The organism is Algoriphagus persicinus (assembly GCF_035156415.1).
GTDB classification, from domain to species: domain Bacteria; phylum Bacteroidota; class Bacteroidia; order Cytophagales; family Cyclobacteriaceae; genus Algoriphagus; species Algoriphagus persicinus.
In genome coordinates this window covers 1-57,671 of sequence record NZ_JAYEEY010000019.1, presented here as the reverse complement: position 1 = coordinate 57,671, position 57,671 = coordinate 1, and the positions used below count along the sequence as shown (strand labels likewise).

The following is a 57,671-nucleotide window of genomic DNA, read 5'->3' as shown; positions in this document are numbered from 1 at the left end:
AATATGCCATAAATGCTGAACAACTTGCCCAACAAATCAAAGAAGGAGCTAAACGAGATACAGTTTATAACCTAGTGATGATGCCATCAGCTTAAGAAAACAATATGAACCGAACTAAACTTTATCTTTCCATACTCTCCGTGCTGCTGGTTTTCAGCTGTCAGGCGAAGCCTGAAATTAGTTTTGAATCCAACGTCACAGAGGAATTTAGACCTTCTTACCATTTCACCCCAGCTTCAGGCTGGATAAATAATCCCAATGGTTTGCTCTATTTGGATGGAGAATACCACCTCTTCTATCAGCATTATCCTGACAGTACAGTATGGGGGCCAATGCATTGGGGACATGCTGTCTCTTCTGATTTGGCGAATTGGGAGTCGCTGCCGATAGCACTTTATCCTGATAGTCTAGGGTACATTTTCTCAGGAAGCGCAGTCTTTGATGCCGGCAACAGTTCGGGATTAGGTACAGCAGAAAACCCTCCCATGGTTGCAGTTTTCAACTACCACCATGCTGAGGAAGCAAATACTTCATCGGATACATTCCAGAGTCAGGCCATTGCTTTTTCTCTGGATAAAGGAAGAAGTTGGGAGAAATTTGAAGGCAATCCAGTCTTACCCAATCCAGGGATTAGAGATTTCCGTGATCCAAAAGTTTCCCAAATCACTACTCCTGATGGTTCCAAATCTTGGATCATGACTTTGGCTGTACTTGATCATATTAATTTCTACAGCTCCGCTGATTTAAAAAACTGGACTTTACTAAGTGAGTTTGGACAAACAATTGGCGCACATGGCGGAGTCTGGGAATGTCCAGATTTACTTCCATTCAAAACTCCATCAGGAGAAGATAAATGGGTTTTGCTGGTCAGTATAAATCCCGGCGGACCACAAAATGGATCTGCCTCACAATATTTTATTGGCGACTTCAAAAATGGTCAATTCACTCCAGATGACACCATGATCCGGTGGCTTGACTATGGACCGGATAACTATGCTGGAGTAACTTGGAGCAATCTTCCTGAGGAGCAAAACAGAACGCTTTTTATAGGCTGGATGAGCAACTGGCTCTATGCAAACGTGGTTCCAACAAAAGCCTGGAGATCAGCGATGACCATTCCCCGAGAATTAAGCTTAGTCGATGTGGATGGTACGCTATTATTGAAATCTGCTCCTGCGAAAGAACTCGAAGGGCTAAGATCTAAAGAGTATGAAATGAACATAGAAACTTCTGCATTACCATCGGAAGCTGTAGAAATCACTGCGGATGTCGCTTCAAAGACTTTTTCAATAACCTTCTCAAATGAGCTCGACGAAACACTGTTAATCACTAAAGAGAACGGCTTGGTAAGTATAGATCGTAGAAATGCAGGAATGAGTGATTTCCATCCTGATTTTGCTGCAATTCATTCCGCGCCCATGAGCTGGGAAGCAAAAGATATCAGAATATTTTTAGACGCATCATCCATCGAATTATTCGTGAATAATGGAGAATTGGTGATGACTTCCATCCTATTTCCAACTAGTCCATGGAAAAGTGTGACGGTTGCTGAAAATCTCAATTCCTTAAAAATTTATGATTTGAAAAAATAAAATTGGTGTATTTGAAACCTCTCAGGTCATTTCTTTTAAATTTTTAGACCAGTTACTCAAAATGAATAATAGCTTTCAATCGTACTAATTTACCTGAGTTGGGTCTTATGGTTTGTGGCTGTTTTTACATTTCCTGTCGCTATTGATTCTACCAATAATGATTCCCTTGATTCTGTATTCTGCCATCTAATATTTAATTCAAAGTTGAATATTTTGTACTATTATTATAAGGTCAAACTATCGAAAAGCTATGTCAGATAATCTAATTCATAAAGAATATTCTAACGGTGAAGTAACTATCACATGGGAACCTCACAAATGCATCCATTCCACGAATTGTGTTAAGGGGTTGCCTTCAGTTTTTGATTTTGAAAAAAGGCCATGGGTTAATGCCGAAGGAGCAAGTACAGAAACCATAGTCAAGCAAATAGATAATTGCCCAAGTGGTGCGCTGGGCTATTATTTTGCGGAGCAAAAAGAAAGAAGCACAGGTGATGTGATGTAGGAACAGTTGGTAGAAGTAGTTCCTAAAGGGCCGCTGATGGTCTATGGAAATCTCTAAGTCAAACTTCACAATGGCCACCTCAAAAACCAATGTAAGATTTCTGCCTTTTTTAGATACGGTTCCAGCCAAAACAAACCCTTTTGTAATGGCTCACATCAGAAAATTAATTTCCAAGGCTAAAGCCTAGATTCATGCGTAAAGTACTCGTTCTTTTTGCTCACCCAAAATTTGAGCATTCTCAGGTAAATCAAGCTTTGATCCAGGCTATCACAGGATTGGAAAATGTGGAAATCAGGGATTTGTATGAAAGCTATCCCGAATTCAATATTTCCGTACAGGTAGAGCAGGAAAGTCTGTAAGTGGGAGAATTGCTGCGCAAATTTTCCGCAAACGAGCCTACCTGAAACAATGATGACATAAAAGAAGCTGAGAATACATAGCGCATTTTTCCGCAGTAAATCTCACTTTATTTTTACCCTAATCCACCAAGCGTCCCTTCTTCGTACATCCATAATAAGTTCCAGACTTCACTAGCAATCAAAAGATTAGTAAGAATAATTAACTCGCCTATTTATTGTTAATTAATAGCTTGTCTGTAGCGAACATAGAATTAGAAACGTATTAATCAAGTACTTTGGAACTAAGTGTTTGATTTTACGTTCTCATTGACGGCATGTTTAAAAACACCAAATTGACTATTTCTTTCTTTCTCAAAAGACAATTACTATGACCCAACAATTTACACTTCTAAAGAAAGCCATCGAAGTCTTCCACTCGTATGGTATTACGTTGATTGGCCAGCAGAAAAACGCTGACTTTATTGAGCAATTGCACATGGATCCGGTATTTATCAATGGTCTGATTTTCGAGTTAGAATATCAGTTACAGGTTATTTTTCAGGATGAAAAACTAGGTAAAGTTCACACACCAAAGGATTTGATAGCACTTCTTATCAATATTCCACAGGATAATTAGCGTGACCCTCGAAAACTAAACCAACTAAAAAGGGCTGTTTTCTTTATTCGAAAACAGCCCTTTTTTTAATACTCAACTACAACTCACTTACTAGTCAACTCTATTGTAAATAATACCCAAAGAACTAGCTAAAGGCGGCATAATGGTATGCAGTTCTCTATTCTTATTTCTAAGTTGAAATTCTCGCGACAGATTTTCTCCATCTACTATACTTAGCTCCTCTTTGTCCAGATCAAACTCTTCTCCTCCTTGTATGTGGTAAAGTGCAAGTATAGAGACCAAAATTTTTCCATTAGTAATTTGATAGTTACCAGTATAATATTCAAGATAGCCGATCACTTCTTTGGTCTCTATATCTCTAAAATAAACTTCAGAATATACTTTTCCATCTGACTCAAAATCAATGGAATACACCAAATCATACGGTTGATTTGCAATCTTATATTCAACGACATTTTGCCACTGATTCTGCGTCAAAACTTGAGGATTGATTTCAGCATCATCGCATCCAAGAAGCAATAGCATAAGGAAAACTGAAGCTATCAATTTGATTTTCATATTTTTTCTAGTCAATCTTAATAAAGGGTTCTGGCGGAGCACAACTTGCATTCGGTGGGCATATATAATAGAATTTTGAGAAGTCACTTTCAATGGCATATTCCATAATAGTTTCTCCGTCCTCTACCGACACCAGAAGTTCCTTGTCCGCATACTGAAGCTTCGTATCTGTTGGAAGTGAAAATTGGTTTCTTATCACAATCAACTTAGTCCCTTCAACTCGATAGATCCCCGCAAATTCACTTGCATAGCCCAAATCGACAGGCGAGCCTTTTTGGCGCAAGGTTTCACTTCCTTTAATTGTTCCATCTGGGATAATCTCAAACGTGCTCACATAGTCATATTCGCTAAGATGAAATACGGATTGCCAAGTTCCTATAATAGTCCTCTTTGGATTTACATCCTCATCATTACAGCCTAGCAGGAGAAAGGCAGTTATGCCAATGAATATGAGTCTAGTATTCATATGAAATTTAATTAGGAGAATGTAAAAGACAGGTATTCTAATGAAATTCAAACCTTAATCAATACGTAAATCTTTCGCAGAATGCTACAGCTCGTTTTACCAAGTTAAAAGTTGTCATTAGAATCAAGTCAGAAGTAACTTGTGCATTCATACAAGAAAACAACACAAATGGATAAAAAAACAGTTACTGGAACCATTCGAAAAAACATACAAATCGACAGTGAGGTCACAATTATCCAGAAGCATCATCAGCGAACAGGTGAACTTACAGCAGGGATTGTGAAGAGAATCCTTACATCTTCACCCACGCACCCACATGGCATCAAAGTAATGCTGCATACTGGCGAAGTAGGAAGAGTACGAGAGGTATATGAAAATTGAGATTATGTGATGATGCCAGTCTGCAGAATTTCATTGCATATCGGGTAGGAAGAATCCAGCGTGCCGGCTGAAAGGGAGGATGACAGGAGACCCGCCAGAGTGGCCAAGCCGAAGTGACCAAATGCTAGAAGTTACCAAATCCTATGAAGCTTGTCTCTTTGCCGGCAGAAAAGCGGATACACATAAAGAATTGAAAAAAAAGCCAAATTTATATGACAAAAGTCATCACAATGACGGAGAATTTATTCTTGCTGCACTAATATTTGTATTTACTTTTGATCCATGCATGATCGGTGTATAGGAATGACTTCTTGGTATTAGAAAGTTGTAATTCAATCCAATAGGCTCAGAAGAATAATGCTTACTTCCAGCAACAAGGGAGTGCAGGTTTAAAATATTGTTCAATTTAACTGATTGATTATGATTTATCGAGTTGAAAATCTCTTGAGAAAACTCTTGTTTTTTGGTGGTATTATATCTGTGGTAGGATGTAGTGGCGGTAGCCATGAAAGCCGGGAAAACCCCTTAGAAATTGAGGCAAATGGTAAAATCAATGCCCAACTTACCAGCCCCCCTCACGTACCAGAACCTATAGGCAGCCGGCCAGCGAGGCATGTGATAGTGGACATGGAAATATTGGAACAGGAAGGCCAAATGGCAAATGGTGTAAGCTACATCTATTGGACATTTGGTGGCACTGTTCCTGGAAGTTTTATCCGAACCAGGTTAGGTGATGAAGTAGAGTTCACACTGAAAAATCATCCAGACAACAAACTCCCTCACAACATAGATCTTCATGCCGTGACAGGTCCAGGTGGAGGTGCTTCTTCCTCTTTTGTGGCTCCAGGACATGAAATCACCTTTTCTTTCAAAACACTAAATCCGGGATTATACGTTTACCATTGTGCTACGGCACCGGTGGGGATGCATATCGCCAATGGCATGTATGGGCTCATTCTGGTAGAACCCGCAGGAGGTTATCCTAAGGTGGATAAGGAATACTACATCATGCAGGGTGATTTCTATACCAAAGGATCCTATGGAGAACCTGGTCTCCAACCTTTTGACATGCAAAAAGCAATCGATGAGGATGCGGATTATGTGGTTTTCAATGGTAACACTGAGGCACTCAGCGGAGACAATGCGATCACTGCTGAAGTAGGCGAAACTATCCGTTTATATGTTGGAAATGGCGGCCCAAATCTAGCTTCTTCCTTCCACGTCATTGGGGAGATATTCGATAGAGTGCATGTAGAAGCTGGGTCATTAATCAACCATGATGTGCAAACAACTCTAATACCTCCGGGAGGAGCGGCTATAATAGAGCTTAAAGTAGAGTCACCAGGCACATTTGTGTTGGTTGATCATGCTATTTTCAGGGCATTTAATAAAGGTGCTTTAGGTATGCTAAAAGTATCAGGTAAGGAAAATCCTTTAGTTTATTCCGGGACTATCCAAGAAGGAATATATCAGCCTGAAGGCGGAGCTATTCAGACCATGCCAGGAGACCAAGGTGCACCTCTAGCACCATCCGCCTCATCTGTATCAGAAAGAATTGAGCTTGGTAAGCAAATGTACGCAAGAACCTGTCAAGCCTGTCACCAAGAGCAAGGTCAAGGTATTCCAAATGCCTTCCCGCCATTAGCCAATGCTGATTATTTAAATGAAGATGTAGAGCGGGCTATTAACATAGTACTCCATGGCAAAACAGGAGAAATCACCGTCAACGGAAAAACTTATAATTCTGTGATGACTGCCCAGACACTTACTGATGAACAAGTCGCTAATGTATTGACCTATGTGTACAGTAGCTGGGGAAATAGCGGGGCTGTAGTTACACCTACTATGGTGACTAAAGCAAAAAGTTCTCATTAAAAATGACTCAAGTAAAGCATATCATAGCCTGCTTCGTACTAGTTAGCTTTTCCCACCTTGGATATAGCCAATCGTCAACAGCCATGAAACTAATAAAAGGGGGATCATCACTCCCCCTTTATAGTTTGGACTCCGGCAAAGTTTGGGTAGATGATTTCTTGCTGGATGTATATCCTGTCACCAATCAACAATACTTGGACTTTGTCAAAAACTATCCCGAATGGCAGAAATCCAACGTAAAATCACTTTTCGCAGATGGAAATTATCTTGCTGATTGGCAGGATGATTTACAGTTGGGTCAAAATATGGACGCCAATTCTCCCATCACCAATGTATCCTGGTTTGCAGCCAAAGCCTATTGTGCCTGTCTGGATAAGCGCCTACCTTCAGTAGATGAATGGGAACTCGCGGCCAAGGCAAGTGAGACAAAAGCAAATGCAGAGAAAGACAGTTTATTCAACCAAAGAATCGTAGAAACCTACGAAACCCCAAATACTTACTCCAAGACCGTAGGAAGCACCTTTAAAAACTACTGGGGAATCTATGATATGCATGGAATGGTTTGGGAATGGACCAGCGATTTCAACAGTGTGTTGATATCCGGAGAATCCCGTCAGGATGGCGATGCGGATAGAGACCTGTTTTGTGCTGGCGCAGCCATCAGCGCGAGCAATCTCAGAGATTATGCAGCTTTTATGCGCTATGCCTTCAGGGGTAGTATTAAAGCCGATTACAACATCAAAAACTTAGGTTTCAGATGTGCAAAATCAAAATAGTAACATGAAATCGAGCATGACTCAAGCGTCACACACTGGGATGATTATCAGCCTTGCGAGATTCCATCCCGTTTCCTTCGTCACGGGACAGGTTATGACCTTTGAAAATCAAAATATAAACAGATGAAAATCAAGCTTATTACCCAGCTATTCAGCCTAGTCCTATTAATAAGTCTTTTTGCATGCCAAAAGCAAGCTGACACCTCCGATCAGTACTTCTGCCCTATGAAATGTGAAGGTCACAAAACCTATGATCATCCAGGAACATGCCCTGTATGTAAGATGGATCTGATAAAGGTAAGTGCTGTAGAAACCCCCGTTTTGGATGAGGATGGTATCTCCGACAGGTCAATATTTAATCTTACTTCTGAATGGAAAACCCAGAATAATAAGACTATACAACTAACTGACCTGAAAGGAAAAGTAATGGTAGTAGTGATGATTTACACTTCATGTGAAGCAGCTTGCCCAAGATTGGTAGCTGATATGAGAAACATCAATGAAAAAGTAGCTAATCCAGCAATAGATTTTGTACTGGTAAGTATTGATCCAGGTAGAGATACTCCTGAGGTACTAAAAGCTTATGCCAAAGAGGAGCATCTGGAAGGAGATCAATGGACCTTGTTACAAGGCACTGTGGACGATGTCAGAGAATTTTCGAACGTACTCTCTATGAAGTATAAGAAGATATCCCCCATCGACTTTTCACATACAAATATCATTTCTGTATTCGATAAAAATGGTGTGCTACAGTATCAGCAGGAAGGTCTTGGCGTCAGCAATGACAAACTTGTAGCAGAAGTCAAAAGGCTAAGTAAATGATCTTGTCAGGAAGCACCGGGGCGATGTTTCTGCTGCAACCCTTTGAGGAAATTCCTTAGAATCTGATCCTTACATGGACGAAATTGTGCCTGGCCTGGCTTTCTGAAAAATGCACTTAACTCATGCTTGCTGATCTTTCTATCTACAGATTCTAGGATTGCCAACATATCCTCATCACGGAGGTTTAATGCTATTTTGAGTTTCCTCAAAATGATATTGTTATTCAATCTTTTCTCCGCAACAGGCTGCTCACCCTCTTTTTTGCCACGCTTGAGAATGATAAATCCATTCAAAAAAGTCGCCAATTCCTTATCATACATTTCTTCAAACTCCGGTTCATCGTCTCGCTTGAGCCAGTTGGCAACCAATTCCCGATCTACCGTTTCCCCTCCTGATTTGATGATTTCTATCATTGTGAAGTCATTGAAGTCAAAAGTATAGCGAAGGCTACGGGCTACGTCATTATTGGTCATGGAGCTTACTAATTCATGGTTGAACCCGCATTATGCATTAGCAAATCTACTACGGCTTCAAACCGCCTCAAAATCAGTCGCTATGCTTCACTTTTCGCTCTCGCCGTAGCGGTGCTACGACTCGATCTCCAAAGAGACTGATTTTCTTGCAGTTTGAACCCTCGTTACGAATCCTAATGCATAGTCCGGGTTGAAGGGTTAAAATTAGCCTTTTTTTAGGGAAGTCTTTAACCACAGTGAACACAGAGTTTTACGCAGAGAACACCATTTAGCCAACCATCCTTATAATCAGTCAGTCTGCTTTTCACAGTTGCCCTGCATATCCAGAAGCTGGACTTCCGTGGTTTTCATTCCTTGTCAGAAAAACCGGTAAATAAATCAATTCTGATAAAGAAGTCTTAAAAATAAAACAGCCAGAAATGTGAGTTCCCGGCTGTTCAATAAGTTAGTTTGTTTATTCCTGATGTTGATTCTCAGCAAAACTGATCATCCAATTTATTCCAAATCGATCAGTCATCATTCCGAAATAATCCCCCCAAAAAGTACTGCTCATCGGCATAGTCACCTTCCCATCAGCAGATAGCTTCTCAAAAAAAGCATCTGCCTTTTCCTTTGAATTGGTGCTTATTGAAATTGAGAAATTATTACCAACAGTCAGTGGCCCACCATGTCCACCAGTATCTGATCCCATCAAGATGCATTCCTTGCTGATTGGCAAACTGATGTGCATGATTTGATTACGAAACTCATCAGCTACCGGGTATTGTGGATCATCTGGCATGTCGGCAAACCTACCTACATGGGCAAACTCGCCTCCAAAAACTGAGCGATAAAAATTGAAGGCATTTTCACAATTACCTTCAAAAGTCAAGTACGTGTTTAAAGTTGTCATCGTGTTTTGGGTTAATTTTTATATGCTTAAAAACTCATGGTATTCTTCACTTAGTGGAATGGAAAACCTAAGATTCCTGAGACAAAATCAAGCCATCAATACATCTATCTATTTGCTCCAAGGAGCAATTTTCAGTCTTGTAAGCTGTCTGCACTTCATCGCTTGTCGCAAAACAAACAGGGGAAGTAGCAGCGCCAATTTGAGGAACAAGTACTTCAACATTAGTAGTTTTAAGTGATTGAATTACCTGCATTCGAGCTCTAATTCTTTCAAGCAAAAGTTTGCTTTCTGGAATAGGTGAAACTCCATCAGCGTTTAATGTTTCCGTTAATTTTTCTAGAATATCTACCTCGGACTGCATCATGATAACCTAATCATTTACAAGCACTTAATTTAAGAAAATATTGTGACTTGAAGTCTGTTCATTACACCTCCGTTAGTTTCCATTTGCCCTTTTTGAAGAAATATAGAGAGACCAAGGAATGAAAACTATGGCTAAATGCGATGGAAATAAATATCCCCAAGTGAGCTAATCCAAAAGGGAAAGCGAGTACATAAGCAAGGGGAATCTCGATAAACCAAAGCACGCCGATATTTATCCAAGCTGGAGTTTTGGTGTCCCCAGCACCGTTAAAAGCCTGCGTCAACACCATACCAACGGCAAAGAAAACATAGCCTAAAGCTACTACCCAAAGACCCTGTGCAGCTACTGCCTGAACCTCTGGAATATCGGTAAAGAAACCAGCCAATTGCTGATTGAATAGTAAATAAATACCTGTCACCGAAGCCATGAAAATCACGGTGTATCTAGTCGTCATCCAAACTGATTTTTCAGCCCGATCTGGTTGTTTGGCTCCTAGATTTTGACCTACCAAAGTAGAGGCTGCTCCAGACAAACCCCAAGCAGGCAAAAGAGTGAAAATCAATATTCTAAATGCTATAGTAAATCCTGCTAGCGAAGCTGAACCAAACTCAGCATTCATTCGGGTGAGCGCTATCCAAGAAACCGAATCGATCAGGAATTGCCCCATTCCTCCCACGGCTATCTCCATGATTTTCTTGATGATTTCCCAAGAAACAACAATGTTTTCCTTAAGAATTTTCAGCTTGTGCTTACCATTAAAAAGATGGTAAACTTGATACACTACGCCAATTCCTCTGCCGAAAGTAGTAGCAATGGCTGCTCCTTCTAATCCATAGCCAGCCCAGTTTCCAACCCCAAAAATCAGAATCGGATCCAAAACCATATTCAATCCATTGGCAATCCAAAGTGATCGCATGGCATGATGCGCTTGTCCAGCTCCCCGGAACGCTCCATTGAGCAAAAATAACAGCATAATAGCCGTATTGCCAGCAAAAATTATCCGTGTGTAACTCACACCAGTTGCGATGACTTCTGCCTCTGCTCCCATCAACCCCAAAATATCCGGAGCGAATACCCATCCCAATATTCCTAGGATAATTGAGATTACTCCTCCTACGATAAGTAATTGAAAAGCAGCTGCTCCAGCCTCCCTGTATTCCTTTTCGCCGAATCTTCTTGAAATTAAAGCAGTAGCAGCCATACTGATTCCAAATCCCATCGCATAGACAAGCACTATCACAGACTCGGTCAACCCAACCGTGGCAATAGCATGCTCACCTAGCTTAGCTACAAAGAAGATATCTACGACAGCAAAGGCAGATTCCATCATCATCTCCAGGATCATGGGAATGGCTAGTACGAAAATGGCTGTTTTAAGGGAGAGACTGGTAAAATCCTGCTCTTTGCCCCGCAGGGCATCTTTGATTAATTGCCAGGTCATGTGCTAAAAGGAAAAATATGAAAGGCCGAATTAAGTAAAATTTCCAATGATTGGAAAATAGCCTGAGTTAATAAAAAATTAACAAACTCATGTCAGACACATTTTGTCGCTTTTCACCACTAAATACCACTTACCACCATTGACTTCTTATCTACTAGGACATGAGTATTAGGATGAAGCCATAAAAGTGAAGCGGGTAAATCTGTTCTGATGTTTCCTTCAAGAAGTAAATCCAAGGCTGGCTTTTTGCCTTTTCCCGAGATAAAGAGAATGACCATTTTTGAACTCATAATATCCCCAATTCCCATGGTCATACCTTGAGTCAGAGGAACACCAACTTTCTCAATCATCCCACTTGCCAAGGTTACAGCATGAAGTTTGGCCACATGGCAATTCGGCTGTAGATATTCCGCCGGTTCATTTAGAGCAATGTGACCGTTGATTCCAATTCCTAGAATACAGATGTCTATTCCATCAGAATCGGCTATCTCATTTTGGATTCTTTTGCACTCAGCTTCTGGATCCTGAGTTTCTACTTCGAATGAAATGTATCGATCGCCTCCAATTCCTAGCTTTTTGAGAAGCTTATGTTGAATATCATACTCGGAAGTGAAGGTTGACTCATTGCTCAACCCAACCCATTCATCAAGTTTGATCACTTTCATCCAGTCGAAAAACCCATGTGAATGTTGATGCTTTTCTACCATCAACTCATATAGTCCAGTTGGGGAATTTCCACTGGCCGCACAGAAAAGAAGGTCCGGCTTCATCTCAAGCTCAGCATGCACTAATTCTGCTCCCAGTAGCGACATTTCCTGATAGTCTTTGCAATAGTGTATTTTCATATGATTATAAGTTAATTTTTTTAGTTCCTTCAGATAAATAGTCGAGTGAGCTTACGGGGTTATTAAATATCCTCTTGTGTGACGCTTGATTCATGCTCGATTTCTCTGTTCTTTTGCCTTGACGCAAAAGAACCAAAAAGTCAAGACGCCAGCAAAGCTTCCCCCCGCATGCCAACCGCCTGGCTCGCTGCTGCGTCACCCCAGCGCGCCCTAATCACAAACACATCTGCTGATGTGGTGGATGCTGGGTTATAATCATCCCACTGTGTGTTCCTGTAGGTACGGGATCATGGGTATTTCGTCATATGATTATAAGTTAATTTTTTTAGTTCCTTCAGATAAATAGTCGAGTGAGCTTACGGGGTTATTAAATATCCTCTTGTGTGACACATGGGCCAAGCTCGGTTTCATATAGACTGAATTTGGGTGTAATATTGGTATTATCCAAAGCCAGACTCCATCCACTCATTTCTATTTCTGAAGGTTCGGATTTTCCAGTAGCCGGTTTTGTAATAAGAAAATGCAACCAAAGCAGCGACTAAATTGGAAATTGGAAATGCCCACCAAATACCCTCGAAGCTCAACTCTGTTTTGGTGGAAAGGATGAAAGCAACTGGAAATCGGACTACCCAAAGACTAAAGATAGAAATCAGCATAGAAGCCTGAGTAAAGCGCGTCCCATTGAATACCCCATTGAGCACTTGCTGCACACCCAAAAGTCCAAAGCTCAAACTCATTATTCTAATGAACTTGGCGCCGTCCTTTATCACTTGAGGATCATTTGGAACAAAGAAAGCTGTCAAGGTTTCGGCAAATAGAAACAAGATTAACCCGATTGCAGTAAGCCCAAAAAATGCAATTTTGGTACTCAGATCACCTATTTTTTCAGCTCGCTTGATTTGACCTGCTCCTATGTTTTGGCCCACCAAAGTAGTCGTGGCGATACCCATTCCTAGGGACGGCACGATAACCAAACTTAGGATTCTAGCTCCTATTCCATAGGCTGCCACGACTTCACTCCCATAGCTGGTCACCAGCATCACCATCAGAGTCATTGCTGCCGCTCTTGAAGACTGCTCCAAGCTAGCCGGTATTCCCAATTCAAACATTCTCTTTACCCAGCGAAACTCAAGGTTCATGCAGCTCAACTTGATTTTGATTCCCTGCTTTCCTCTGAATAAAATATAAAGACCAGCGGCGGCAGATAAACCCTGAGTGATGATGCTGGCAATAGCAGCTCCTGCCACGCCATATCCTTCAATGCTTCCGTATCCAAAAATAAATAAAGGGTCCAGCACCAAGTTCAAAAGCACCGTACCAAATACGATGTACATCGGTAGTAGCACATTACCAATGCCCCTCATTAAGGATTGGAAAACAAAAAACATAAAGAGGAATACAAACCCAAAGGAAGAGACTTGAAAATAAGTGACTGAGTCTTTCAAAATTTCAGGCCCTGCTCCTACCAAACTCATTAAAGGACGAGCAGCGACATATCCTAGAAAAGCCAGAAAAATTGAAATCAAAAAGACGATAATGACAGTTTGCGAAGCCGTAAAATCAATCATTTTTTTATCATTCGCACCTTTGTACTGAGACACGATTACTGTTCCCGCCAGCGTCAATCCAGCACCCAAAGAGAGTACCAAAAATAATATCGGAAAGCTTATACTTACCGCAGCCACTGCATTTGCGCCTAGCCTTCCCAGCCAAAAAGTATCAATTAACTGATAAGCCGTTTGAAGGATATTGGCCATAATAATCGGCCAAGCCAGGGTGAAGAGACTGCGGATTATGCTGACCTCCGCTAGTTGATTTTTCTTAGTCATGCATCATACTGTTGAGATGGATTGTCCATCCACTCGAAGATGCCAGTAAAATTTGAAAATCAGAAGTAGAAGGCTATCTATTATACCATTTTAATAAGATCCATGGACTTAGGGAGTATTTCCTTTTCTGACAATAAAAAGACAATAGCATCTTATGATTTGCAACTCAAGCATTCAGGCTATTTCACTTCTATCTCCCATCTTCGGTCTTCAAGCCTGATGAGCGAAGCAACAGAGATAACTGGCATCATTTTAACTAATCAGATTCAACCTTTTTAGAATACACATTGCCAAATCTATCCTTGGCTTCCACTACCAAATTCTCTTTTGACTCAGGATTAAAAAAGAACATGTGATCATTTAACTGAGGCTCTACCCACTCTCTTCGCTGAGGAAGTTGAGGTCCCAGATGCAATTCTACACTTAATGGATCTACTGCGACTATCTTTTCTGGAGAGCCTTTTTTCATTCCATTTTCAAACCAGCTGATTTCCCAAGCGGGATCATAATTCCAGCAATTCAAACTCATCTGATCAGGAAAATCTCTATGGTATCCTTTGTCATAAACCCTAAACTGCTCATTGATATCCAGACCTGTTCCCTTGTATTGCCATTTTAGTTCAGAGCCTTTAGCCTCATATACTGCATAGCCATTCGGTGTGCCATCAAAGCAAATAGGCCCGGACCACCAAGCTCCACAGACAGTACCATGACAATGTTCATAAACATTACCCATAATCATGTTGTCGTTAAAATGTGTATGTCCGGAAAGTAAATGTGCATTAAACCCCTCCAAAACCTTGTACAAATGATCTCGGTTGCTGACTGTACCACCAATTGTATCCCGATCTGGATAGCGGGTCACCGCGCCAGTGTACGACGGAATATGCAATGCAACAACCACTGTTTTTCCCTTCTCCACATGAGCCAGATCCTGCTCTAACCACGCCAATTGCTCCTCACCAATGTAGCCTATGTACTTGCTCCCTATATAAAAAACATCATCCAATACCACGTAATGCACTTCTCCTCTATTCCATGAATAATAAGTTGGACCAAAATGGCTGCTAAATGTCTGATTACTTAATGCATCCGATCTGACACCCAAATCCATATCATGATTTCCGATCACCTGGAAAAATGGCGTATCATACATCTGCACACTCTGATTGTATTCCTTAAACAATTCCAGGTGATCAAACACCAAGTCACCACATCCAATCCCAAAGAGATTTGGATCATTGAGTGATTTGATCGTTTGCTGAACGTCTGGAGCGGATACGGTCAGCAGTTGGTTGGCTTCGAACTCATTCTGAATCTGCGTGTCAGATAGCAATAAGAAATGATGATTTTCATCATTTGAGCCAGATTTCTTGAGATCAAAACCAATATTCTGATCCGTTTTTGTTTTATCTATTTTTTGGAAAAAATCAGCAGAACCATTCGCAAGCTTCTTTATCTCAAAACCAGAAGGAATGGAGATAAATACAAAGTCGCGGTCAGAGCCCGAAACCAATTCAAACTCACCTGAAGAATTTGTCAATACTACAGAACGACCATCTGAAACTGCCACTCGGGAAATACCTTTTCCATCATTCAGCACCCTTCCTCTTATTCTAATAGCTTTAAAAAGCGGGGATTCCGCTTGCTTCTGTGGATTTGCTAAAAGTGTTTCCTGAAGTCCAAAATACCCCACCGAAGTGAGGCCTATTGTTTTGATAAAATCGCGTCTATTAAACATGGTTAGTTGTTTGTTTCGGGTGTGTTTAAACTTGATTCCTTAAAAATGCGAATTGCATCCATTTCTCAATAGCTCATTTATCAAACTTCTCTATTTGATAATCTACAATCAAGCATAAATTTATGAGTTCAACTTGAATATTCATTGCATTTTAGCTTACTAATCAAGAACTTAAGCCAGCATTCGACCAATTGTTTTATCAAATTTTTAGCTATGAAAAGGAAATTTTCTGATTTGCACTGTCACAATCACATGCGGGCACATCTTCACATGCAGGAAAAAAGAAAAGCATATGAGAAAAAGGATGAATTCAGCCCCTGGACTGTTATTACATCCAATAGAGCTGGCTATGTAAAAGGCAAAATGGGAGCTTCGTACAGCCAATGCGATCTGGTCAAAGCCTGGAATGGAAATGTACGCCTGACCTTCAATTCTCTTTATCCTCTTGAGCGGCAGTTTGTTTTAGGCTTAGACAAAATCAATACGAGTGATTTGCTGAATATTTCGATAGGTATCAGCACCCATCACAAATTGCCTCTTCGGGATCTGATTCAGACATTTTATATGCGTATCCCGCGTGTAACAGTCAATTATGTCCAATCCAAAAATTATGATTACTGGGAGTCTTTGAAGCGGGAATTTGAGTTTGTGCTTATGGATTCGGGAAAAACCATTGAAAGCAATAAAATCCATACAACGGGTGTTTTACGGAGGATTTTTGAAAACGAGAAGAAGCGGGCGAGCAAGTTCAAAAACGAACTTTGGGCTGAAAATGCCCGGTACTTGATCCCTGATTCTAAGAACACATTAGAAGAATCTCTTCAAAATGACGAGGAGATTACGATGATTCTAACCATCGAGGGATCGCATGCGCTGGGAACAGACCTCTTGGAATCTGGAAAAATCACTATTGAAGAAATTTCAAACAGGATTCAGGTAATCAAAAACGACTGGAAAGTCCCTGTTTTCTTCATCACCTTCTCTCACCATTTCAATAATAATCTTTGTGGACACGCCCATTCTATTCCTGATAAAGGGAAAATCCTTTTGAATCAAGTTCACAATATGAACAAGGGCTTCACCGATCTCGGGAAAAGGATTGTGCTGGAATTATTAGGATTGAACGAAAACCTTGAAAAAGATCCAAACCTGGGATACAGAATACTTATTGACGTCAAGCATATGAGTGCTTGCGGCCGGCAGGAATATTACGATCAAATCGTTCGTCCATGTCTTGAAAAAGGAGATATAATCCCCGTGATAGCTTCCCATTGCGGGTTTTCGGGAGTTGAAACCTTACAAGAACATATTGATTGCTTTCATTTGGAAAAAGATGATTTCACCGATAAAAGCAAAAAATTCAATGCTTGGAATATCAATGTCTGTGAAGAAGACATAGAAATGATCGTGAAAACAGGTGGTCTTTTCGGCCTTTCCTTTGATCAGCGCATTCTCGGCATCACCAAAAAGAATAAAAAATCCAAGCGAAATGGAATTGAACTTCTTTGGGATAATATTGAAGGAATTGCCAAGTCTGCATATAACAACCCTAGGCTGAGCGAAGCTGAAAAGCCCAACATATGGAAATGCATGACGCTAGGCACAGATTTCGAAGGCCTTATTGATCCCATCGATCACTATCCTACGGTGTTGGAATTTGAGCTGTTTTCAAATAATCTCATTTTTGAAATCGAACAAGCCAGAAAAGACCCAAATGCCAAACATCTTGCTCATCTCAAATCCAGAGAAAATACAGAAGCCCTGGTAAATGACTTTTGCTACACAAATGCAGAGGCATTTGTGAAAGCGAATTACCCTAAGTAATATAATATCCGAAATTAGACCAGTTTGACTAGACGGAAGACTGAAGACGGGTGACCGAAGTGGCCTCAATGATATAGTTTGATATTAACTATAATGCTTTTGTCTCTGTCAAGAAGAACCGCAATCCTACATTTTGAAACATCTAATTACTTATGTTTTGCTACTAGCATTTTGATTCTCTAGACAACTATTCCTCTCCAAAAATCTCCTTCACTACCCATCCTTTGCCCCATTCCTCTCTTTCTTGCTCAGTCCAAAGTTCTGGGTAGAAAATCACTTTTTGGAATCGCGGAGGCAGATATTTCTGCCAGTTGGTTCCACCTGTTGCGGCAATATCCACAGGATCTCTCTGTAGAAAACGGACAGCTGATTTATAATGCGCAAGTGGCCAAAACACATTTGCTTTCAGATCAAACTGCTTCATCGCCTCAGTCAATTCCACTGAAGGATTTGAGATATCAATATAGCGTTGCCATAAATTTTTGCGTTTGTAGGCATCCATCAGATCCATCAATTTCTTACGGTATTTCGCTTCAAAATTCTTCAGGGTTAGCGTTTTTTCACCAGTTGCTAATTCGATTGCTCCCTGCTGCCAATACAAATTCTCAAAGATATCATCAGTCGGTGTGTGAAAGTCCGGGTCAGTTCTTTTGTTCAATGCCAAAAGGTTAAAAGCATCCGAAGCCATCAGTTCAATCTCCCGATACTGGGCACTTTGAAATCCACTGGATGGCAGCAAAGACATGCGGAATTTCAGAAATTGGTCTCGCTCCATGCCTTTCCACATCACTGCGAATGAACCAATCAACTGATCAAAATACATGATAATGCGCTCCAATCTTCCTTGGAAAAATTCATCTGTAATTGATTGTTCATCAGCTAGTTGTTCCATTTCAGAAATAATAAGCTTAAAATACAACTCCGTAATTTGGTGATAGATTATAAAAATCTTTTCATCTTTAAACGATGTCTTTGGTTGCTGTAAAGACAACAGTACATCTAAATTGATGTAATCCCAATACGTCAGGTAATCTGAGTAAAGTAGCCCTTCCAAATAGGACAGCATGTCCTGGCCGGAAGCTTTGAATTTACGCTGAAGCTGTTCTATTTTATCTAGTATCTTAGGATCAAAGTGGGATTCCTCCATGAGTTTTTTTTAATCGAATTGATAGTTTTTTAACCCCATTTCTGGTTAATTAGAATCGACGAGGGAGCATAAATTCCCGACAAAAGTCACAGATTCATTCTTATAAACCAAAAATAACATGGAGTCAGTTGAAATCCGAAAGTCACTGAAGCAAGATACCTTCGATGGTGTTGATTTTTTAGACCTCGATGACTTACTCACCGAGGAGCATAAATTGATTAGAACTTCCATCCGCGATTTTGTCAAAAGGGAGATTTCACCTTACATAGAAGATTGGGCACAGAAGGCTTATTTCCCTACCGAAATCGTCAAGAAATTTGGGGATGTTGGAGCTTTTGGCCCACAAATTCCCGAGCAATATGGCGGTGGTGGATTGGACTATATTTCTTATGGCCTGATCATGCAGGAGATAGAGCGTGGTGACTCTGGTATGCGATCTACGGCTTCCGTACAAGGTTCGCTAGTGATGTACCCTATTTATAAGTTTGGATCAGAAGAGCAGCGTAATAAATACTTGCCAAAACTAGCTTCAGGAGAAATGCTTGGCTGCTTCGGTCTTACCGAACCTGATCATGGTTCTAACCCAAGTGGTATGGTCACCAACTTCAAAGATATGGGAGACCATTATTTATTGAACGGTGCCAAACTGTGGATTTCCAATTCACCCAAAGCTGATATCGCAGTTGTGTGGGCAAAGGATGAAGCAGGTAGAATTCATGGTCTGATCGTAGAGCGAGGCATGGAAGGTTTCAGCACTCCGGAAACCCATGGAAAATGGTCTCTACGTGCTTCATGTACCGGAGAGCTTGTTTTTGATAATGTGAAGGTTCCCAAAGAGAATATTCTTCCGGGAAAATCAGGTCTTGGCGCTCCACTGATGTGCTTGGATTCGGCGCGCTTTGGAATAGCCTGGGGCGCGATTGGAGCCGCCATGGACTGCTATGAGTCCGCGAGAAAATATGCTGCTGAACGAATCCAATTTGGTAAACCCATTGCAAGTTTTCAATTGGTGCAGAAGAAGCTTTCCGAAATGCTCACCGAAATCACCAAAGCCCAACTCCTAGCCTGGAAAGTAGGCAAAATGATGAATGAGGGCAAAGCCAAGACTGTCCATATCTCCATGGCAAAACGAAACAATGTGGAAATGGCACTCAACATCGCCCGAGAAGCAAGACAAATCCATGGAGGAATGGGAATCACCGGGGAATACCCGATTATGCGCCATATGATGAATCTAGAATCGGTGGTCACCTATGAAGGAACGCATGATATTCACTTGCTGATTTTAGGACAGGAGATTACTGGGATACCGGCATTTGTGTGAGGGGTTTTAACCGCGGAGGGCGCGGGTAGAAATTAATGAAAGATTCAATAAAATATTGGAAAACCGCTATTTCGGATATAATAATAAGTAGGCCTCAATTTAAATAAACAACATGGAAGAACCAGAAAAACTTTTAGTTTCTAATTTAATATTACCAATAGTAAAGGATCTGATTTTACCAAAGATTAAAGCTGTATTTAGCAAATTTTCAGTCTCAAACACAACACAGAATAAAGTTGAAGAAAACTTTGAGAGCTATCTTACTCAGCGTTATGAGAAGTTTCTAACTATTGACACTTTGGTATTTCCTAATAAACAAACTCTGTTAGATGTGCTTTACCAACCATTAACACTAAGCTGTCAGGATGGTAATAGAAATTCTAAAGTTGAAATAAAAATAGAAAATTACCCTGATAAATTAATACCCGAATATTTCAGGGTAATTATTGAGGATACCGCTGGAATGGGTAAGTCAACTATTACCAAAAAATTATTTCAATCTATAATCTTAGAAAAAAAAGGGGTGCCAATTCTCATCGAATTAAGTCAAATAAACCACAAAAATACTATTCTCAAAGAAATCCAAAATCAACTTTCACCAATTGGAAAAAAACTAAGTCAAGATTTTATATTAAAATTAATTAACGAAGGAGATTTTATATTTCTATTCGATGGATTTGATGAAATATCTTTAGATGATAGAGAATTTGTGATTAGAGAATTACATAAATTCATTGAAAAGGCTAATCACAATTATTTTCTAATAACTTCCAGGCCAGAAGATTCTTTGGCTTCATTCGGAGATTTTCAAAAATTCAGAGTGAACCCGCTGAAAAAAGGAGAGGCATATAGTCTTTTAAGCAAATACGACACCTATAGTTATCATTCCATTTCCAAAAATTTAATAAAACAGCTTAATGACAATCCAAACGATTCACTTCAAGAATATCTAAGTAATCCATTCTTAGTTTCACTACTTTATAAATCTTATGAATTTAAAAAAGATATTCCAGTTAAAAAAAGTCAATTTTATCAACAAGTTTATGATGCTCTTTTTGAGACACACGATTTATCTAAAGAAGGTTATTTAAAAAGAGATAAATATAGTAATTTACATATTGATGACTTTGAAAGAGTATTAAGACACATTGGCTATTTTACCTCAATTGAAAATAAGGTTGAGTACGATAAAAACACAATCATAAAATTCATTGATAAAGCTAAAAAGCATTTAACTGACCTTAATTTTAGATCAAGTGATTTTCTAAAAGATTTAATTAAAACTGTCCCTATCTTTAAGAAAGAAGGCAATTATTATAAATGGGGACATAAATCCCTTCAAGATTATTTTGCAGCCAAATTCATTTGGATTGATTCAAGAGATTCGCAACAAGCTATTCTTGAAAAGATGCAAAAAGATCCTAAGGTCAAAAGATTTTACAATCTATTGACTATTTATTATGAATTAGACCCAAATGGATTTGACAACACTATTTTAAAATTAATGTTAACAGATTTTTATAAATTTGTAACGTCAAAATATAATAATTGGGACAAGAAAGATAATAAGATAAAAACACGTATCGAAAATCATTATAATAAATCTTGTGTTATAATAATTTCAAAAAAGGAAGACTATGAAAATAGTAATATTTCAAAAATCAATAAAGACACGTACGAATATTATAGAAAAAAAGTAAACAGTAAAATTTCTATTAGCAATCAAAATTATACAAATTTCAATTATTTTGAAAAACCTAAAGTTGTTGCTTTTTCATTCATTGAAATAGGTAAAAGAAAAAACACATTAATAGAATTAATTAGTAAAACACATCCAAAATTAGCTGAATACAGAAGCCACAAAGTCCACTTGAAAAAGTTGCCAAAACTAAAAGAAGATTGTATTTATCGATTGGATGATGATAGTTCAAATGAATTAAATCAAGAAGAAGTGTTTGAAACAACTAATGAGCTAATAATGAGCGACTTTAGCTTCATATTTGATCCTGCTTTGAAGAAATTAAATGAAATTCTCAAGATAGAATCTGATAAAGTAAAAGACGAACTTTTAAATTGGTAAGACTGAGGATAAAAAATATCCTAGGTTATTTCTTCCATAATAATGCTAAGATACCACACATGGAAAGTTAATCTCTCTTCCAAAAACCTAATGCCCAACACCAAAACCAAACAAACCCTCCGAATCCTATTTATTCTTGCAAGCATAGGCTCGTTGTATTTTGTACCCTGGATTTTGGTGAAGGCTTGGATATTACCCCTACCCGAGACAGTTCAGGAACAGTTAGAAGAAGGAGTTGCGCAGGGCTTTGATGGAATTATTGTTTACGTAGATCAAGGCGGGAAAGCACCTGAGTTTTATGCCGCTGGTTGGCATGACCGAGAAAAGAAAATCCCAGCCTACCCGCAAGCTTTGTTTAAGATTGCCAGTATTACCAAGCTTTATGTAGCTGTGGCGACCACGAAACTAGTCAAGGATGGACGTTTGTCATTGGATAAAACTCTGGCGGAGTACTTTCCGGAATTGGCAGATAGAATAGAGAATTCAGATAGAATTACGCTCAGAATGATGGTGCAGCATAGATCTGGCATTCCCAATTTTGTAAACCATCCGGATTACTGGACTAAGCCACCGAAGAACAAGCAAGAGACTTTGAATTATGCGCTGGATTTACCCGCTGACTTTGAACTGAGTGAAAGCTATGGCTATTCCAATACAAACTACCTGCTGATCTCTGACCTCATTGATAAAACAGTAGGCTATCCTCATCAGCAATATATTCGAGAGGTGATTTTGACTCCTCTTGGGCTGAAAAACACCTACACTTCCCTGAGCGAAGTAAATATGGATGAGGTCATGAGTGGGTACTACGTGGGAGTTGACCAAGATTTCAAGACAGAAGACACAGGGCTAATGCTTGCCACTGCTGAAGATGTGGGTATTTTCCTACGGGCGCTAAATGATGGTTCGGTTTTCGATGAAGGCGAACAGGAGATCTATTCCTCCATTTACGCATACGAACATACAGGTTTGCTTCCTGGCTATCAGAGTATTGCTAAGTACCACAAAGACATCGATACAGTGGTAATTCAGTTTAATAACACCACCAATTTTGATGGGTACGACTGGAACTTGGCGGAAATCATCTACAACCGTGTCGTGAAAATTGTGAGGCGGGATAGAGAATAAAAGGTAATCAACCAGTAAGGAAGAAAATCGTCAATTAGAACTTAAACCTAAGTGTTATGAAATCTCTTACCCTTCTAATTTCTGACTTTGACCAATTAGGTCTGGATAAAAACACGCTGTCTTTTTCTGAACTAATTGAAATTGTCGGAAAAAAAATAGCAAAGCAAACATTAGAAAAAAGCATTCAGCTAGCTGAGAAACATGGGCTTTCCAATATGACAATGGAGGAAATTGATGAAGAAATAAACGCTCACAAGTTCAAAAAGTAACCAGTCGAATTATAAATGCGCATAGAATTCTCAGCAAAGTCTAAATAAAGATGTTCTTAAATTTAGATTCAGTTCCAACATATTCTTCTTTTTTCAGACTTGAAAGCCATTCAATTACTTTGCTTCAATGTGAAGAAAAATAATGATAGCCTCTCTGTTTCATAGACGGAGAAGCTCAACTCTTGGAGAGTTGCCTAATATGTCTGATATATTAGAATTATCAATCATTCTTGTTTACTCAGTCGTGCGTGGGATAAATTCAGGCTCTTTTGATTATGAAGCAGTCGCCCATGCGTTGGGGCAAGCAAGTGTACCTGAATGTGCGGTCGGTTTTCAGCATAGTGCATTACATGTAAATGCCCGCAATTCCGTCTCCCCTCTAAACCTACTTATCTTTTCTAGAATATATATTACCTCCCAAGGCCAAAAAACCCACTTTACCCGACAACAAACGCATACTATCGAATACAACCGACTAGCTACCGACTTAGCGCATACCGATCCTGCAACTTTGGATCATAAGTTTTTCCTCTGGCGAAAACGACAAACAAATTTTCTAACCAAAACAACAAACATCATGAATGCGCTAAGAAACAAAGTACAGCTAATCGGTCACCTGGGAGCGAAAGTAGAATTGAAAACCCTAGAGAGCGGCAAGATCGTAGGTAATGTGAATCTCGCGACCAACGAATCCTACAAAAATCAAAAAGGTGAGCGTGTCACCGAAACTACCTGGCACAGACTTGTAATCTGGGGCAAGAATGCAGAGGTACTCGAAAAATACACCGACAAGGGATCTGAAATCGCCATAGAAGGTAAAATCTCCAATCGAGACTACAGCGATAAGGATGGCGTCAAACGCTACATCACCGAAGTGGTGGTCAATGACTTCTTGTTTTTGGGTGAAAAATCCGCAAAAGTAAGCGAAGCCGATCTTCCTTTTTAATATTACTGGCTTCATTATGTAAAGGCTGGAATCCACAAGGTTCTGGCCTTTTTCTATATGCAACCCCGCTTAAGCAACAAATTAAAAGTATGATTCTAAAAACTTCGATTCTCAGTGGTTAACATCAGATCCAGCTTCTGGGAGAAGCAGGATAACACTTATCTCTTCATTAAACGTAGAATAAACTAACCCCTACCCTCCGCGACAAACTCTGTGGCCTCAGTGATAAGAAAATAAAAAATGAGGCTCTTTTGAAACCTCATTATTCATTCCATTTATCTAGGCCAGACGTTGTCAGCCGTATCCTTATCAGGAAAACGACCATGAGGATCTAGAGTGATTTTTTTGATTTTTCGATCTCCAAAGTCCAAAACGGCATCAAACGTACGGCTTCCGTCAAACCAAACCGTCACTGGCCAGGTCACTTCGGCTGTGGTTTCATCTATCATCCTTGCATTAGACATTTGCTTAATCGCAGAACCCTCAGATTCAAATTCCACTTTCAATACGACCGGCGAAGGCATTTGTCCGGCCTGATGTACTGTAACTGTTGTTTTACCATTATATGTATTTACATCTTGGATTGATCCCTCCACAGACTCAGTGGTAAATAACCAGTAATACCAGAACCACTCCAGATTTTGCCCAAATTCACTATTCATAAAGAACATGTAATCCCAAGGCGATGGGTGTTTGAATGCCCAAGTAGCAGTATATTTTTTCATGGCATTGATCACAGCCTCATCACCTACTATTCCCCCTAACATGGAAAGCATCAACGGCGTTTTGAAATAGGTCTGAAATCTATACATGCTGCCTGCATCATTGGCACTCCACATCATAGGCGCTTCATCTTCCATCCCACTGATTCGTCCGTAGCTTTGTCCCAGACCATCCAGATTATAGTCAACTCCCCTGCTATCTGCCCCAGATAGAATATTCATGTATTGGTTAAAACCTTCATCCATCCAGCCGTAGCGAGTCTCGTTGGTCCCTACCATCATTGGCCACCACTGATGCGCCGCTTCATGATCTGCCGCTCCCTGATTAGAATTGATCACCATAGGGTATTCCATACCGGCACTCGGCCCATCTTGAAGGGTGAGTTGAGGGAAAGGATAAGGTGCCCACAGTTTGGAATAAAACTCCAAGGCATGTCTGGTATTCTCCGCCGCCTTCTTAAAATACTGAGCCCGCTCAGGAATAAAAACCATGTAAATTGGCACAGGGCCTTTGCCAGGAATAGTAGCCCGGCTTGCTTTCCAGATAAATCTATCCGAAGTAGCCCAGGCAAAATCATTTACTTTATCTGCCACGAAGCGCCAAGTAAGCTTGTCTCCTGCTAAAGTCGCTTTACCCGGACCTCGTTCATCTTCTCCTACAAGGGTCACTTCAGCATCAGAGTCAAGCACAGTAGAAAGTCTTTCGATGACTGTTGGAGTCAAAACTTCAGTAGGATTTTGCAACACACCTGTACCGCTTACTATCCAGCCAGCAGGAACGGTCAGTGACACATCGTAGCTCCCGAAGTTGTTGAAGAACTCAGCCGGGCCTAGGTAAAGGCTGGTTTCCCATCCTCGGAGATCATCATATTTCGCCAATCGTGGAAACCACTGCGTAGGCTGAAATAAAGTACTGTCAAAACGTTGAGTCATTCTATGGCCTCTGCCATTGTCACCACCTGGCAATTTGGTATGCCAGTCAATCTCTACTTCCGCAGTAGTCCCTGCTTTGATGGGATTGACCAGCGTGATGGTCGCGACGGTACTTTGCAAATCTCTTACTCGCATGGCAGGAGGAGCATTTCTGCTAGGCGGAGCAGCATTCAGATCCACTGACTCTCCATCCACCGTAATGGCTGTTACAATCATTCCCTCTGTATTTTCCGCAGGAACTGAAAGTCCGCGAGGCACATCTCCCCTGAAAATATTATGGTCAAGCCGAAGAACGATTTCATTCAAATCGTCTTTGCTATTGTTATGCACCAAGATTTTCTCCGATCCAGTGATCGTCTGTGTGCTTGGATCCAAACTGGCTTTGATGGTAAAGTCAGTTTCCAGCTGCCAGTAATTTTCTCCGGGCTTCCCGTAGAAGTTTCTAGAGCCTTCTTCAAAAGCTTTGCGAATGGAATTCGTTATCGGTACATCTTGCCGGATTACGCGAGTGTCTGTCTCTATGGAAGTTCGCAGAGACTTGGTTTGATCTTGCTGCGCAAAAGCCACAGAAGTACTCAGAAACAGTAAAAAGAGTATTTTTCTCATCAGCTTAGGTGGGTTTTTAAATAGTTGGAAAACTTAAATAAAAATCTAACAACACGCTCACATGATGAACATGAGCGAGCTATAGATTTGGCAATTATTTTACACTTTTTGCTTCTTACAAAATAATTATTGTGATTATCCGCAATGATACCAGTTACCTTAGATACTTCGCTTATCTGGTCGGAAGACCGATGACGGGAGACCGAAGCTGCCTCAATTCTTGAGTTCACCAAATCCTTGCTTCCTTACTGGCAGAAAAGCGGATATACATATTAATTATTCAACCGGCCCAATCCTCCACCTTTATGTCTGAGATCTGAACACTGATCACTACAATTCCCTCTTCCCTGGCACATAGCGCTCTTCTGCCCTAGCCTCCACATCTTCCCGATAAAATGCGACATCCTTAAAATTACCATCTACATAATCCTGAGTCTGGTCATCGAAATGAGGAGAATTCGGGCCCGAACTTTGACCTCCTGCGAGAATTGATTTTGCTTTCACTTTATCTCCAAAGTCCACAGCAGCCACAAAGCTATTTCCTCTATAACCATATAATCGCTTAGTTCCAGGATAGGTTTTCGCTCCAAAAGCCGCCAAAGCTCCCCAAGTTCCAGAAGCCATTCCCACCGGCGAATATTCTTTTGCATCATCGAATGGCATATCAATTTCTCCGGTTAATCGCTGGAATCTGTTAATCTCTGACCATGGCGTATTCCATGTGCCAAAGTCCGCATTCATTTCCTCCAGCGTCTGGCTAAAAGTTGCAAGCAGTTCTGCGGGAGAAGGGTTTGGAATAGTACTATTTTCGTCAGTATTAAAGCTGATTAGGTTATTGATGCTGCCATGATTCCGCATGAAATTCATTCCAAAAAAATGCGCCATAGACATAGCCACTGATTCTTTGGACGTCCTATAATCCCATGACTCCAGGACTTTGATAGGCTCCATGAACTGGGGGTCTGCTACACCTCTCTTTTCATAAGCTTGCAGTAGCATAGGGATCAGCTCTTCAAAAGCAGGCAAGTATGGATCATGAGCCAAACTGATCAAACTATCCAACGTCAATCCTGAAGCTTCATTAAGGACTTTCACTGCATGAATTCCCCGGAAGTTCTCCTGATCTGGAGCCATGTAAAATGGATAATCTTCTCTCTTTGGACTAAACTCCCCAGCTGCAGTAAATGGCGTAGAATTACAATTCTGAATCCAACCTGTACCGGGATTTAAGATCATAATACTTTCTTCCACGGTATGTAGACCTTGCCAATCAGAATTGGGATCTGAGCCATCCACAGGTTCAGAAAAGTCAAAACCTTCGTTTCTCTTTGGTATAAAATTGCCATGGAAATAGGCAATATTCCCATCAGCATCTGCGAAAACGGTATTGTTTGAGGAATTTGTGCGGATATCCATCATTTCCTTAAACTCAGCATGATTGCTCAGTTTTGTCCGAGTGAAGCTTTGGATAAGTGCATTGACAGGATCCCAATTGATCTTGGTAACCACCCATTTATCCTCAATCTTATGCGTAATGGGACCATGGTGAGTTCTATAAAAAGTGAATGGCTTTTCCTGAATTTCCTCCCCATCCTTATATTTCAACAATACCTCAAACTCTTCCACCGCCCGGCTTTCGTCACCATATTGGTATTCATATTTACCATCCGTCTTAGAAACCTCCTCTACGAATTCATCTATAAAATCTACTTGGGTGGACGTATGCATCCATCCGGTTTTTTCATTGAATCCCTGATAGACAAAAAACTGCCCCCAAGTCACTGCACCATATGCATTCAAGCCTTCTTCGCTCACCACATGAACTTCCGGTCTGAAGTAAAATGAAGTATGGGGATTGATAAGCAGCATAGCATTGCCAGAGGCAGTCATTTTGCCATTCAACGCAATCCCATTAGAACCTTTTGGCTCATCCAAAAGGGATTCACTAAACAATTCATCCTTATTTAAAGCCATAGCATCAGGATCATTTCCGGCATAAAAAGATTGAATCCTTCTCGTAGGGATCTGCTCGATATCACCACCGATAGATCCTTCACTGAAAAACATCGGCATCCATGGCTCATAGTGAGTTATCACCTGTGGCTTCACATCTGGATGTGTGGCCAAATAGTAATTCACTCCATCGGCAAAAGCCACACAAAGTTCTTTCAGCCAATCTGGCGCGGACTCATAAGCAGCTTTTGCTTCAGCTTCTGTCATGTATAGATTAGCTCGAAGATCACTATAAATTGCTTCCTCACCTTCCAACTCTGCAAGTCGACCTGTAGCCCAGATGTAATTGCGCTCCACTCTTCTGAAATCATCCTCGCACTGGGCATATAGCAATCCAAAAACTGCATCAGCATCGCTTTTACCATAAATATGGGGAACCCCAAAATCATCCCGGATAATCTCTACCCGGCTGGCTGTGTCTTCCCAACGTTCGGGTTCGCTAAGTTCTTTGGGCTTGCAGGACCAAATTAAAGCTGGTAAAACAAAAAGCAATATGCTCGATTTCATCTGTTTATAATTTGTTTTTTTAAGGTCACATAGCCTGTCCCGAACTCGATTCGGGAGAATCTCGCATGGTAGATAATCATCCTAGTGTGTGACGCTTGAGTCATGCTCGATTTCATATTTGAGTGTTTTGAACAGTTAAAATAAACACTTCCAAAATAGCCTATTTGTCGAGTCTAGACAACGGGAATTTTATCTATGCTGCGTGTAACGGTTCAGCGGTATTTTAGCCGAGATTTGCCTGATCAGCTCATCCGAAATCATTTTCTGCTGCTGATAAGCGAAAATCAATTTTTCTACCTGCTCCACCGAACTTGCACCGATCACAAGAGATCCTACCGCCGGCTGGATCAATCCAAAGCGAATCAAAAAAGCCTCGGGAAGCAAACCTGAATCTGCGATCAACTCACGATTTTCTTTCACTTCAGCTGCAGAATAGTCCAAAAAATCATCCGCAGACTTATCGATCAAAAGACCTTTTGCGAGAGCACCACGAACTAACACCCTGGCGTTAGATTCAGCAATCAATGGAAATGCTGATTCCTCAGGCCTTCGATCCAAAGGACTGTATTGCATCATAATAGTAGCTGGATTGCTCATTTCCAGCACCTTTCGGATCACATTAGGACGAATAGAAGAAATACCAAAAGCCCGGATTTTCCCTTGACTTTTTAATAGCTCAAAAGCTTCAAGTGTTTCCTCCCATGGATCTTCCAGTGTGCCACCGTGCAATTGATAGAGATCGATATAATCTGTCTTCAAGCTTTGCAGACTTTTCTCTACAGCTTTCAAGATATAGGCTTTCCGCGGATTCCAATCCCAGCCATTTCCATCTGCCCGCAATTGGTTTCCAACTTTTGTGGCAAGGGTGATTTCTTTTCTCCTATCTCGAATAGCCGACCCTACAATTTCTTCATTCAGTCCTTTTTGGTATAAATCCGCTGTATCCAAAAAATCAATACCTCCAGCAATAGCCGTATCAATGACCATTTTATCTTCTTTGAGACTGCCTTTCAGCGACATACAACCCAGAGCAATCGGGCTTATTTCAAATTCCAGAGCAGGTAATTTTCTTTTTTCCATGCCAGCAAATTCAGATTTTTAGTGCTGGAATTCAAGCTCTTTTCCAAATCAGGATTTCTTAAAAGTTTAATAATTTAAGAAACTGAAAGCATTCTTTCTTTAATCCCTATTTTTGGGCTTTAAACCTATGAGCATGAAAAAAATAGCAGTTTTTACTTCTGGAGGAGATAGTCCTGGCATGAACGCCTGTGTGAGAGCGGTCGTTCGTACAGCTATTTTCAAAGGATTAGAAGTATATGGAATTTATCGTGGATACGAAGGGATGATTGATGGAGAAATCAAGCGTATGCAATCTCACTCAGTTAGTAATATAGTACAGCGTGGCGGCACCGTGCTTAAGTCTGCCAGATCTATGGCATTCAAAACTCCAGAAGGTAGAAAGCAAGCTTATGACAATCTCACTGCCCATGGTATCGAAGGTCTCATAGCTATAGGTGGAGACGGTACCTTCACCGGAGCCAAGGTTTTTTTTGAAGAATATGGTATCCCTACCATCGGCTGCCCCGGAACTATCGACAACGATTTGTATGGCACTGATTACACGATCGGTTTTGATACAGCTGTAAATACAGCGCTGGAAGCAATCGACAAAATCCGTGACACAGCAGCAGCTCATGACAGAATTTTCTTTATTGAGGTAATGGGTAGAGATGCAGGATTTATCGCAGTAGAATCAGGAATTGGTGGAGGTGCTGAATTCGTGATGGTACCTGAGACCAAAACTAACTTAGATAATGTGGTGAATTCCTTGAAGAACCTTAGAAAAAGCAAATCTTCAAGCATTATCGTAGTAGCCGAAGGTGACGATGCCGGGAATGCGCAGACTATCATGGAAAAGGTAAAAACCAAATTGAACGATCCATCAAAAGACTTTAAAGTCACGACACTTGGTCATATACAGCGTGGAGGCAGTCCTACTGCCCGGGATAGAGTCTTAGCTAGTAGATGTGGAATGGCAGCAGTAGAGGGACTACTTGCAGGTCTTCAGTTTCATATGGCTGGGGTGGTCAATCAAGAAGTGGTATTCACTACATTCGCAGATTGTATCGGTAAGACAAAGCCTCTGATCGAAGACCATCTTAAATTAATGAAAATCTTGAGTATATAAAATGGGGTTCATACCGCTATTCATCATGCTGGGAGGCGGAAGCCTCCTGTTTTTCCTTATTGTGAAAAATTCCTTGCAGCGTAAACTCAATCAGCAGAAAGAGTTGCTATTTAAATTGAATTCCTTGAACCCAGCTTTAGGTATTTTGGTGGAAGATGCATCAGATCCGGATTTACTTATAGCTGTGCTGAAAGAAAAGCAGACAGACATAGGTACTACTCAAAAAGCATTGAAAATCATTCGGGATCTAAAAGTCAACCGTATCCAATACAATGCGCTTCTAAAAAAAGCACCTTACAATTGGGTGGGTAAAATCGCCCGTTTTCAGGCAATCTGATCTTGTAAGTAAGCCAGAATTTCACTCTGCGCTTCCGGTGAAAACCATCTGATGGATTCATCCTTCTTGAACCAAGTCATCTGTCGCTTGGCATAGCGTCTGGAATTTCTCTTGAGTAGGCGGATAGCTTCTTCCTTATCGTATTTACCTTCCAAAAAGCCAAAAATCTCAGAATAACCTACTGTCTGTAGCGCATTCAGATTTCTTTTACTGAAAAGGGCCTCTGCCTCCACAAACAATCCTGCTGCTAGCATCTGATCCATTCTCAGATCTATGCGCCCATAAAGTTCCTCCCTGTCCCTTTCCAAACCGATTTTGATCACTACAAAGGGCCGCTCCTTCTTTGATTTCACACGAAAGGAGCTGAATTTCTGTCCCGTTGCTTTCCATATTTCCAAGGCCCGCATCAATCGCTGAGGATTTTTCTGATCCACTATATCGAAATATTCCGGATCGTTTTTGGCTATTTCATCTTGTAAAAAACTCAGGCCATTCTCCTCGTATTGCTTAATTATACCGGCACGGATTTCGGGTGCGACCTCTGGCATTTCATCCAGTCCATTCACAATAGCATCGGCATACAAACCAGATCCGCCAGTCATGAGTACCACCTGATGCTTTTGAAATAAGGTATCAAGCAAGGCCAAAGCTTCTCGTTCGAATTGGCGGACATCATAGTCCACTTCTATAGACAGACTATTTATAAAATGGTGCTGAACCTGCTCCAATTCATCAGAAATGGGTTTTGCGGTACCTAGATTCATCTCACGATAAAACTGTCTGCTGTCGCAGGATACAATTTCAGTCTTGAATTTTTTGGCTAGATTGAGACATAAATCGGTCTTGCCGACTGCTGTGGGTCCCACCACCAGGATCAAGTAGGTTTGATTTGGCAAAATGAATTATCGGTAAAACTGAAAGTCAAAAATCCAAAGTATTGTCATGAAAAGCAAAAAGGTATTGATTGTTGATCACAATGACTTAAATCGACGGTTAATGGAAAACTTGATTGGTCAGCTTTACCGCGTTGAATCAGTTAATAATGGGGTGGAGGCTGTGGAAAGAGCTTCCAATGAAAAGTTTGATCTGATCCTCATGGCTATTCAACTTCCCATTATGGATGGTATTACTACTGCAAAAACAATCTGGCGACAATCAACCTATCAGTGCCCAATCATTGCTATTTCTACTTATTCAGCTGATTCTACTAACAAGTGTTTTTTGGAAGTAGGCTTTGTTGATTTGATCACCAAACCTGTTCGACCCAAGGAGTTTATAGAAACAATCGTCGCTTTACTAAAGTCCACTGATGGAGAAGCTCAAGGCACTAAAGATGAAAGGGTGATTTTAGACAAAAGCGTATTTCAGCAACTAGGCAATTATAATTCCTTAAAGACCCTGAGGTCTTTGTATAATGATTTTCTGGAAGAATTTGATCAATTGATACGCCAGCTAGACACTGCATTTAAGGAGAAAAATAGGCAATCTCTACTCGAAAACCTTCATACTATGAAAGGCAATTCTGGCACTTTTGGTGCGAATATTATTTTTAAAGTAGCCAGTGAAGCTGATAAGCTTGCGCGATCACAGCAATGGGAATCTTTGGGAATAGCACTAAAAAAACTAAAAAATGAGCGTATTATATTTAAGAAATATCTCGAAGAAGAAACTACTTTTGACTTATGAATAACCCAAAAAAAATCCTTGTCGGGGAAGACAGTTCAGTTATCATCAACTTGACTAAAAGTATCCTTGCATTTGAAAATTATCAAATGAAGGCCGCTAAAAATGGCAAACAAGTGTTGGAGATGCTGGAAAAAGAGGATTTTGACCTTATTCTCATGGATCTTAATATGCCAGTACTGGATGGAACCAGCTGTACCAAAATGATTCGAAACCTAGAGGATACCACCAAATCTAAGCTTCCGATCATTGCAATCACTGGAAATATGAACAACTACACTATGGATGAATTCAGGAGGCTGGGATTTGATGATTTCATACAAAAACCGTTGGATTACGATAAGTTACTTGCGACTGTAAAGAAACTCCTGAATTGAAATGGCCATCAAATACACCAAGCATTTTTTGGATAAACTCGAAAACCTTTTTGCTTCATCAGACTATCTGCTGCGCTACGAAAAGGGTAATTTCAAATCCGGCTACTGTGTATTGAATGATTCTAAAATCGTAATTGTCAATAAATATTTCCCGCTTGAAGGAAAAATCAACGCACTCATCGATATTCTGATTGAGTTGAATCTAGATCCGGCAGATTTCAAAGACAAAACTAATCATGACTTCCTCACCGACTTGAGGCAAACCCAATTGAAATTTTGAAAGTAACTTTTCTAGGAACCGGCACTTCACAAGGTGTCCCCGTGATCGGATGTACTTGTCCAGTATGCAATTCATTGGATTTCCGGGACAAGCGATTCAGAACCTCTATTCATATTCAAATTGGCGGATTGAGTATCGTAATTGACACTGGACCTGACTTCAGAAGTCAGATTCTCAGAGCAGGAATCACCGAACTCGATGCGGTGATTTACACCCATGAGCACAAGGATCACACAGCCGGTCTAGATGACATTAGACCTTTTAACTTTATGCAGCAAAAAGACATGCCTATATTTGGAAGGCCTCAAGTGCTGGAGCAAATCAAACGTGAATTCTCCTATATTTTCGCAAGGAATAGGTATCCAGGCATTCCGCAGGTAGAGACAATTGAAATTCATGAAAACCCTTTTACAATAGAAGGAATCACCATCATCCCTATTCCGGTTTTGCATTACATGCTTCCCGTTTTGGGTTTCCGAATTGGAGATTTCACCTACATTACTGACGCCAGCCATATTCCTGATGAATCGCTACAATTAATCGAAGGCACCAAAATCTTGGTTCTCAATGCACTTCAAAAAGAGTCGCATATATCACACTTCACCTTGGGCGAGGCAGTAGAAATGGCAAGTAAAATCGGTGCGAAAGAAACCTATTTCACACACATCTCCCACAAACTCGGCCTTCATAATGCCATTGACCAAGAACTACCTGAAGGAATAGCTTTGGCCTATGATGGGCTTCAGCTAACTTTGGACTAATGCATCTCAACTATCATTTCCTGAAGTACCTCTGCCCCGAATTGGAGAAAGCATTTAAGGGCAAAAAAATCACCTCCTGTTTTTCCCAAAACAAGGACGAGCTGATCCTAGAAACTGAAGATAAAATAGAGGCACGATTTATCCGTGCGCATTTTCTACCACCTCAGATTTACCTTTCTTTTCCGGACAATTTCCAACGGGCTAAACGAAACAGCGTCAACTTATTCCATGAACTCCTAGGTGATGAAATCATTTCCTGCCATGCGCTGAGTTATGAGCGTGCTTTTTATTTCCTATTGGATTCAGGAAAAAAGATCGTTTTTAAACTTCATGCAAACAGAAGCAATGTGCTATTGTATGAAAAAGGAGGCACAACACCGATTAAATTGTTTCGAAATGGGGTCATTGAAGACCGGGATTTAGACTGGAATTCGCTGAGCAAAAATTATGATTTAAGTTGGGAAAGCTTCGGAGAACTGGCAGGAAACGCTTCTCAATTTCTTCCCACCTTAGGTGCTATCCCAAGAAACTGGCTAAAAGAAAGAGGCTATCCGGAAGCAGATCTGCATTCCAAATGGCATCTCATGCAGGAACTTTTGGACATGCTGGACACGCCGCTATTTTCTTTGGTTGAAAAGAATGGAGAAATTCACCTGAGTCTTTTGCCGGAGGAAAATCCTGTCAAAAGCTTCTCCAATCCTATCCATGCTGTGAATGAGCTATTTTACTTAGCGCTGGTTCGGGGAAATTTTGAAAAGGATAAAAACAATCTGCTCAAAAAATACCAAGAGCAACTCAAGCGAACCAAGTCCTATATTCAAAAATCAACGCAAAAACTGGAAGAATTGCGTAATTCCCCAGCGCCTTCTCAGCTGGCAGATGTGATTATGGCGAATTTGCATGTATTCCAAAATGGGAAATTAGAAGCTGAGTTAATGGATTTTTATTCTGGAGAAAATATCAAAGTCAAACTAAAGCCAAATCAAAAGCCACAGGATCATGCAGCTTCTCTTTACAGAAAAAGTAAGAATAGAAAGCTGGAGTGGGAGCAATTGGATAAAACGATACAGGCAAAAATCAATCACGCTTCCATACTAGAGTCAAAAATAGAAGAATTGAATGTAATTGAGGATTTCAGAGCATTAAAAAACTATAAGAAATCTCATGGTGAAGATAAAGCCTTGCAAAAAGATGAGGTGATTTTACCCTTCAAAAGTTTTGAATTCGAGGGATTTCCGATTTGGGTGGGCAAGTCAGCGCAGGCAAACGATGATATGCTTCGCGGCTACACTAAGAAAGATGATATCTGGCTTCACGCACGCATGGTTCCGGGTTCACATGTACTCATTAAGACTTCTGGCCTCAAAGGTGTCCCTATGACTGTACTGGAGACCGCCGCATCTCTGGCCGCTTTTTACTCCAAGAATAAAAATGAATCGCTTGCACCGGTGATCCATACGGAAGCTAAATATGTGCGAAAAGTGAAAGGTTCTCCAGCCGGGTCTGTAATGGTAGAAAAAGAAAAAGTGCTGATGGTAAGTCCCAAGGGACCAGAGGAGATTTTCGGAAAGGGTGATTGAGGAAAAGAATTCCCGAGGCAAAACAGCCTCAAGAAGAGGAGGCATAGCCTTTAGCAGTGCATAAAACTTCTGCACACTCCAAGACGAAAATGAAAGCAAAAAAAGAGGCTGTCTCATAAGTAGGGACAGCCTCTAATTTGTACGGGTAGGTATCTGAGATAAATTCCAAATACTCAAATCTCAGCTTGTTGATTTAAGTTTTGAGACAGCCTCTTTTTTTTATCAGTAGAACCTTATTCTACGATATGAACTTTTAGCATATTCGTTCTGCCATTTGACTTCAATGGCATACTACCGGTATTGACTATAATATCACCAGTACCTACATGTCCATCTCCTTTCAGGGTATTCTCAATATCAGTAAAGGTAGCGTCAGTTGACACTTGATTTTCGTAGAAATATGCCCGAACACCCCAAACCAAGCTCATTTGAGTAATCAATGGTTTGTTTCTGGTAAACACAAAAATATTTGCAGAAGGTCGGTGTGAAGCAATTCTAAATCCTGTAAACCCTGAGGAAGTAATGCCTACGATTGCTTTTGCTCTTACATTTCTAGAAAGTCTGGAAGCCATCAAGATCAGATTGTTACTCAAGAACGTATCGTCATCTTCCGGGATTTTGTAGAGGTTATGATAGATATCCGCATTGTCCTCCAAGTAGCTGATGATGCTGCTCATAGCTTTCACCGCATTGACAGGGTATTTTCCAGAAGCTGTTTCAGCTGAAAGCATTACGGCATCCGCGCCATCTAGCACAGCGTTAGCCACGTCATTTGTCTCTGCACGAGTAGGACGAGGATTTACGATCATACTCTCCATCATCTGGGTAGCGATAATGACAGGTTTGCAAGCAAGCTTACATTTCTCCACAATTCTTTTCTGCCAAAGTGGGACGATTTCCATTGGAACTTCCACCCCCAAGTCACCACGAGCAACCATAATTGCGTCAGTCTCCTCTATGATAGCATCTATGTTATCAAGTGCTTCAGGCTTTTCAATTTTCGCCACGATCTTGCAGACCTTGCCTTTCGCCTCAATTCTTTGTCTCAGGTCAATGATATCCTCAGCTGATCTTACAAATGATAGCGCGATCCAATCTACTTCCTGCTCCAAGCCGAAAGCCAAATCTTCTATATCTTTCTCAGTAAGAGAAGGTGCACTTACTTTGGTATTAGGAAGGTTGATACCTTTTCTAGATTTGAGAATACCACCGTGGATTACAGTACAATTGACATTTTTGCCATCAGTATCAATCACCAAAACTTCAAGATTACCATCATCAATTAAGATCCGGTCTCCTGTCGCTACATCGTTCGGAAGATTTTGGTACACAGTACTTACCAGACTACTGGACCCTACTACAGGATCGTTAGTAATGGTTATTTTCTCACCAGGCTTAATCTCCACACCATTGTTTTCTACCTCACCAACCCGGATTTTAGGCCCCTGAAGATCTTGAAGAATACCTAGGTTAAGGTTTTCATCCTTATTTAGCTGTCTGATTATTTTCGCAACTTCAGCGTGGATAGCGTGTGTACCGTGTGAAAAGTTCAATCGAAATACATTTGCTCCAGCAGCTGCCAAGCTCTTGATAGTTTCGTAGTTATTTGAAGCAGGGCCTATAGTTGCTAGAATCTTTGTCTTATTGAATTGGCTCATTAGGGGATTAATAAGTTAATAGGTTTTCTTTTGATTTAAGTTTGCTGACGTCCAGCTTCATCACATTTTGTATGTAACGATTTTTTGCCAGCTGATTTGCAAATGTATTAATACTTATTTGAAAGGTCTCGTCTTGCACCAAAAGGAAATAATCCATTGATTTCAATTCCGGTATCAAATAAGACACTTGATTTGTCGAGTTTAAGGCTTTATTTCGTAAAAGTTGAACAAATCCATGAGGTAAAGAAAGGAAATATTGTGAAATTTTTAGGCTTGGAAGGGTCAAAAATTCCAACAAAAGATCATCCGATTTGATCATGTCCAGATCCAATTCCCTATTGATCAACCAGGCCATTTTATAGTCCCTTACAGGCGATACAAGCCCCAAGAGCTCGAAATCATACGTATGTTCAATCAGTAATTTGGCCTTCTTCATGCAGGTAAAAAATGAATCAAAACAAAGTTAGAAAATATAACCCAACTTCTAGGGAGAACAATTTGCATAAAAATTTACTTGGTTCTTTTCTTTGTCAATTAGGCATTAAATATATTTCTTTGCGAAGTGTTAATAACTAAACTGATCACAAAATGTCTGAAATTGCACAAAAAGTAAAAGCCATCATCGTTGACAAACTTGGCGTAGAAGAGTCTGAAGTAACTTTGGAGGCGAGCTTTACCAACGACCTTGGTGCTGATTCTCTTGATACTGTAGAATTGATAATGGAATTCGAAAAGGAATTCAACATCTCTATTCCAGATGATCAGGCTGAGCAAATCGGTACTGTTGGACAAGCAGTTACCTACTTGGAAGCTAACGTAAAATAATAATTCCTAAATTCATTCTATGAATTTAAAAAGAGTTGTTGTAACAGGTATAGGTGCCCTCACACCAATAGGCAATACCGCAGAGGAATTCTGGCACGGTCTGTCTAATGGTGTGAGCGGTGCTGCGCCGATTACCAAATTCGATGCATCACTTTTCAAGACCCAATTTGCATGCGAGGTCAAAAACCTAGATGTAGAGCAATTTCTTGATAGAAAAGAAGCTCGGAAAATGGATCCTTTCTCTCAGTTTGCCATGATTTCTGCAGAAGAAGCCATGGTAGATTCTGGATTGGATCTGGAAAAAATTGATAAATCAAGAGCCGGAGTAATCTGGGGATCAGGAATCGGAGGGTTAAGAACCTTCCAAGATGAAGTAACGGCATTCTCCACCGGAGATGGAATCCCTCGCTTCAATCCCTTCTTCATCCCCAAGATGATCGCTGATATCAGCGCCGGATTTCTATCTATTAAATATGGTTTTCGCGGTCCAAACTTTGTGACAGTTTCTGCTTGCGCTTCAGGCACCAACGCCCTCATTGATGCATTTACTTACATCAGAATGGGTAAGGCTGATATTTTTATCAGCGGTGGTTCAGAAGCAGCGATTACTGAAGCGGGTGTTGGTGGATTCAATGCTATGAAAGCCCTTTCCCAACGTAATGAATCTCCTGATACTGCCTCAAGGCCGTTTGACAAAGACCGGGATGGATTCGTATTAGGAGAAGGAGCAGGAGCATTGATTCTAGAAGAATACGAGCACGCAAAAGCACGTGGTGCTAAAATCTATGCAGAACTTGTAGGTGGCGGAATGACCGCTGATGCGTATCATATCACTGCTCCACACCCAGATGGATTAGGAGCTAGTAGTGTTATGAAAATTGCTTTGGAAGATGCGGGCTTGAAGCCTGAAGACATAGATTATATCAATGTTCATGGCACTTCTACGCCACTTGGTGATGTAGGTGAAATTAAAGCTATCCAACAAGTCTTTGGTGAGCACGCTTACAAGCTAAACATCAGTAGTACTAAGTCTATGACTGGGCACTTGCTGGGGGCAGCTGGGGCTATTGAAGCCATCGCATGTATCTTTGCAATGAACAAAGGAATTGTTCCTCCTACGATCAATCATTTCGAGGATGATGAAGCATTTGATCCAAGGCTGAATTTGACCTTCAACAAAGCGCAGGAGAGAGAGATGAATTATGCTTTGAGTAATACGTTTGGATTTGGTGGACATAATTGTTCAGTAATTTTCAAAAAATATAATTAATCTGAATTTTGAAATTATTTCAAAGGTTCGGATTTCACAATCTCTTCTTTAGCAAAAAAGACAAAAGGCTTGCTACCTCCATCAGATTGATGACGGGGAGCAAGCCTTTTAATTTATCACTTTATAAGCTTGCGCTCACTCCTTCAAGTCTTGGACAGGAGACGTCCCTAGGCTTTAGACTTTCAAACGAGCGGCTGGAATTTCTTGGAGACGCAATTTTGGGAGCAGTCATCGCCGAATTCCTTTTCCAAAAATTCCCCTACCGAGACGAAGGATTTCTCACCGAAACCAGATCTAAACTCGTAAATAGGGAAACCCTCAACGATACCGGGATTAAAATCGGCTTGCGAAATGCATTGGAGATGGAGATCGGAGAGCGGAGTTTTACGGGTAATAAATCGCTCTACGGAGATATGCTGGAAGCTTTTCTTGGAGCCATTTACCTGGACAAGGGCTACTATTTCACCAAGAAATTTATCACTCAAAGAATCCTCCTGCACTTGGATGTAGAAAGTATGATCGCCACCACTACCAATTACAAAAGTAAGATCATCGAGTGGTCTCAAAAGGAAGGAAAACAAGTGGAATTTGTAGTGCTCACCGTCAGTGGGAACCAACGATTTAAAGAGTTTAGGGTCGCTTTACAGATAGAAGGAGAAGAAGTAGCTCAAGGAAAAGGAAGTACCAAAAAGAAAGCAGAGCAAGAAGCTTCCAAAAATGCTTGCGATACACTAATGATTGCCACTTAGCTAAGTAATTTTAGGATCAACTAATTCATCTATGTCTTCAATAAAAATCGCGGGAGCTACCGTCAATCAAACACCGCTAGACTGGTCAGGCAATCTGAATAGGATCATTCTGGCAATTGAAGAAGCGAAAAGACAAGAAGTAGAAATGCTGTGCTTGCCTGAATTGGCTATCACAGGTTATGGATCTGAAGATTTATTTTTAAGCTATTGGTATCCCAAAAAAGCGCTGGCTCAGTTGGCACTTCTACTCCCCCACTGCTATGGCATCACAGTCGCTGTTGGGCTTCCAGTCAGAATTCAAGATAAAGTTTATAATTGTATAGCAGTCATTGAAAATGCTGAAGTCAAAGGCTTTGTACCTAAGCAATTCATGGCCATCGATGGCGTTCATTATGAATTCCGCTGGTTCACCCCCTGGAAGGCCAATGAAGTTGTGGAAATAGAATTTCAAGATCAATTGATTCCTTTTGGAGATCTGACTTTTCATCACAAAGAGATTCACTATGGTTTCGAAATCTGTGAGGATGCCTGGAGAGGTGAGCTCAGACCAGGATATAGACTATGCGATCGCAAGGTAGATTTGATCTTCAATCCCAGCGCCAGTCACTTTGCCATGGGCAAATCCCAGCTTAGAAAAGAATTAGTGGAAGAAAGTTCTGCTACTTTCGACTGCTATTATTGCTATGCAAATTTGCTGGGTAATGAAGCCGGAAGGATGATTTTCGATGGAGAAATCATGCTAGCCAAATCCGGAGAATTACTCTCAAGGAATAAACTTCTTTCATTTAAAGAGTTTCAGGTTAATTGCTTTTATCTGGAGCCAAAAGCTCAAGTTATCGCTCCGATTATAAATAAAAATGAGGAATTTGTCCAAGCATCGGCTTTAGCACTTTTTGATTATATGAGAAAAAGCCGCAGCACTGGATTTGTGCTTTCTCTATCAGGTGGAGCTGACTCTTCTTCAATTGCTATCTTAGTTGCTGAGATGGTGAAGCGAGGAATAAATGAATTGAGTTTGGAGAAATTCTGTCTAAAAGCCGGAATATCTCCTATTCCAAAATCTGATGATCCTGAAAAGGAGCTGATGAAACAAATCCTAACCACAGCTTACCAGGGAACCAAAAACTCCTCCCATGACACCTTTTCTTCCGCTGAAACACTAGCCGAAGGTATAGGAGCCACATTTTATCATTGGGAAATAGATGAGGAAGTGACATCCTATACTTCCAAAATAGAAAAAGCCATAGGACGGAAATTGACCTGGGAGCAGGACGATATCACACTTCAAAATATCCAAGCCAGATCACGCTCTCCTATAATCTGGATGCTGGCGAATATTAATAATGCTTTGTTGCTTTCCACTTCCAACCGAAGCGAAGGGGATGTGGGCTACGCTACCATGGACGGTGATACTTCTGGAAGTATTTCGCCCATAGCAGGTGTGGATAAATATTTTCTCCTGAGCTGGCTGAGCTGGGCAGAGAAGAATCTTGATCGTCCAAGCCTGGCGAAAGTGAACTCACTGCAGCCCACAGCCGAACTTCGTCCGTTGGAAAGCACCCAAACAGACGAAAAAGATTTGATGCCTTACACAGTAATCGTAGAAATTGAAAAACTTGCCATTCGTGACAGACGTTCGCCAATGGATATTTATCTTATACTTTCCGAAGAACTGGACTTGGAACCTGCCACTTTGAAAGGCTATATCAAAAAATTCTTCCAACTTTGGTCACGCAATCAATGGAAAAGAGAAAGACTTGCACCTTCCTTTCACTTAGATGAATTTAACGTGGACCCAAAAACATGGTATAGATTCCCAATTTTGTCAGGAGGATTTACCGAAGAACTTGCACAACTAGATCAACTATAAAACATCAACTATGCTTGAATTAATCATGAACTATATAATCTGGGATCCTAATCCATCTGTAATTCCAGGTTGGGAAAGACCACCATGGTACAGTTTACTCTTTGCTGCTGGTTTTGTGATTTCCCAGCAGTTCATGGTTCACTTCTTTAAGAAGGAAGGACAAAACCCGGAATTGGTTGACAAATTAACCATTTACATGGTGATAGCGACGATAGTAGGCGCCAGACTTGGTCATGTGCTATTTTATGAGCCTGCCAAATACTTGAGCAATCCAATCGAGATCTTAAAGGTCTGGGAAGGTGGACTTGCAAGTCATGGTGCGGCTATAGCCATTCTATTTGCTTTATGGCTTTATTCCAAAAGAACCCCAGGCCAAAGCTACCTCTGGGTGGTGGATAGAATTGTGATCGTGACCGCATTGACTGGTGCATTGATCCGTTTTGGTAATTTAATGAACTCGGAAATCGGCGGGAAAGATACTGGTTCCGATTATGGTATAGTTTACGCTTGGGACACCGAGGAATTACTTTCTACTCTTAAGGTACCGATACAGTCAATCGATCCTTACAAACCGGATGATCGCCAAACTGAATTAGTAGGAAATGGTATCGTCCCACTTAATATTGACATAGAAATCAATAAAGGAACCTATTCTTTGGAAGACCTAGAAAGCACTCTGAGACGCGATATCAAGTATGCCTTAACTCAATTCAACTCCAGCCAAGATTACCTTGCCGAGCCAAAAGAAAATCCACTGGATATGTCAATTTCTGATAAAGGAGACCACTATTTAGTGACAGTCCGAACCTTTGGAAGAACCAAACATCCAACCCAGATCTACGAGTCAGTGTCTTACTTTGTGATTTTCCTAGGGCTTTTCGCCTTGTGGAATAAATACAAGGAAAGATTGCCTGAAGGAATCCTTCTTGGGATATTCTTGATTTCCGTATTTGGTATGCGCTTTGTATGGGAGTTCTTCAAAGAAAGCCAGGTGGCCTTCGAAGATTCCATGGCTTTCAATATGGGGCAATTACTCAGCATACCGCTGGTGATTGCAGGAGTCATATTAGTCGTCCGAGCACTTAAAAATGGCCTAAATCCTCTCAAAAACTAAGAAACTGGATCATGCCCGTGGCCGCCCCAAGGGTGGCAACGGGCAATTCGTTTTAGCCCCATCCAACCTCCTTGAAAAATTCCATGTTTCAAAATCGCTTCCTTCATATATTGGCTACAGGTAGGCGTAAACCTGCAACTCGAAGGAAACAAGGGAGAAATGGTGTATTGATACACCAAAACTGGAAATATAGCTATCTTTCGAAGTATGGATTTTGCCATGAATAAGTCCTATAATTGCAGAGATTACGTAAGTAACCAAAATTAAACTTTCAGAATTCCCTCTTGATCCCCAAGAAACCAAATATCCTTTACTTCTCTCTACTATCCCTGGCTCTCTTTGTAGTGTCGGGCAACACTATTTCCTATGCGCAAGGCGATACTTCCTTGGCACCGGCAAGTACACCTGACAGTGTGAAAATTAATAACATTTTTATCGTAGGAAATGAGAAAACGAAAAAGTCGGTAATCCTGAGGGAATTAGATTTCATCACTGATTTCTATTATGACTGGAATACTTTTATGGAAATTCTTATCGCAGATCAGAAGAAAATATATAATCTCAGTCTTTTCACATCAGTGGAAATCACGCCGCTAGTGACTGGTACTAATCAGGCAGAAATACTGATCTCAGTAAAAGAACGCTGGTACATTCTACCGCAAATTATCTTTCAGCTCGCTGATAGGAATTTCTCTGAGTGGTGGACAAATCAAAACAGAGATTTCTCTAGAGTAAACTATGGACTAAGACTCAGTCATAGCAACGTGGGAGGCAGAAATGAAAAACTCAAATTTGCAGGGCAGCTTGGCTTTACCAAAGCATTAGATTTACAATACAGCAAGCCATACATCGATAAAAACCAGAAGCATGGGCTAGCTGCGCAGCTGACTTTCAAAGAAAATAAAACCATCCCTATCAAATCTGAATACAATAAACAGGTCTTCTACACCAATGAAAAAGAAGACATCCTTAAAAAAAGCTTTGCTGCCGCCCTAAGATACACTTACAGAAGGAGTTATTACAACTACCACTTCCTTACCTTAGGCTATAGCGGAACTTGGGTCAGCGATGATGTGCTGTCAGAAAACCCGAACTATTTTCAGCCAAACTCCAATAAGCTTCGCTATGCATTTGCGACTTACACCTTCCGACATGACAGAAGGGACAATGTATCCTATGCCACCGACGGGGAATTACTCCAGCTCTCTATTACCAAGTATGGCATCATATTTACTGATGAGCTTGATGAGGTGGAAGTGAATCTGACCGCCAACAGATACTTCAAGCTCTCTGATAAATTCCATTTCAACACGGGATTGACAGCCGATTGGTTTTTAAGTGCAAACCAACCCTACACCTTAGTGAGAGGTATAGGCTACAGCCCCAATTTCATCCGTGGATATGAACTGAACGTAATCGAAGGGCAACAATTGTATGTTCACAAAAACAGCTTCAGATGGAAATTTGCGGATTGGAAAATTGATATTTCCAATTTAATTAAGTTGGAGCAATTCAATACCATCCCTATCCGTCTTTATCTAAGTGCGAATTTCGACCACGGCTATGTAAAAGACAGAAATAATATCCCTGAAAATTCCCGTCTTGCCAATAAATACCTCATGGGTTATGGCACGGGAATAGACCTGATTGGTTTTTACGACGCAGTATTCCGTTTCGAATACTCCATGAATAATAGTAAAGAAGGTAACTTCTTCTTCAACTTTTCCGCGCCTTTCTAATCTTTTTTACTAAAAAATGGCTGCTCATTTAGACTGAATATCAAGTTTTTAACTAAATTAGTTAGGACTTTTTATCGATCCATGATGAAGCTTTTCACTTTTTTATGCTTCCTGCTTTGCCTGCCTTTTTCTTTGCAGGCACAAACAGACCCACTCACCCAAGTACACGGTGCTCGTAGTCAGGGAATGGGGAATCTGCGTGTACATGGCTTGGACACGTGGAGCTATTTCAATAATCCCGGTGGCTTAGCAAAATTGGAGTCTTCAGCTATTTCGGTAGGATATGATAGTCGATTTGGGCTAACAGAGCTACGCTCGGTAGATCTCGTCGCAGCCTGGCGAGTAAAATCCGGAACCCTCGGCTTTGGTATCTCCCGCTATGGAGGGAAGTTATTCAATCAACAATCGCTCGGTTTGGCTTTCGCAAATCAATTGGGGATTGTCAGTGTAGGGGGGAAATTAGAATGGTTTCAGACTCAGATTGAGGGATTCGGAAGCGGAAACAGTATTATTTTTAGTTTGGGTGGAATAGCAGATCTGAGCCCTACTTTTTCCATTGGAGCTAGCATTTCCAACTTGAATAGATCCAAAATCTCTAGAGATTCTGAGACAAGACTTCCTACTGGCGTGAGCCTGGGAATTTTATACACTCCAATTTCACAACTGCAAATCCATCTCGAAGTGGAGAAAGATATTCAAATCAAGCCTGTCGTAAAAGCAGGAGTAGAATATGGAATCAACGATTGGGTATTTCTCCGGACTGGCATCAATAGCAATCCAAGCAGACTGTTCTTTGGACTGGGATTGGAATCCAATCGATTCACTTTGGACTATGCCTATGGACAAAACCAAGCACTGGGCAGCACGCATCATTTGAGTTTGGGGCTTTCATTTATGGGGAAATGAAGCCTGTACTAATCATACTATGCCTTTATTTTTACATGAATTCATGCGCTTTTGGGCAGCAGCCTCCAAAGCAAGCAATAGATCTAGAATCATTCATGGAGCGACTATTTCCTGTTCAAGATGAGGAGATGGATTATGAATCTATCTATGAAGTGCTTCTCCAGCTTTTTATGAATCCAATAGATGTGAACCGCGCAAATGCTGAAGTTCTCGCCGCCAGTTATCTCCTCGACCCCAGTCAAATTTCCAATTTAATCTCTTATCGTAATAAATTTGGACCTCTGGTTTCCTTGTATGAGCTCCAAGCTGTACCAGGGTTTGATTTGACAACTATAGATCAAATTCTTCCCTTTTTAACGCTAGGCACTGGTAATTCAAGTCAAACACAATCTTTCTGGCAGCGCGTTTCAACCGAAGAACAAGCTTATTTTTTACTTCGTAATCGTCGCACTTGGGAAACACGCAAGGGATTCACTCCTGCCGACACGAGCTCCACTGGAAAGATTTCCAGCCGCTATTTAGGCGATCCTAATGAATTCTATCTCAGATTTCGCATACAGCACACTCGGGATTTTAGTTTAGGGTTCACATTGGACAAAGACCCAGGTGAGCAATTCACTTGGGATGGCAAGACGGCTAGGTATGGCTTCAATTTTTTCTCTTTTCATTTCACCAAATACTATGTAGGAAAATGGAAAACGATCGCATTGGGTGATTATCAGGCTCAGTTTGGCCAAGGGTTAGTTTTCGGCGCAGGATATTCATTGGGCAAAGGAGCTGAAACTGTTCCTACTGTTCGGAGAAGCAGTGTTGGGATTTTGCCCTATACTGCTGCATTGGAATTTGGGTTCTTCCGTGGAGCTGGACTTACCTATCAAAGCGGTAATTGGCAAAGTAGCCTACTCGCCTCCTATGCCCCACGCGATGGACGTACAGCTAGCTCCTTAGACACTCTGACTACCGAAGATTTGACCATCAGTTCATTCAACCAAAGTGGACTTCACCGTACCTCAAGTGAACTCAGTACAAAAAATCAATTTCGAGAATTAAGCTTGGGCGGAAATGTTCAGTTTTCCTCATCTTCAAGAAAGCTTCAAGCTGGCACCAACTACCTATTTACCAGATTTGATCATCCCTGGGTCAAAGAGCCTACACTCTACAATCAATTTGATTTCGCGGGGAAAAGCAATAGCGTAGGAAGTTTCTACCTGAATTACAATTGGAAAAATTTCTTCCTTTTTGGGGAATCAGCGATTTCTCAATCAGGCGGTAAAGGCAATATTCTCGGTTTTGTATCCAGCCTAAGCAAGCAAGTAGATTTTTCCTTCCTGTGGAGAAAATACGATACCAATTTCCATAGTTTTTATGCCAATTCATTTTCAGAAAGCACACGACCTGTCAATGAGCAAGGTATCTATCTTGGCATTCAAGTGCAGCCCATTTCCAAATGGAAGATAAATGCCTATTATGATTTCTTCCGATTTCCTTGGCTTAGATACAGGCTGTATGCTCCATCAAAAGGCTACGAATGGCTAGCTAGAATCAGTTATCAACCAACCCGAAACCTTACTACATTCATCCAAATCCGGGAAGAACAAAAAGACAGAAATCTACCTGATTCGGGAGAACCGACGCTCCCCTATCAAATCAGGCCGTTAAATAAAATAAATGGACTACTCAGCCTAGAATATCAAGTCAGCAAAGCATTCTTTTTCCGCTCCAGAATTCTCTTTAGTCGGGTCAAATATAATAACCAAAAGTCCACAGGATTTATGATTCTCCAAGACGCGCAATACAGTTTCAACAAATTTAGATTGACTGGGAGGCTTGCTCTTTTTGATACCGATGATTACGATACCAGGCTTTATGCTTTTGAAAACAATGTACTGTGGACCTTCTCAATCCCTGCATTTGCGGGCCAAGGAATGCGCTATTATCTCCTCGCTCAATATCAATTCAACTCGCAAATCACCTGCTATTTCCGTTTCTCAAGGACTACCTATACAGACAGAGAAAGCATCAGTTCAGGACTACAGGAGATCGATGGCTCTAGGCAAACTGAAACCACTTTACTGATTCGATACATGCTCCATCGGTAATTTCCATCAATGGTATAAGCCAGAGCCTGCTTTTTCGATAATTTGTAATCAAACTACCCGCCGCTATGAAAAAAAAACTACCACTAATACTACTCTTTCTCCTCTCCCTGAATAGTGGGTATGCACAAAACCTAGATTTGAGCAAAATGAGTAAAAATGACGGGTTTATTCCCTTTTATCTCGATGAGGAAAAAGGGAAGATCTACCTCGAAATTGATAAACTGGAATGGGAATTTCTTTATGTCAATTCCCTCACAGCTGGAGTTGGATCCAATGATATAGGACTAGATCGGGGACAACTTGGCGATACCAGAATTGTAGAATTCAGAAAATCCGGAAATAAGTTATTTTTGGTTCATAAGAATTACGACTTCAGAGCTTATTCAGATAACCCTGCCGAAGTTCAAGCCATCAAAGATGCTTTTGCTGAATCAATCCTTTGGGGATTTGAAATCGCCCAACAAGACGGTGAAAAGTTAATCGTCGATGCGACCAATTTTTACCTTCAGGATGTACATGGAGTAGCAGAAACATTAACCAAAAGCCGTCAGGGATCATTCCGAACAGATGCAAGCCGCTCTGCATTGTATTACCCAATGATCAAAAACTTCCCTCAAAATACTGAAGTGGAAGCCATTGTTACGTTGACTGGTCAGGCGATCGGTGGAAATCTACGATCTGTCACCCCATCTCCAGATGCAGTGACTGTGCGCCAGCGACATTCCTTCATAGTGCTGCCAGATGATAAGTATGAGCCCCGTGAATTTGATCCTCGCGCTGGATTTGGAAGCATTTCCTATATGGATTTCACTACACCTATCGCTGAGCCGATTATGAAAAGATTCATCGCCCGTCACCGACTGGAGAAGAAAAACCCAAGCGCTGCGATGTCGGAAGCGGTCGAGCCAATCGTGTATTACCTGGATCGAGGTACGCCAGAGCCTGTAGCTTCAGCCTTGATAGAAGGAGGGAACTGGTGGAACCAAGCTTTCGAGGCGGCAGGATTTATCGATGCCTTTCGGGTGGAACTTGCACCAGAAGGCATGGATCTAATGGATGTGAGATACAATGTGATTCAGTGGGTTCACCGCTCTACACGCGGCTGGTCCTATGGAGCCAGTGTGCGTGACCCACGAACGGGTGAGATCTTGAAAGGGCATGTTTCTCTAGGTTCTCTTCGCGTGAGACAGGATTACTTGATTGCGCAGGGTTTGTTGCAGCCATTCGAGGAAGGAGCTCCTGCCAATCCTGAAATGTTAGAAATGGCAGTTGCGCGACTAAAGCAACTATCTGCTCACGAGATCGGTCATACCATTGGTCTTGCGCATAGCTACGCTACCTCAGCCTACAATCGCTCATCCGTAATGGATTATCCTTATCCGCTCATCAAGGAGACCGCTAATGGTGATCTTGATCTAAGCGATGCTTATGATGATAAAATCGGTGATTGGGATAAGTGGGCTATCAAATACGGCTATGCTGTATCACCAAATGGCCAGGATGAAACTACTTTCCTCAAGAATACCTTAGAAGAAACCTACGAAGCGGGCCATCAATTCATCACAGATTCGGACTCTAGAAACCCAAGTGGAGCTCATCCTACATCTCACCTTTGGGATAATGGTGCATCTGCCTCAGCAGAATTGATGCGAATGCTAGCGTTGCGAAGAAATCGAATGAAAACTTTTGGCTTAAATGCCATTCCAGCCGGCCAACCTCAAGCCCTGCTCGAAGAAGTATTTGCACCACTTTATCTCATGCACAGATATCAGATAGAAGCCACAAGCAAATTGTTAGGTGGCGTAGATTACAGGTATAAAATAAAAGGAGACAATCAGCCAAATCATGGTTGGGTGCATGCTGATCAGCAGGAAGCCGCATTACAGGCACTTTTGCATAGCATATCTCCTGAGCAACTTCTAGTACCAGACCATATTCTCAAGTTAATTCCCCCTAGACCATTTGGTTATGGTAGAAACAGAGAAACTTTCGTTTCGAGGGTAAGTCCAATATTTGACCCAATTGCCCCTGCTGAAACTATCGTTGATATTACCTTTGAATTCATGCTGGATGGGTCTAGAGTAAGTAGAATCTACTTACAACATCTTCAGCAGAACAATCTCTTTGGGGTTAATCAAATGTTAGAGACTATGGAGAAACAAATATTTTCCAATTACAACAAAGAAGATCTCAGCTTGGAAATTATGCTGATGACCCAATCCAAATATGTGGATCACTTAATTGAATTGGCCAAGAATGCAGATGTCTCGAATACAATCAGGGCAATTGCCAGAGGAAGATTACGAAGATTTTCGGGCACCGAAGGACAAGGGGTGATAGGCGGGAATGCAATAGCCCAACACAGCAGTTATCTAGGGGAAAAAATCTACACATTTTTAAACCTGCCGGAAGAGCTTGTAGCACAGGAAACTTTGAAAGCACCGGACGGCTCGCCTATCGGTATGGATGCCATGAGCTGTGACTTTGACTTCTAATCATTTATAAACGAGATAGCTATCGATTAGACTTTTCTGTTGACCAAGTTGTACACTGAATTTCATCAAAATCAAAGCAAGCTTTACGTCACAAATCGGTAAATTAGCCACCGGAATATCCACAGCAGGCCATTTGATGGAACCATCTTGGAAAGCCCCTGTTTAGTTAGACAAACGATACGATTCTAGATTTATGAATAACCCATTATTGGCGGATTTCGCTACACCATTTGATACCGCTCCTTTTGATCAAATCAGCCCAACTCATTTTCTTCCTGCCGTAAAAAAGGCAATTGATGAAGCCAAAGAGGATATTTCCAGGATAAAGGCCGAAGCGCATCCTACATTTGAAAACACGATAGCGTCCCTAGATAATGTAGGCAAACGGCTCGGTATTGTGGCTGGGATATTTTTCAACCTAAATGCAGCCGAGACCAATGAAGAAATCCAATCTCTGGCTCGTGAGATCTCTCCGCTATTAACCGCTCACGGCAATGATATTCTTCTTGACCATGCCCTTTTCCAGCGGGTATCGGATATTTTTGAGCAAAAGGATCAAGTAAAACTCAGTCCCGAGCAAGCCACTTTGCTGGAGAAAACCTATAAATCCTTCGTAAGAAACGGAGCCAAGCTCACAGGAGACAAAGCAGTTCAGCTTAGAAAAATAGATCAGGAATTAGCGCAAGTATCCTTGAAGTTTGGCGAGAACGTACTAGCTGAGACGAATAAGTTTGTGCATTTCGTAGATCAGGAATCTGACCTTGAAGGGCTTCCAGAGGGGGTCAAAGAAGCTGCGGCACAAATCGCAGAAGAAAAAGGACAACCTGAAAAATGGGCCTTTACATTAGACTACCCGAGCTACATTCCTGCGATGACATATGTGAAAAACAGAGCATTGCGCGAGACACTTTTCATGGCAAGCGGATCAAGATGTGCCAAAGGAGATGAACTTGATAACCAGGAAATCATCAAAGAAATCTTGAAACTACGTCATGATCGTGCAGTTCTTTTAGGCTATAAAAGCCATGCGGATTTTGTATTGGAAGAGCGAATGGCCAAAAGCCCGGGGCAGGTCATCTCCTTTTTGGATTCCTTACTCGAAAAAGCAAAGCCTAAGGGAATTGCCGAAGTAAAAGAGCTGGAGGCTTTCGCAAAGGAATTGGATGGCATTGAAGGTTTGAAAAAGTGGGATTTTGCTTATTATTCTGAACAGCTGAAAAAGGAAAAATACGCACTGAATGATGAGTTGTTAAGGCCGTATTTCCAATTGGAAAAAGTAATCGATGGGGTATTTCAAACTGCTGAAAAGCTCTTTGGAATTACGTTTACTCCTGTGGCGGACATTCCCCTTTACCATAAAGATGTAATCACCTACGAAGTCAAAGACAAGGATGGAAAGTACCTTTCTGTGTTTTACGCTGACTTTTTCCCTCGTGCGGGCAAAAGAAATGGTGCTTGGATGACTAGCTATAAGGGTCAAAGTATCAAAAATGGTGATGATATCAGACCGCATGTCTCCATTGTATGCAATTTCACCAAACCCACCAAGTCAAAACCAAGTCTGCTGACCTTCAATGAAGTCACCACTCTTTTCCATGAGTTTGGACATGCACTCCATGGCATGATGGCAAAAGGGACCTATGAGTCACTCTCGGGAACAAATGTTTTTTGGGACTTTGTAGAGTTACCGTCGCAGATTTTCGAAAACTGGTGCTATGAAAAAGAATGTTTGGATTTATTTGCGAAGCATTATGAAACAGGCGAAAAGATTCCTGAGGATCTAATCGAAAAAATCAAAAAAGCTTCAAATTTCCTGCAAGGCTATCAGACGGTAAGGCAAATCAGCTTAAGTCTGTTGGATATGGCATATCATAGTAAGGAACCTACTGAGATATCGAGCATTTTCGACTTTGAAGAAGCAGTGATGAAGCCTACTGATTTACTACCCAAGGTACCTGGAACATTGATGAGTACATCCTTTTCCCACATATTCCAAGGGGGCTATTCCTCAGGATATTATAGCTACAAATGGGCAGAAGTATTGGATGCAGATGCCTTCGAATTATTCCAAGAAAAAGGCATTTTTGATCAAGCTACAGCAGACTCTTTTGTCCAAAACATACTCTCGGCAGGCGGACGCGAGCATCCTTCTTTACTATACAAGCGATTCAGAGGTAGAGACCCTCAGCAAGGTGCCCTATTGAAGCGAGCTGGATTGATTTCGGGATAATTCGCTTTCTTTACGCCCATGTATTAATCAGAGATTTCCTGACGTCTTAATCTAATCTTAATGGAAAATTCCGAATTCAAACTTCCTTCCTATTTAAGAGCACTCAGTGTAATGATATTTATCATTGTGCTGGTCTTCCTTTTGATTGTAGGAAAAAGTATTCTTGTGCCTCTGTTTATGGGTGGTTTTTTTGCGATTTTGTTTACACCGCTTTCTATGTGGCTAGAGTCAAAAAAAGTCCCAAGAATCCTCTCCAGCGTCATTTCTTTACTTGTAATGACTGCTTTGGTGGGCGGCCTTGTCACATTTGTGATCAGCAATGTGGCAGATTTCAGTAAGGATTTCGATGATGTTTCGGAGAGGCTCACCGAATATGCAGAAGAGCTAGATCAATGGGCTCTGGACACTTTTTCATATAACACTGCTTTAAGTGAGAAAGCCAATACTGATTACTTGAAAAACTTGCTGTCTGAAAATAGCTCAAGTATTGGGGACTTTGCTATGAAAACAGTAGGATCACTCACCGGCCTCGTTTTGATTCCTGTCTTTATGTTTTTCTTTCTTATTTATAGAAATCACCTAACCCAGGTGATTATCCATATTTATAAAGACAAGGATCCCGAACTGGTGAAAATACGCATTACAAGGCTCCGAAAAGTGATTCTAAACTACATAGTGGGTGTAGTAAAAGTAATGGGAATTCTAGCAATCCTAAATATTACAGCTTTTTCCTTACTGGGAATTAAGCATGCGGTCTTCTTTGGTACACTAGGGGCAATTCTGAACATTATACCGTATGTGGGCCCATTTTTCGGCGCAATGCTACCAATGATCTATTCATTTCTCACCAAAGACAGTTTATTTTATCCGGCAGGGGTTCTTGTGAGCTACCAAATTATCCAGATGATAGAAGGCAATTATCTTACTCCAAAAATTGTAGGGGGAAATGTCAACCTTAATGCCTTTATTACTTTTCTGGGTCTTATCATCGGAGGTTCGATCTGGGGAGTGGCGGGTATGATTTTGGTCATCCCCACCATGGCGATCCTGCGAGAAATCTTTGATCTGAGCGATTCAACACAACCCTTTGCACTACTACTAGGTGAGGAAAAAGATGAAGGCAAAGAACATACAAAACCAGAAGAAGCTGAAGAAGAAAATGAAGAAAAGAACGATTAAAACCCTTTGGGTACTCTTGCTTGCTGCATTAGCATTTTCATGTGATTCTGAAGAAAACAAGAAAGGCAGGTTTCTATTGAAAGGGAATGAAAAGCTGGAGGAGAATGATCCCAAAAGCGCCATGATCTTTTACAGCGAAGCCTTGGAAATGGATTCAACCTACGCTGATGCATATTACAACAAGGCACTCGCCCACCTACAGCTAAACCAACTCAGCGAAAGCATCCTAGACCTCAGTCTGGCTATTAAATACAAGCCCGATTATTATGAGGCCATATTTCAAAGAGGGTTAAATTACTTAGACAATGGGGAGTTTTACAATGCAAGGGAGGATGCGCTAAAACTGGTACAACTAGCCGATCAAAACTGGAAAAGTCACTTTCTGAGGGGATTGGTAGAGGAAAAACTTACAAATTTCCCGGAAGCTATAGCGGCTTTTGAGAAGGCTTCCAATCTCAATCCTGAAAATTCTGATCTGTTGGTAAACCAAGCTACTATACGCTATTATCAGAAGGATCTGGAAGGTGCAAAAAAGATCTTGAGGGAAGCAATGGATATTAATCCCCTGGAGCCAAACCTTCATAACCTGAGATCCATGATCTTTTTTGATGAGCAAGATTACTCAGATGCTTTAAATGCCGTGGAGACAGCAATTTCCCTAGACAAAAGTCAAGCCTATTTCTATAACAATAAAGGGCTATATCTGCTTTTTTTGGATCAAAAAGAACAAGGACTTGACCTGATCAATCAAAGTATAAAAATGGATTCAAAGAACCCTTTTGCATTAAGAAATAAGGGGATTTACTACGTAATGAAAGGGGATAAGACTTCGGCTTTACAATACTTAGTAGAATTGAATCAGAATTACCCAGAGATGGATTTAGTAAAAGAGTATTTGGAAAAGGCTCAGGCGCTCTGATTTCTTTCATAAATTACCTCTTGGATAATCTTCTGTAATTCCGATGCATCAATCGGCTTTGCCACAAAACCGTCAAAGTTACATTCTTCTATTCGCTCTTTGATTTCGAGCTTGGCAGCTGCTGTAAGGGCAATTACCGGAGCTTCAGAGATTTTTTTGATTGCCATAGTTGCATCAAAACCATCCATTTCAGGCATTTGAATATCCATCAAAATACAATCGAAATTGGTTTGCTTGACTGCATTAACGGCCTCCAACCCATTGAAAACACGTTCGTAAGTGAAACCCCATTTGCTTATGATTTTACCCAAAACTAGGGCATTCACATCATTATCTTCAGCCATGAGCAAATGAAGTGATGCACTCTGTTTTGTATATCCGATGGTATGGATAGGTATTCCCAATTGCTTTTCAGCTATTTCAAATTCTAGCTCGAAATAGAACTTGCTGCCTTCATTCAAGGTGGATTCAAGTGCTATTTCCCCTCCCATCAGGTTCAAAAGCTTCCTTGTGATAGAGAGGCCTAGACCCGTTCCGCCATATTTTGTACTGAAAGTAGGTCTTACCTGATCGAAATCATTGAAAATCTTTTCTTGGTCTTCTGGTGCTATACCGATCCCATTGTCGCTTACTTCGAAATACACTTTGGCTCTGCCATTGCTACTTTCGAGCAAATTCACACTAAGCTTGACCTCTCCATCAGTGGTAAATTTAAGTGCATTGGTGATCAGATTATTCAGGATTTGAGACAGACGAGTTTTATCGCCTGAAACTGAAATATCCAGTCCCTGAGAAAGCGTAACATCCAACTTGTTTTTACTGTCTCTGGCGTGGAAAGACAATCCTTTAATTATTTGATTAACCAAAGAACTGAGATGAAAAGGTGTATTTTCTATCGTCAATTTACCTGCCTCAATTTTCTGGAAATCCAACAGATCATTAATCATAATGATCAGATTATCCACTGCAAAATTGATGGTATCCAGCTCCGGTTTTTGGTGGGTTTCCGGATGGTCATGGATTAGTGAATAGGTTGATCCTGAAATTGCATTTAATGGAGTACGAAGCTCATGACTGATCATAGAAAGAAAATCTGACTTGATTTGATTAGCTTTTTCTGCTGCTCTCCTCGACTCATCTAGGGTAGCTTCGAATTCTTTCTGCTTACTAATATCCGTCAGGTATCCATACCATACCATGTCTCCATTTGCAAGAGCTTGCGGTCTTGCTGCTCCTAGAATCCAGCGATATTCGTCAGATTGAGGATCCGACTTTACTCGAAATTGGCATTGCCAAGGTTCTATTTTTCTCGCTGAAGCAATTGAACTCATGATTACCTGAGGCAAATCCACTGGATGCACGCGACAAATTGCCGTCGATATATCGCTAAAATTTTCAAGTTCCTCAGGCTTCAAACCTAATACTAGCGCAATCCCTTTAGAGAGAAACGAGAAGCTCATTTTCCCATCACTATCCAAAACGAGTTGATATAGTCCACCTGGAACCTGTTCAGTAAGGTTCATTAAGAAATTGCTACTATCCTCCAAATTTTTCTCCAGTGTGACTTTCTCGGAGATATTTTTGAATGATAGCATCACATACTGAATCTCATCTATTACAAGTTGCTTTACAGCTATTTCTAGAGCAAGTTGATTTCCAGTTGAGCTGGTTATAGTGGAGGAAAACCTATGCGTAATTGGCTCGGAAATAGCCGTGCTAATCCAATTTCTCCATTGCTGAGGATCATTGAATAATCCCTCCAATTCTTCAAGGTGCTTTAATTTCTCATCCGTAGCATATCCAAAAAGGTTGAGCGCTTCTGTATTGGAAAGAAAAATCTCTCCATCTGGCTTCAATACTAGTTGGGCATCAGGAGATTCTACCAGAAACTGCTGAAATTCCTTCTTGGTGGGAAGGCCTTGGTTTCTAACTTTTTTGCCTTTATGCAATAAAAAATAGTTTGTTGAGCTGTCTTCAGGAAGTTCAATATGGAAATCAAATTCATTGCCTCCATAACTTAACTTCATTTCGTCTTTGAAAATAAAATTACTGATATCGAGCCCTAGTCCAACTAGGCTTCTATCTGCTAGACTTGCTCCGATCTGCTCCTCGAAGGATTGATTCGAATAAAAAATAGGATAGGGAAAGGTATCATCAGCAAGAAACACCATCTCTGACGACTCGTAGATAAGCTTCTTAAATGTACTGTTGATTCCTCTTTCCTGCATTGGGGTGGTGCTTGCTTTGCTCGGTATTTGATCTTGATAAAATCATAAAATCAACAATCGATCATTAATTACATAAACATACAGCAATTTGTATTTCATAGCAAGTCATTTGATTTATAAATACATTTTTTAAAGATATTTTTAATACTG

The 57,671-nt window shown here is 40.8% G+C and carries 54 protein-coding genes (1 of these 54 running past the window's edge); 36 read left to right on the top strand and 18 right to left on the bottom strand.

Annotated elements, in window-relative coordinates:
* From U3A58_RS15190 to U3A58_RS15170, 5 genes are all read left to right on the top strand, one after another.
* Window positions 1-95: the final stretch of a glycosyltransferase gene (locus tag U3A58_RS15190; protein WP_323824751.1), read on the top strand. Its footprint begins 1,183 nt before the window's first position; 95 of the gene's 1,278 nt are visible here — the last part of the coding sequence; the start codon falls outside the window, past its left edge; it ends in the stop codon at window positions 93-95.
* A gap of 9 nt (window positions 96-104) precedes the next feature.
* Window positions 105-1,592, top strand: a complete 1,488-nt coding sequence (locus tag U3A58_RS15185) for a glycoside hydrolase family 32 protein (RefSeq protein ID WP_323824749.1) — start codon at window positions 105-107, stop codon at window positions 1,590-1,592.
* Between the two features lie 250 nt (window positions 1,593-1,842).
* Window positions 1,843-2,097: a (4Fe-4S)-binding protein gene (locus U3A58_RS15180; protein ID WP_323824747.1), complete on the top strand. Its 255-nt coding sequence runs from the start codon at window positions 1,843-1,845 to the stop codon at window positions 2,095-2,097.
* A gap of 191 nt (window positions 2,098-2,288) precedes the next feature.
* A complete protein-coding gene (locus tag U3A58_RS15175; RefSeq protein ID WP_323824745.1) occupies window positions 2,289-2,456 on the top strand; it encodes an NAD(P)H-dependent oxidoreductase in 168 nt (55 codons plus the stop codon).
* 367 nt (window positions 2,457-2,823) lie between these two features.
* Complete coding sequence (locus U3A58_RS15170) at window positions 2,824-3,072, top strand: acyl carrier protein (protein ID WP_323824743.1); 249 nt, start codon at window positions 2,824-2,826, stop codon at window positions 3,070-3,072.
* Between the two features lie 90 nt (window positions 3,073-3,162).
* Here U3A58_RS15170 and U3A58_RS15165 read toward each other — a convergent pair whose 3' ends face one another.
* Both U3A58_RS15165 and U3A58_RS15160 read right to left on the bottom strand, forming a co-directional pair.
* Window positions 3,163-3,630 carry a hypothetical protein gene (locus U3A58_RS15165; protein ID WP_323824741.1) on the bottom strand — a complete coding sequence of 156 codons (468 nt, stop codon included), beginning with the start codon at window positions 3,628-3,630 and terminating at the stop codon, window positions 3,163-3,165.
* Between the two features lie 7 nt (window positions 3,631-3,637).
* Window positions 3,638-4,096 carry a hypothetical protein gene (locus U3A58_RS15160; RefSeq protein ID WP_323824739.1) on the bottom strand — a complete coding sequence of 153 codons (459 nt, stop codon included), beginning with the start codon at window positions 4,094-4,096 and terminating at the stop codon, window positions 3,638-3,640.
* Window positions 4,097-4,264: 168 nt separating this feature from the next.
* Between U3A58_RS15160 and U3A58_RS15155 the strand changes: the two genes are divergently transcribed.
* The 6 genes from U3A58_RS15155 to U3A58_RS15130 all read left to right on the top strand — a co-directional run bounded on the left by U3A58_RS15155 (window position 4,265) and on the right by U3A58_RS15130 (window position 7,950).
* Entirely contained in the window at window positions 4,265-4,477 is a 213-nt protein-coding gene (locus tag U3A58_RS15155) for a YwbE family protein (RefSeq protein WP_323824737.1), read from the top strand.
* A 121-nt stretch (window positions 4,478-4,598) separates the two neighbouring features.
* Window positions 4,599-4,778: a hypothetical protein gene (locus tag U3A58_RS15150; protein ID WP_323824735.1), complete on the top strand. Its 180-nt coding sequence runs from the start codon at window positions 4,599-4,601 to the stop codon at window positions 4,776-4,778.
* A 119-nt stretch (window positions 4,779-4,897) separates the two neighbouring features.
* Complete coding sequence (gene nirK / locus U3A58_RS15145; RefSeq protein WP_323824733.1) at window positions 4,898-6,352, top strand: copper-containing nitrite reductase; 1,455 nt, start codon at window positions 4,898-4,900, stop codon at window positions 6,350-6,352.
* Between the two features lie 83 nt (window positions 6,353-6,435).
* Window positions 6,436-7,128, top strand: a complete 693-nt coding sequence (locus U3A58_RS15140; RefSeq protein ID WP_323824731.1) for a formylglycine-generating enzyme family protein — start codon at window positions 6,436-6,438, stop codon at window positions 7,126-7,128.
* Window positions 7,129-7,132: 4 nt separating this feature from the next.
* On the top strand, window positions 7,133-7,255 hold the full coding sequence (locus U3A58_RS15135) for a hypothetical protein (protein ID WP_323824729.1): 123 nt from the start codon (window positions 7,133-7,135) through the stop codon (window positions 7,253-7,255).
* Window positions 7,252-7,950, top strand: coding sequence for an SCO family protein (locus tag U3A58_RS15130; protein WP_323824727.1), 699 nt, complete (start codon window positions 7,252-7,254; stop codon window positions 7,948-7,950). Before U3A58_RS15135 ends, U3A58_RS15130 begins: the two co-directional genes overlap by 4 nt.
* Window positions 7,951-7,955: 5 nt before the next feature.
* Here U3A58_RS15130 and U3A58_RS15125 read toward each other — a convergent pair whose 3' ends face one another.
* The 7 genes from U3A58_RS15125 to U3A58_RS15095 all read right to left on the bottom strand — a co-directional run bounded on the left by U3A58_RS15125 (window position 7,956) and on the right by U3A58_RS15095 (window position 15,535).
* Entirely contained in the window at window positions 7,956-8,423 is a 468-nt protein-coding gene (locus U3A58_RS15125; protein WP_323824725.1) for a YehS family protein, read from the bottom strand.
* Between the two features lie 454 nt (window positions 8,424-8,877).
* Window positions 8,878-9,315: a VOC family protein gene (locus U3A58_RS15120; RefSeq protein WP_323824723.1), complete on the bottom strand. Its 438-nt coding sequence runs from the start codon at window positions 9,313-9,315 to the stop codon at window positions 8,878-8,880.
* A gap of 67 nt (window positions 9,316-9,382) precedes the next feature.
* The gene (locus tag U3A58_RS15115) at window positions 9,383-9,679 is read right to left on the bottom strand and encodes a hypothetical protein (protein ID WP_323824721.1); all 297 of its coding nucleotides are present in this window, start codon (window positions 9,677-9,679) and stop codon (window positions 9,383-9,385) included.
* A 61-nt stretch (window positions 9,680-9,740) separates the two neighbouring features.
* A complete protein-coding gene (locus U3A58_RS15110) occupies window positions 9,741-11,120 on the bottom strand; it encodes an MATE family efflux transporter (protein ID WP_323824719.1) in 1,380 nt (459 codons plus the stop codon).
* 119 nt (window positions 11,121-11,239) lie between these two features.
* Complete coding sequence (locus U3A58_RS15105; protein ID WP_323824717.1) at window positions 11,240-11,965, bottom strand: 6-phosphogluconolactonase; 726 nt, start codon at window positions 11,963-11,965, stop codon at window positions 11,240-11,242.
* A gap of 440 nt (window positions 11,966-12,405) precedes the next feature.
* The gene (locus U3A58_RS15100) at window positions 12,406-13,794 is read right to left on the bottom strand and encodes an MATE family efflux transporter (RefSeq protein ID WP_323824715.1); all 1,389 of its coding nucleotides are present in this window, start codon (window positions 13,792-13,794) and stop codon (window positions 12,406-12,408) included.
* A gap of 256 nt (window positions 13,795-14,050) precedes the next feature.
* On the bottom strand, window positions 14,051-15,535 hold the full coding sequence (locus U3A58_RS15095) for a calcineurin-like phosphoesterase family protein (RefSeq protein WP_323824713.1): 1,485 nt from the start codon (window positions 15,533-15,535) through the stop codon (window positions 14,051-14,053).
* Between the two features lie 213 nt (window positions 15,536-15,748).
* On the opposite strand from U3A58_RS15095, the gene U3A58_RS15090 reads away from it, so the two are divergent.
* The gene (locus U3A58_RS15090; protein WP_323824711.1) at window positions 15,749-17,359 is read left to right on the top strand and encodes an amidohydrolase family protein; all 1,611 of its coding nucleotides are present in this window, start codon (window positions 15,749-15,751) and stop codon (window positions 17,357-17,359) included.
* Window positions 17,360-17,546: 187 nt separating this feature from the next.
* On the opposite strand, the gene U3A58_RS15085 is transcribed toward U3A58_RS15090, so the two are convergent.
* Window positions 17,547-18,506, bottom strand: a complete 960-nt coding sequence (locus U3A58_RS15085; protein ID WP_323824709.1) for a tryptophan 2,3-dioxygenase family protein — start codon at window positions 18,504-18,506, stop codon at window positions 17,547-17,549.
* A gap of 118 nt (window positions 18,507-18,624) precedes the next feature.
* Here U3A58_RS15085 and U3A58_RS15080 point away from each other — a divergent pair, with 118 nt between their 5' ends.
* The 5 genes from U3A58_RS15080 (at window position 18,625) to U3A58_RS15060 (ending at window position 24,253) form a co-directional block, all read left to right on the top strand.
* The gene (locus U3A58_RS15080; RefSeq protein WP_323824707.1) at window positions 18,625-19,830 is read left to right on the top strand and encodes an acyl-CoA dehydrogenase family protein; all 1,206 of its coding nucleotides are present in this window, start codon (window positions 18,625-18,627) and stop codon (window positions 19,828-19,830) included.
* A gap of 112 nt (window positions 19,831-19,942) precedes the next feature.
* The gene (locus tag U3A58_RS15075) at window positions 19,943-21,910 is read left to right on the top strand and encodes an NACHT domain-containing protein (RefSeq protein WP_323824705.1); all 1,968 of its coding nucleotides are present in this window, start codon (window positions 19,943-19,945) and stop codon (window positions 21,908-21,910) included.
* 90 nt (window positions 21,911-22,000) lie between these two features.
* Window positions 22,001-23,038 (top strand): serine hydrolase domain-containing protein, encoded by a 1,038-nt coding sequence (locus U3A58_RS15070; protein ID WP_323824703.1) that lies wholly within the window; start codon window positions 22,001-22,003, stop codon window positions 23,036-23,038.
* A 56-nt stretch (window positions 23,039-23,094) separates the two neighbouring features.
* A complete protein-coding gene (locus tag U3A58_RS15065; RefSeq protein WP_323824701.1) occupies window positions 23,095-23,307 on the top strand; it encodes a hypothetical protein in 213 nt (70 codons plus the stop codon).
* Window positions 23,308-23,506: 199 nt separating this feature from the next.
* Entirely contained in the window at window positions 23,507-24,253 is a 747-nt protein-coding gene (locus U3A58_RS15060; protein WP_323824699.1) for a single-stranded DNA-binding protein, read from the top strand.
* Between the two features lie 275 nt (window positions 24,254-24,528).
* Here the strand turns inward: U3A58_RS15060 and U3A58_RS15055 are convergent, their stop codons facing one another.
* The 3 genes from U3A58_RS15055 to U3A58_RS15045 all read right to left on the bottom strand — a co-directional run bounded on the left by U3A58_RS15055 (window position 24,529) and on the right by U3A58_RS15045 (window position 30,114).
* Window positions 24,529-26,514, bottom strand: a complete 1,986-nt coding sequence (locus tag U3A58_RS15055) for a M1 family metallopeptidase (RefSeq protein WP_323824697.1) — start codon at window positions 26,512-26,514, stop codon at window positions 24,529-24,531.
* A gap of 330 nt (window positions 26,515-26,844) precedes the next feature.
* A complete protein-coding gene (locus tag U3A58_RS15050; RefSeq protein ID WP_323824695.1) occupies window positions 26,845-29,034 on the bottom strand; it encodes a penicillin acylase family protein in 2,190 nt (729 codons plus the stop codon).
* Window positions 29,035-29,223: 189 nt separating this feature from the next.
* Entirely contained in the window at window positions 29,224-30,114 is an 891-nt protein-coding gene (locus U3A58_RS15045) for an aldo/keto reductase (protein WP_323824693.1), read from the bottom strand.
* A 133-nt stretch (window positions 30,115-30,247) separates the two neighbouring features.
* Between U3A58_RS15045 and pfkA the strand changes: the two genes are divergently transcribed.
* Together pfkA and U3A58_RS15035 are read left to right on the top strand one after the other, a co-directional pair.
* Window positions 30,248-31,222: a 6-phosphofructokinase gene (gene pfkA / locus U3A58_RS15040; RefSeq protein WP_323824691.1), complete on the top strand. Its 975-nt coding sequence runs from the start codon at window positions 30,248-30,250 to the stop codon at window positions 31,220-31,222.
* Window position 31,223: 1 nt separating this feature from the next.
* A complete protein-coding gene (locus U3A58_RS15035) occupies window positions 31,224-31,559 on the top strand; it encodes a glycosyltransferase family protein (protein ID WP_323824689.1) in 336 nt (111 codons plus the stop codon).
* Here U3A58_RS15035 and miaA read toward each other — a convergent pair.
* A complete protein-coding gene (miaA, locus tag U3A58_RS15030; RefSeq protein ID WP_323824687.1) occupies window positions 31,547-32,437 on the bottom strand; it encodes a tRNA (adenosine(37)-N6)-dimethylallyltransferase MiaA in 891 nt (296 codons plus the stop codon). The genes U3A58_RS15035 and miaA overlap by 13 nt on opposite strands.
* Before the next feature lie 64 nt (window positions 32,438-32,501).
* Between miaA and U3A58_RS15025 the strand changes: the two genes are divergently transcribed.
* The 5 genes from U3A58_RS15025 to U3A58_RS15005 are packed head-to-tail and all read left to right on the top strand — an operon-like array spanning window position 32,502 to window position 36,240.
* Window positions 32,502-33,245, top strand: coding sequence for a response regulator (locus U3A58_RS15025; RefSeq protein WP_323824685.1), 744 nt, complete (start codon window positions 32,502-32,504; stop codon window positions 33,243-33,245).
* Complete coding sequence (locus U3A58_RS15020; RefSeq protein WP_323824683.1) at window positions 33,242-33,619, top strand: response regulator; 378 nt, start codon at window positions 33,242-33,244, stop codon at window positions 33,617-33,619. Before U3A58_RS15025 ends, U3A58_RS15020 begins: the two co-directional genes overlap by 4 nt.
* Before the next feature lies 1 nt (window position 33,620).
* Entirely contained in the window at window positions 33,621-33,899 is a 279-nt protein-coding gene (locus tag U3A58_RS15015) for a hypothetical protein (protein ID WP_323824681.1), read from the top strand.
* Window positions 33,896-34,660 carry an MBL fold metallo-hydrolase gene (locus U3A58_RS15010; RefSeq protein ID WP_323824679.1) on the top strand — a complete coding sequence of 255 codons (765 nt, stop codon included), beginning with the start codon at window positions 33,896-33,898 and terminating at the stop codon, window positions 34,658-34,660. The genes U3A58_RS15015 and U3A58_RS15010 overlap by 4 nt, the downstream gene beginning before the upstream one ends.
* Window positions 34,660-36,240, top strand: coding sequence for an NFACT RNA binding domain-containing protein (locus tag U3A58_RS15005; protein ID WP_323824677.1), 1,581 nt, complete (start codon window positions 34,660-34,662; stop codon window positions 36,238-36,240). The genes U3A58_RS15010 and U3A58_RS15005 overlap by 1 nt, the downstream gene beginning before the upstream one ends.
* A 233-nt stretch (window positions 36,241-36,473) precedes the next feature.
* Here the strand turns inward: U3A58_RS15005 and pyk are convergent, their stop codons facing one another.
* Both pyk and U3A58_RS14995 read right to left on the bottom strand, forming a co-directional pair.
* Complete coding sequence (gene pyk, locus U3A58_RS15000; RefSeq protein WP_323824675.1) at window positions 36,474-37,898, bottom strand: pyruvate kinase; 1,425 nt, start codon at window positions 37,896-37,898, stop codon at window positions 36,474-36,476.
* 7 nt (window positions 37,899-37,905) lie between these two features.
* On the bottom strand, window positions 37,906-38,334 hold the full coding sequence (locus tag U3A58_RS14995) for an IPExxxVDY family protein (RefSeq protein WP_323824673.1): 429 nt from the start codon (window positions 38,332-38,334) through the stop codon (window positions 37,906-37,908).
* A 152-nt stretch (window positions 38,335-38,486) separates the two neighbouring features.
* On the opposite strand from U3A58_RS14995, the gene U3A58_RS14990 reads away from it, so the two are divergent.
* The 5 genes from U3A58_RS14990 to U3A58_RS14970 are packed head-to-tail and all read left to right on the top strand — an operon-like array spanning window position 38,487 to window position 43,726.
* Window positions 38,487-38,723, top strand: coding sequence for an acyl carrier protein (locus U3A58_RS14990; RefSeq protein WP_057940051.1), 237 nt, complete (start codon window positions 38,487-38,489; stop codon window positions 38,721-38,723).
* Window positions 38,724-38,742: 19 nt separating this feature from the next.
* Window positions 38,743-39,993, top strand: coding sequence for a beta-ketoacyl-ACP synthase II (gene fabF / locus U3A58_RS14985; RefSeq protein ID WP_323824671.1), 1,251 nt, complete (start codon window positions 38,743-38,745; stop codon window positions 39,991-39,993).
* A gap of 8 nt (window positions 39,994-40,001) precedes the next feature.
* Complete coding sequence (rnc, locus tag U3A58_RS14980) at window positions 40,002-40,742, top strand: ribonuclease III (RefSeq protein WP_323824669.1); 741 nt, start codon at window positions 40,002-40,004, stop codon at window positions 40,740-40,742.
* 31 nt (window positions 40,743-40,773) lie between these two features.
* Window positions 40,774-42,612, top strand: coding sequence for an NAD(+) synthase (gene nadE / locus U3A58_RS14975; RefSeq protein WP_323824667.1), 1,839 nt, complete (start codon window positions 40,774-40,776; stop codon window positions 42,610-42,612).
* 10 nt (window positions 42,613-42,622) lie between these two features.
* Window positions 42,623-43,726 (top strand): prolipoprotein diacylglyceryl transferase, encoded by a 1,104-nt coding sequence (locus U3A58_RS14970; protein ID WP_323824665.1) that lies wholly within the window; start codon window positions 42,623-42,625, stop codon window positions 43,724-43,726.
* Here U3A58_RS14970 and yidD read toward each other — a convergent pair.
* Complete coding sequence (gene yidD, locus U3A58_RS14965) at window positions 43,723-43,947, bottom strand: membrane protein insertion efficiency factor YidD (protein ID WP_323824663.1); 225 nt, start codon at window positions 43,945-43,947, stop codon at window positions 43,723-43,725. The genes U3A58_RS14970 and yidD overlap by 4 nt on opposite strands.
* 63 nt (window positions 43,948-44,010) lie before the next feature.
* Here yidD and U3A58_RS14960 point away from each other — a divergent pair, with 63 nt between their 5' ends.
* The 7 genes from U3A58_RS14960 to U3A58_RS14930 all read left to right on the top strand — a co-directional run bounded on the left by U3A58_RS14960 (window position 44,011) and on the right by U3A58_RS14930 (window position 55,293).
* On the top strand, window positions 44,011-45,465 hold the full coding sequence (locus tag U3A58_RS14960) for a BamA/TamA family outer membrane protein (protein WP_323824661.1): 1,455 nt from the start codon (window positions 44,011-44,013) through the stop codon (window positions 45,463-45,465).
* Between the two features lie 81 nt (window positions 45,466-45,546).
* Window positions 45,547-46,371, top strand: coding sequence for a PorV/PorQ family protein (locus tag U3A58_RS14955; RefSeq protein WP_323824659.1), 825 nt, complete (start codon window positions 45,547-45,549; stop codon window positions 46,369-46,371).
* Window positions 46,368-48,470 carry a helix-hairpin-helix domain-containing protein gene (locus U3A58_RS14950; RefSeq protein WP_323824657.1) on the top strand — a complete coding sequence of 701 codons (2,103 nt, stop codon included), beginning with the start codon at window positions 46,368-46,370 and terminating at the stop codon, window positions 48,468-48,470. Before U3A58_RS14955 ends, U3A58_RS14950 begins: the two co-directional genes overlap by 4 nt.
* A gap of 65 nt (window positions 48,471-48,535) precedes the next feature.
* Window positions 48,536-50,965: a zinc-dependent metalloprotease gene (locus U3A58_RS14945; RefSeq protein ID WP_323824655.1), complete on the top strand. Its 2,430-nt coding sequence runs from the start codon at window positions 48,536-48,538 to the stop codon at window positions 50,963-50,965.
* A 193-nt stretch (window positions 50,966-51,158) separates the two neighbouring features.
* Window positions 51,159-53,195 (top strand): M3 family metallopeptidase, encoded by a 2,037-nt coding sequence (locus tag U3A58_RS14940; RefSeq protein ID WP_323824653.1) that lies wholly within the window; start codon window positions 51,159-51,161, stop codon window positions 53,193-53,195.
* Between the two features lie 60 nt (window positions 53,196-53,255).
* The gene (locus U3A58_RS14935; RefSeq protein ID WP_323824651.1) at window positions 53,256-54,374 is read left to right on the top strand and encodes an AI-2E family transporter; all 1,119 of its coding nucleotides are present in this window, start codon (window positions 53,256-53,258) and stop codon (window positions 54,372-54,374) included.
* The gene (locus tag U3A58_RS14930; protein ID WP_323824649.1) at window positions 54,355-55,293 is read left to right on the top strand and encodes a tetratricopeptide repeat protein; all 939 of its coding nucleotides are present in this window, start codon (window positions 54,355-54,357) and stop codon (window positions 55,291-55,293) included. The genes U3A58_RS14935 and U3A58_RS14930 overlap by 20 nt, the downstream gene beginning before the upstream one ends.
* Here the strand turns inward: U3A58_RS14930 and U3A58_RS14925 are convergent.
* Window positions 55,281-57,521 carry an ATP-binding protein gene (locus U3A58_RS14925; RefSeq protein WP_323824647.1) on the bottom strand — a complete coding sequence of 747 codons (2,241 nt, stop codon included), beginning with the start codon at window positions 57,519-57,521 and terminating at the stop codon, window positions 55,281-55,283. The genes U3A58_RS14930 and U3A58_RS14925 overlap by 13 nt on opposite strands.
* Window positions 57,522-57,671 lie beyond the last annotated feature (150 nt).

Excerpts from the sequence above, each read along its gene's own strand:
- U3A58_RS15185 (WP_323824749.1), top strand. The coding sequence starts at position 105 with ATGAACCGAACTAAACTTTATCTTTCCATACTCTCCGTGCTGCTGGTT.
- U3A58_RS15180 (WP_323824747.1), top strand. The coding sequence starts at position 1,843 with ATGTCAGATAATCTAATTCATAAAGAATATTCTAACGGTGAAGTAACT.
- U3A58_RS15175 (WP_323824745.1), top strand. The coding sequence starts at position 2,289 with ATGCGTAAAGTACTCGTTCTTTTTGCTCACCCAAAATTTGAGCATTCT.
- U3A58_RS15170 (WP_323824743.1), top strand. The coding sequence starts at position 2,824 with ATGACCCAACAATTTACACTTCTAAAGAAAGCCATCGAAGTCTTCCAC.
- U3A58_RS15165 (WP_323824741.1), bottom strand. The coding sequence starts at position 3,630 with ATGAAAATCAAATTGATAGCTTCAGTTTTCCTTATGCTATTGCTTCTT.
- U3A58_RS15160 (WP_323824739.1), bottom strand. The coding sequence starts at position 4,096 with ATGAATACTAGACTCATATTCATTGGCATAACTGCCTTTCTCCTGCTA.
- U3A58_RS15155 (WP_323824737.1), top strand. The coding sequence starts at position 4,265 with ATGGATAAAAAAACAGTTACTGGAACCATTCGAAAAAACATACAAATC.
- U3A58_RS15150 (WP_323824735.1), top strand. The coding sequence starts at position 4,599 with ATGCTAGAAGTTACCAAATCCTATGAAGCTTGTCTCTTTGCCGGCAGA.
- nirK (WP_323824733.1), top strand. The coding sequence starts at position 4,898 with ATGATTTATCGAGTTGAAAATCTCTTGAGAAAACTCTTGTTTTTTGGT.
- U3A58_RS15140 (WP_323824731.1), top strand. The coding sequence starts at position 6,436 with ATGAAACTAATAAAAGGGGGATCATCACTCCCCCTTTATAGTTTGGAC.
- U3A58_RS15135 (WP_323824729.1), top strand. The coding sequence starts at position 7,133 with ATGAAATCGAGCATGACTCAAGCGTCACACACTGGGATGATTATCAGC.
- U3A58_RS15130 (WP_323824727.1), top strand. The coding sequence starts at position 7,252 with ATGAAAATCAAGCTTATTACCCAGCTATTCAGCCTAGTCCTATTAATA.
- U3A58_RS15125 (WP_323824725.1), bottom strand. The coding sequence starts at position 8,423 with ATGACCAATAATGACGTAGCCCGTAGCCTTCGCTATACTTTTGACTTC.
- U3A58_RS15120 (WP_323824723.1), bottom strand. The coding sequence starts at position 9,315 with ATGACAACTTTAAACACGTACTTGACTTTTGAAGGTAATTGTGAAAAT.
- U3A58_RS15115 (WP_323824721.1), bottom strand. The coding sequence starts at position 9,679 with ATGATGCAGTCCGAGGTAGATATTCTAGAAAAATTAACGGAAACATTA.
- U3A58_RS15110 (WP_323824719.1), bottom strand. The coding sequence starts at position 11,120 with ATGACCTGGCAATTAATCAAAGATGCCCTGCGGGGCAAAGAGCAGGAT.
- U3A58_RS15105 (WP_323824717.1), bottom strand. The coding sequence starts at position 11,965 with ATGAAAATACACTATTGCAAAGACTATCAGGAAATGTCGCTACTGGGA.
- U3A58_RS15100 (WP_323824715.1), bottom strand. The coding sequence starts at position 13,794 with ATGACTAAGAAAAATCAACTAGCGGAGGTCAGCATAATCCGCAGTCTC.
- U3A58_RS15095 (WP_323824713.1), bottom strand. The coding sequence starts at position 15,535 with ATGTTTAATAGACGCGATTTTATCAAAACAATAGGCCTCACTTCGGTG.
- U3A58_RS15090 (WP_323824711.1), top strand. The coding sequence starts at position 15,749 with ATGAAAAGGAAATTTTCTGATTTGCACTGTCACAATCACATGCGGGCA.
- U3A58_RS15085 (WP_323824709.1), bottom strand. The coding sequence starts at position 18,506 with ATGGAGGAATCCCACTTTGATCCTAAGATACTAGATAAAATAGAACAG.
- U3A58_RS15080 (WP_323824707.1), top strand. The coding sequence starts at position 18,625 with ATGGAGTCAGTTGAAATCCGAAAGTCACTGAAGCAAGATACCTTCGAT.
- U3A58_RS15075 (WP_323824705.1), top strand. The coding sequence starts at position 19,943 with ATGGAAGAACCAGAAAAACTTTTAGTTTCTAATTTAATATTACCAATA.
- U3A58_RS15070 (WP_323824703.1), top strand. The coding sequence starts at position 22,001 with ATGCCCAACACCAAAACCAAACAAACCCTCCGAATCCTATTTATTCTT.
- U3A58_RS15065 (WP_323824701.1), top strand. The coding sequence starts at position 23,095 with ATGAAATCTCTTACCCTTCTAATTTCTGACTTTGACCAATTAGGTCTG.
- U3A58_RS15060 (WP_323824699.1), top strand. The coding sequence starts at position 23,507 with ATGTCTGATATATTAGAATTATCAATCATTCTTGTTTACTCAGTCGTG.
- U3A58_RS15055 (WP_323824697.1), bottom strand. The coding sequence starts at position 26,514 with ATGAGAAAAATACTCTTTTTACTGTTTCTGAGTACTTCTGTGGCTTTT.
- U3A58_RS15050 (WP_323824695.1), bottom strand. The coding sequence starts at position 29,034 with ATGAAATCGAGCATATTGCTTTTTGTTTTACCAGCTTTAATTTGGTCC.
- U3A58_RS15045 (WP_323824693.1), bottom strand. The coding sequence starts at position 30,114 with ATGGAAAAAAGAAAATTACCTGCTCTGGAATTTGAAATAAGCCCGATT.
- pfkA (WP_323824691.1), top strand. The coding sequence starts at position 30,248 with ATGAAAAAAATAGCAGTTTTTACTTCTGGAGGAGATAGTCCTGGCATG.
- U3A58_RS15035 (WP_323824689.1), top strand. The coding sequence starts at position 31,224 with ATGGGGTTCATACCGCTATTCATCATGCTGGGAGGCGGAAGCCTCCTG.
- U3A58_RS15025 (WP_323824685.1), top strand. The coding sequence starts at position 32,502 with ATGAAAAGCAAAAAGGTATTGATTGTTGATCACAATGACTTAAATCGA.
- U3A58_RS15020 (WP_323824683.1), top strand. The coding sequence starts at position 33,242 with ATGAATAACCCAAAAAAAATCCTTGTCGGGGAAGACAGTTCAGTTATC.
- U3A58_RS15015 (WP_323824681.1), top strand. The coding sequence starts at position 33,621 with ATGGCCATCAAATACACCAAGCATTTTTTGGATAAACTCGAAAACCTT.
- U3A58_RS15005 (WP_323824677.1), top strand. The coding sequence starts at position 34,660 with ATGCATCTCAACTATCATTTCCTGAAGTACCTCTGCCCCGAATTGGAG.
- pyk (WP_323824675.1), bottom strand. The coding sequence starts at position 37,898 with ATGAGCCAATTCAATAAGACAAAGATTCTAGCAACTATAGGCCCTGCT.
- U3A58_RS14995 (WP_323824673.1), bottom strand. The coding sequence starts at position 38,334 with ATGAAGAAGGCCAAATTACTGATTGAACATACGTATGATTTCGAGCTC.
- U3A58_RS14990 (WP_057940051.1), top strand. The coding sequence starts at position 38,487 with ATGTCTGAAATTGCACAAAAAGTAAAAGCCATCATCGTTGACAAACTT.
- fabF (WP_323824671.1), top strand. The coding sequence starts at position 38,743 with ATGAATTTAAAAAGAGTTGTTGTAACAGGTATAGGTGCCCTCACACCA.
- nadE (WP_323824667.1), top strand. The coding sequence starts at position 40,774 with ATGTCTTCAATAAAAATCGCGGGAGCTACCGTCAATCAAACACCGCTA.
- U3A58_RS14970 (WP_323824665.1), top strand. The coding sequence starts at position 42,623 with ATGCTTGAATTAATCATGAACTATATAATCTGGGATCCTAATCCATCT.
- yidD (WP_323824663.1), bottom strand. The coding sequence starts at position 43,947 with ATGGCAAAATCCATACTTCGAAAGATAGCTATATTTCCAGTTTTGGTG.
- U3A58_RS14955 (WP_323824659.1), top strand. The coding sequence starts at position 45,547 with ATGATGAAGCTTTTCACTTTTTTATGCTTCCTGCTTTGCCTGCCTTTT.
- U3A58_RS14950 (WP_323824657.1), top strand. The coding sequence starts at position 46,368 with ATGAAGCCTGTACTAATCATACTATGCCTTTATTTTTACATGAATTCA.
- U3A58_RS14945 (WP_323824655.1), top strand. The coding sequence starts at position 48,536 with ATGAAAAAAAAACTACCACTAATACTACTCTTTCTCCTCTCCCTGAAT.
- U3A58_RS14940 (WP_323824653.1), top strand. The coding sequence starts at position 51,159 with ATGAATAACCCATTATTGGCGGATTTCGCTACACCATTTGATACCGCT.
- U3A58_RS14935 (WP_323824651.1), top strand. The coding sequence starts at position 53,256 with ATGGAAAATTCCGAATTCAAACTTCCTTCCTATTTAAGAGCACTCAGT.
- U3A58_RS14930 (WP_323824649.1), top strand. The coding sequence starts at position 54,355 with ATGAAGAAAAGAACGATTAAAACCCTTTGGGTACTCTTGCTTGCTGCA.
- U3A58_RS14925 (WP_323824647.1), bottom strand. The coding sequence starts at position 57,521 with ATGCAGGAAAGAGGAATCAACAGTACATTTAAGAAGCTTATCTACGAG.